This is a genomic window from Streptomyces sp. NBC_01591 (genome assembly GCF_035918155.1).
Lineage (GTDB): Bacteria > Actinomycetota > Actinomycetes > Streptomycetales > Streptomycetaceae > Streptomyces.
Genome location: NZ_CP109327.1, coordinates 7,143,783 through 7,201,453, shown reverse-complemented (window position 1 = coordinate 7,201,453; position 57,671 = coordinate 7,143,783). Strand labels below are relative to the sequence as shown.

44 protein-coding genes, 1 tRNA gene and 3 pseudogenes (1 of these 48 only partly in view) are annotated in these 57,671 nt (G+C 71.4%); 14 read left to right on the top strand and 34 right to left on the bottom strand.

Going from position 1 to position 57,671, the window contains the following annotated elements; translation table 11 throughout:
- Positions 1-1,158, bottom strand: partial view of an aminopeptidase P family protein gene (locus tag OG978_RS33215; RefSeq protein WP_442817783.1) — the 5' portion only. The gene continues 255 nt to the left of window position 1, outside the view; only the first 1,158 of its 1,413 coding nucleotides appear in the window; it begins with the start codon at positions 1,156-1,158; its stop codon lies off the left edge, out of view.
- A gap of 214 nt (positions 1,159-1,372) precedes the next feature.
- On the opposite strand from OG978_RS33215, the gene OG978_RS33210 reads away from it, so the two are divergent.
- The 3 genes from OG978_RS33210 to argB all read left to right on the top strand — a co-directional run bounded on the left by OG978_RS33210 (position 1,373) and on the right by argB (position 4,506).
- Positions 1,373-2,356, top strand: coding sequence for a LuxR family transcriptional regulator (locus tag OG978_RS33210; protein ID WP_326768751.1), 984 nt, complete (start codon positions 1,373-1,375; stop codon positions 2,354-2,356).
- Positions 2,357-2,504: 148 nt separating this feature from the next.
- Complete coding sequence (locus OG978_RS33205; protein WP_326768750.1) at positions 2,505-3,476, top strand: hypothetical protein; 972 nt, start codon at positions 2,505-2,507, stop codon at positions 3,474-3,476.
- A 121-nt stretch (positions 3,477-3,597) separates the two neighbouring features.
- Positions 3,598-4,506, top strand: a complete 909-nt coding sequence (argB, locus tag OG978_RS33200) for an acetylglutamate kinase (protein ID WP_326768749.1) — start codon at positions 3,598-3,600, stop codon at positions 4,504-4,506.
- Between the two features lie 83 nt (positions 4,507-4,589).
- Here argB and OG978_RS33195 read toward each other — a convergent pair whose 3' ends face one another.
- The 4 genes and pseudogenes from OG978_RS33195 to OG978_RS33185 all read right to left on the bottom strand — a co-directional run bounded on the left by OG978_RS33195 (position 4,590) and on the right by OG978_RS33185 (position 6,343).
- On the bottom strand, positions 4,590-5,111 hold the full coding sequence (locus OG978_RS33195) for a GNAT family N-acetyltransferase (RefSeq protein ID WP_442817782.1): 522 nt from the start codon (positions 5,109-5,111) through the stop codon (positions 4,590-4,592).
- 109 nt (positions 5,112-5,220) lie between these two features.
- On the bottom strand, positions 5,221-5,457 hold the full coding sequence (locus tag OG978_RS48400; protein WP_442817781.1) for an amidohydrolase family protein: 237 nt from the start codon (positions 5,455-5,457) through the stop codon (positions 5,221-5,223).
- Positions 5,444-6,115, bottom strand: a pseudogene (locus OG978_RS33190) (amidohydrolase family protein); the annotation flags it as partial. The pseudogene OG978_RS33190 and the gene OG978_RS48400, both read right to left, overlap by 14 nt.
- 18 nt (positions 6,116-6,133) lie before the next feature.
- On the bottom strand, positions 6,134-6,343 hold the full coding sequence (locus OG978_RS33185) for an MbtH family protein (protein WP_326768748.1): 210 nt from the start codon (positions 6,341-6,343) through the stop codon (positions 6,134-6,136).
- Positions 6,344-6,514: 171 nt separating this feature from the next.
- On the opposite strand from OG978_RS33185, the gene OG978_RS33180 reads away from it, so the two are divergent.
- On the top strand, positions 6,515-7,627 hold the full coding sequence (locus OG978_RS33180; protein ID WP_326768747.1) for an alpha/beta fold hydrolase: 1,113 nt from the start codon (positions 6,515-6,517) through the stop codon (positions 7,625-7,627).
- A 37-nt stretch (positions 7,628-7,664) separates the two neighbouring features.
- Here the strand turns inward: OG978_RS33180 and OG978_RS33175 are convergent, their stop codons facing one another.
- The 8 genes from OG978_RS33175 to OG978_RS33140 all read right to left on the bottom strand — a co-directional run bounded on the left by OG978_RS33175 (position 7,665) and on the right by OG978_RS33140 (position 27,766).
- A complete protein-coding gene (locus OG978_RS33175) occupies positions 7,665-9,365 on the bottom strand; it encodes an ABC transporter ATP-binding protein (protein ID WP_326768746.1) in 1,701 nt (566 codons plus the stop codon).
- A complete protein-coding gene (locus tag OG978_RS33170; protein WP_326768745.1) occupies positions 9,352-20,235 on the bottom strand; it encodes a non-ribosomal peptide synthetase in 10,884 nt (3,627 codons plus the stop codon). Before OG978_RS33170 ends, OG978_RS33175 begins: the two co-directional genes overlap by 14 nt.
- A 57-nt stretch (positions 20,236-20,292) precedes the next feature.
- On the bottom strand, positions 20,293-22,080 hold the full coding sequence (locus tag OG978_RS33165; RefSeq protein ID WP_326768744.1) for an ABC transporter ATP-binding protein: 1,788 nt from the start codon (positions 22,078-22,080) through the stop codon (positions 20,293-20,295).
- A 46-nt stretch (positions 22,081-22,126) separates the two neighbouring features.
- On the bottom strand, positions 22,127-23,176 hold the full coding sequence (locus OG978_RS33160) for an iron-siderophore ABC transporter substrate-binding protein (protein ID WP_326768743.1): 1,050 nt from the start codon (positions 23,174-23,176) through the stop codon (positions 22,127-22,129).
- A gap of 174 nt (positions 23,177-23,350) precedes the next feature.
- A complete protein-coding gene (locus OG978_RS33155; protein ID WP_326768742.1) occupies positions 23,351-24,193 on the bottom strand; it encodes an ABC transporter ATP-binding protein in 843 nt (280 codons plus the stop codon).
- A 39-nt stretch (positions 24,194-24,232) separates the two neighbouring features.
- A complete protein-coding gene (locus OG978_RS33150) occupies positions 24,233-25,294 on the bottom strand; it encodes a FecCD family ABC transporter permease (RefSeq protein ID WP_326768741.1) in 1,062 nt (353 codons plus the stop codon).
- The gene (locus tag OG978_RS33145) at positions 25,291-26,358 is read right to left on the bottom strand and encodes a FecCD family ABC transporter permease (RefSeq protein ID WP_326770239.1); all 1,068 of its coding nucleotides are present in this window, start codon (positions 26,356-26,358) and stop codon (positions 25,291-25,293) included. The genes OG978_RS33150 and OG978_RS33145 overlap by 4 nt, the downstream gene beginning before the upstream one ends.
- A gap of 55 nt (positions 26,359-26,413) precedes the next feature.
- Positions 26,414-27,766, bottom strand: a complete 1,353-nt coding sequence (locus OG978_RS33140) for a lysine N(6)-hydroxylase/L-ornithine N(5)-oxygenase family protein (protein WP_326768740.1) — start codon at positions 27,764-27,766, stop codon at positions 26,414-26,416.
- A gap of 242 nt (positions 27,767-28,008) precedes the next feature.
- On the opposite strand from OG978_RS33140, the gene OG978_RS33135 reads away from it, so the two are divergent.
- On the top strand, positions 28,009-28,956 hold the full coding sequence (locus tag OG978_RS33135) for a methionyl-tRNA formyltransferase (RefSeq protein ID WP_326768739.1): 948 nt from the start codon (positions 28,009-28,011) through the stop codon (positions 28,954-28,956).
- A gap of 178 nt (positions 28,957-29,134) precedes the next feature.
- Here OG978_RS33135 and OG978_RS33130 read toward each other — a convergent pair whose 3' ends face one another.
- The 7 genes from OG978_RS33130 to OG978_RS33100 all read right to left on the bottom strand — a co-directional run bounded on the left by OG978_RS33130 (position 29,135) and on the right by OG978_RS33100 (position 35,979).
- The gene (locus tag OG978_RS33130; RefSeq protein WP_326768738.1) at positions 29,135-29,728 is read right to left on the bottom strand and encodes a hypothetical protein; all 594 of its coding nucleotides are present in this window, start codon (positions 29,726-29,728) and stop codon (positions 29,135-29,137) included.
- 14 nt (positions 29,729-29,742) lie between these two features.
- Entirely contained in the window at positions 29,743-30,906 is a 1,164-nt protein-coding gene (locus OG978_RS33125; protein ID WP_124721377.1) for an ROK family glucokinase, read from the bottom strand.
- Positions 30,907-31,038: 132 nt separating this feature from the next.
- Positions 31,039-31,899, bottom strand: coding sequence for an ATP-binding cassette domain-containing protein (locus tag OG978_RS33120; protein ID WP_326768737.1), 861 nt, complete (start codon positions 31,897-31,899; stop codon positions 31,039-31,041).
- Positions 31,896-32,948, bottom strand: a complete 1,053-nt coding sequence (locus OG978_RS33115) for an ABC transporter permease (RefSeq protein ID WP_326768736.1) — start codon at positions 32,946-32,948, stop codon at positions 31,896-31,898. Before OG978_RS33115 ends, OG978_RS33120 begins: the two co-directional genes overlap by 4 nt.
- Positions 32,945-33,958, bottom strand: coding sequence for a sugar ABC transporter substrate-binding protein (locus OG978_RS33110; RefSeq protein ID WP_442817780.1), 1,014 nt, complete (start codon positions 33,956-33,958; stop codon positions 32,945-32,947). The genes OG978_RS33115 and OG978_RS33110 overlap by 4 nt, the downstream gene beginning before the upstream one ends.
- 164 nt (positions 33,959-34,122) lie before the next feature.
- Positions 34,123-35,127: a sugar ABC transporter substrate-binding protein gene (locus OG978_RS33105; RefSeq protein ID WP_326768734.1), complete on the bottom strand. Its 1,005-nt coding sequence runs from the start codon at positions 35,125-35,127 to the stop codon at positions 34,123-34,125.
- A gap of 93 nt (positions 35,128-35,220) precedes the next feature.
- Entirely contained in the window at positions 35,221-35,979 is a 759-nt protein-coding gene (locus OG978_RS33100) for a GntR family transcriptional regulator (protein ID WP_326768733.1), read from the bottom strand.
- Between the two features lie 137 nt (positions 35,980-36,116).
- Between OG978_RS33100 and OG978_RS33095 the strand changes: the two genes are divergently transcribed.
- Positions 36,117-37,139: a Gfo/Idh/MocA family protein gene (locus OG978_RS33095; RefSeq protein ID WP_326768732.1), complete on the top strand. Its 1,023-nt coding sequence runs from the start codon at positions 36,117-36,119 to the stop codon at positions 37,137-37,139.
- Positions 37,140-37,149: 10 nt separating this feature from the next.
- Here OG978_RS33095 and OG978_RS33090 read toward each other — a convergent pair whose 3' ends face one another.
- The 6 genes and pseudogenes from OG978_RS33090 to OG978_RS33065 form a co-directional block, all read right to left on the bottom strand.
- Positions 37,150-37,572: a PaaI family thioesterase gene (locus OG978_RS33090; RefSeq protein ID WP_326768731.1), complete on the bottom strand. Its 423-nt coding sequence runs from the start codon at positions 37,570-37,572 to the stop codon at positions 37,150-37,152.
- 16 nt (positions 37,573-37,588) lie between these two features.
- Positions 37,589-38,791 carry a cytochrome P450 family protein gene (locus OG978_RS33085; RefSeq protein WP_326768730.1) on the bottom strand — a complete coding sequence of 401 codons (1,203 nt, stop codon included), beginning with the start codon at positions 38,789-38,791 and terminating at the stop codon, positions 37,589-37,591.
- Positions 38,792-38,889: 98 nt separating this feature from the next.
- Positions 38,890-39,624: a response regulator transcription factor gene (locus OG978_RS33080; RefSeq protein ID WP_326768729.1), complete on the bottom strand. Its 735-nt coding sequence runs from the start codon at positions 39,622-39,624 to the stop codon at positions 38,890-38,892.
- Between the two features lie 62 nt (positions 39,625-39,686).
- Positions 39,687-40,903: pseudogene (locus tag OG978_RS33075) on the bottom strand (sensor histidine kinase).
- Between the two features lie 119 nt (positions 40,904-41,022).
- Positions 41,023-41,946, bottom strand: a complete 924-nt coding sequence (locus OG978_RS33070) for a DMT family transporter (RefSeq protein ID WP_326768728.1) — start codon at positions 41,944-41,946, stop codon at positions 41,023-41,025.
- A 107-nt stretch (positions 41,947-42,053) separates the two neighbouring features.
- Positions 42,054-42,677: a dihydrofolate reductase family protein gene (locus OG978_RS33065; RefSeq protein WP_326768727.1), complete on the bottom strand. Its 624-nt coding sequence runs from the start codon at positions 42,675-42,677 to the stop codon at positions 42,054-42,056.
- Positions 42,678-42,882: 205 nt separating this feature from the next.
- Here OG978_RS33065 and OG978_RS33060 point away from each other — a divergent pair, with 205 nt between their 5' ends.
- Complete coding sequence (locus OG978_RS33060) at positions 42,883-43,638, top strand: SDR family NAD(P)-dependent oxidoreductase (protein ID WP_326768726.1); 756 nt, start codon at positions 42,883-42,885, stop codon at positions 43,636-43,638.
- A 34-nt stretch (positions 43,639-43,672) separates the two neighbouring features.
- On the opposite strand, the gene OG978_RS33055 is transcribed toward OG978_RS33060, so the two are convergent.
- The 3 genes from OG978_RS33055 to allB form a co-directional block, all read right to left on the bottom strand.
- Complete coding sequence (locus tag OG978_RS33055) at positions 43,673-44,002, bottom strand: putative quinol monooxygenase (RefSeq protein ID WP_326768725.1); 330 nt, start codon at positions 44,000-44,002, stop codon at positions 43,673-43,675.
- Between the two features lie 92 nt (positions 44,003-44,094).
- Positions 44,095-45,210, bottom strand: coding sequence for an allantoicase (gene alc / locus OG978_RS33050; RefSeq protein ID WP_326768724.1), 1,116 nt, complete (start codon positions 45,208-45,210; stop codon positions 44,095-44,097).
- A gap of 2 nt (positions 45,211-45,212) precedes the next feature.
- Positions 45,213-46,556: an allantoinase AllB gene (gene allB / locus OG978_RS33045; RefSeq protein ID WP_326768723.1), complete on the bottom strand. Its 1,344-nt coding sequence runs from the start codon at positions 46,554-46,556 to the stop codon at positions 45,213-45,215.
- Between the two features lie 363 nt (positions 46,557-46,919).
- On the opposite strand from allB, the gene OG978_RS33040 reads away from it, so the two are divergent.
- Positions 46,920-47,720 (top strand): IclR family transcriptional regulator, encoded by an 801-nt coding sequence (locus OG978_RS33040; protein ID WP_326768722.1) that lies wholly within the window; start codon positions 46,920-46,922, stop codon positions 47,718-47,720.
- 58 nt (positions 47,721-47,778) lie between these two features.
- Here the strand turns inward: OG978_RS33040 and OG978_RS33035 are convergent, their stop codons facing one another.
- Both OG978_RS33035 and OG978_RS33030 read right to left on the bottom strand, forming a co-directional pair.
- Positions 47,779-48,459: an ABC transporter ATP-binding protein gene (locus OG978_RS33035; protein WP_326768721.1), complete on the bottom strand. Its 681-nt coding sequence runs from the start codon at positions 48,457-48,459 to the stop codon at positions 47,779-47,781.
- Complete coding sequence (locus OG978_RS33030; RefSeq protein WP_326768720.1) at positions 48,456-49,550, bottom strand: ABC transporter permease; 1,095 nt, start codon at positions 49,548-49,550, stop codon at positions 48,456-48,458. The genes OG978_RS33035 and OG978_RS33030 overlap by 4 nt, the downstream gene beginning before the upstream one ends.
- 110 nt (positions 49,551-49,660) lie before the next feature.
- On the opposite strand from OG978_RS33030, the gene OG978_RS33025 reads away from it, so the two are divergent.
- Both OG978_RS33025 and OG978_RS33020 read left to right on the top strand, forming a co-directional pair.
- Positions 49,661-50,872, top strand: coding sequence for a sensor histidine kinase (locus tag OG978_RS33025; RefSeq protein ID WP_326768719.1), 1,212 nt, complete (start codon positions 49,661-49,663; stop codon positions 50,870-50,872).
- Entirely contained in the window at positions 50,869-51,507 is a 639-nt protein-coding gene (locus OG978_RS33020) for a response regulator transcription factor (protein WP_326768718.1), read from the top strand. Before OG978_RS33025 ends, OG978_RS33020 begins: the two co-directional genes overlap by 4 nt.
- Positions 51,508-51,527: 20 nt before the next feature.
- Here the strand turns inward: OG978_RS33020 and OG978_RS33015 are convergent, their stop codons facing one another.
- Positions 51,528-51,830: a DUF5955 family protein gene (locus OG978_RS33015; RefSeq protein WP_326768717.1), complete on the bottom strand. Its 303-nt coding sequence runs from the start codon at positions 51,828-51,830 to the stop codon at positions 51,528-51,530.
- A 257-nt stretch (positions 51,831-52,087) separates the two neighbouring features.
- Between OG978_RS33015 and OG978_RS33010 the strand changes: the two genes are divergently transcribed.
- Together OG978_RS33010 and aceB are read left to right on the top strand one after the other, a co-directional pair.
- Positions 52,088-52,693, top strand: coding sequence for a nucleotidyltransferase family protein (locus OG978_RS33010; RefSeq protein WP_326768716.1), 606 nt, complete (start codon positions 52,088-52,090; stop codon positions 52,691-52,693).
- 234 nt (positions 52,694-52,927) lie between these two features.
- Complete coding sequence (gene aceB / locus OG978_RS33005; RefSeq protein WP_326768715.1) at positions 52,928-54,547, top strand: malate synthase A; 1,620 nt, start codon at positions 52,928-52,930, stop codon at positions 54,545-54,547.
- 98 nt (positions 54,548-54,645) lie between these two features.
- On the opposite strand, the gene OG978_RS33000 is transcribed toward aceB, so the two are convergent.
- The gene (locus OG978_RS33000; RefSeq protein WP_326768714.1) at positions 54,646-55,824 is read right to left on the bottom strand and encodes an extracellular solute-binding protein; all 1,179 of its coding nucleotides are present in this window, start codon (positions 55,822-55,824) and stop codon (positions 54,646-54,648) included.
- 211 nt (positions 55,825-56,035) lie between these two features.
- Between OG978_RS33000 and OG978_RS32995 the strand changes: the two genes are divergently transcribed.
- On the top strand, positions 56,036-56,665 hold the full coding sequence (locus OG978_RS32995) for a TetR/AcrR family transcriptional regulator (RefSeq protein WP_326768713.1): 630 nt from the start codon (positions 56,036-56,038) through the stop codon (positions 56,663-56,665).
- A 74-nt stretch (positions 56,666-56,739) separates the two neighbouring features.
- Here OG978_RS32995 and OG978_RS32990 read toward each other — a convergent pair.
- Positions 56,740-57,186, bottom strand: a pseudogene (locus OG978_RS32990) (glycosyl hydrolase family 18 protein); the annotation flags it as partial.
- 385 nt (positions 57,187-57,571) lie between these two features.
- Between OG978_RS32990 and OG978_RS32985 the strand changes: the two are divergent.
- Positions 57,572-57,647 (top strand) — tRNA-Cys (locus OG978_RS32985).
- Positions 57,648-57,671: the final 24 nt, after the last annotated feature.

Genomic DNA, 57,671 nt, shown 5'->3' with positions numbered 1-57,671 from the left:
CAGACCGAGCATGTGGCCGGTGCCGGCCATCGTGAAGCGGCGCTGGAGGCCGAGCTCGTACGCGCGGTCGGCGGGGCCTTCGATGAAGCCCCACTCGACCAGCCGTTCCGCCAGGTGGCGCTGGGACGCCTCGTGGAAGTCCCGGTACGCGGCGCCCGGCTTGACGGCCGCCATGCCGGCTTCCTGGGCCTCGTACACCGCGTCGTAGACCTTGCGCTGCAGGGGGGTGAAGGTGCCGCTGATCGGCAGTGTGCGGGTGACGTCGGCGGTGTAGAGGGTGTGCGTCTCCACGCCTGCGTCGAACAGGAGCAGCTCCCCCGGGCGCACCGGACCGTCGTTGTCCGTCCAGTGCATGATCGTGGCGTGCTCGCCCGCGGCGCAGATCGAGCCGTAGCCGACCGCGTTGCCCTCAAGGCGTGCGCGGCGGAAGAAGGTGCCCTCGATCCACCGCTCGGACGACGCTATCGCGCCGGAGAGCTCACCGATCGCATCGGTGAATCCGCGCACCGTGGAGTCGACGGCCTTGCGGAGCTCGGCGATCTCCCAGTCGTCCTTGACGAGGCGGAGATCGCTCAGCGCCTCTTCGAGTTCGTCGTCGCGCTCCTCGTCGGTGGTGACGGCAGCCTCCAGGGACGGGTCGATGCCCCGGACTATCCGGGTCGGCGCGCTGGAGGCAGCGGCCAGGTCGTCGGCCGCCGTGCGGACGTCCCGGCAGGGCAGACCGAGCACGAGCTCCGACTCGGCGAGGGAACGGCGCCGGCCCATCCACAGCTCGGCCGTGGCACCGGTCCAGAACTCGTCGTTGTTCCTGCTGTCCCGCGGCAGCTGATAGCAGTAGGCGTCATGGCCGCCGCCCGCCCGGGGTTCGAGAACGAGAGCACCGTCCCGGGCCTGGTCCCCGGTCATGTGCACGTAGCCCGTGTACGGGCGGAACGGGTAGCTGTCGTCGTTCGAACGGGTCTTGAGGTTCCCGGAGGGGATCACGAGGCGCTCGCCCGGGAAGCGCGCGGAGAGCGCGGTGCGGCGACGGGCCGCGTACGGAGCCTGCTCGTCGAGCCGCAGGTCGTGCCGCTCGGTGTCCGCCCAGCCCGTCCGCATCAGAGCGGACAGTTCCTCGGAGATCCCTGAGTAGAGACCGTTCTTTCGCCCCTTGGCCACGGTGTACGCCTTCCTCTGGGTGGTTTCCTCAGTGGCAAGGGGTGGAGCGGCGCCGTACGGACAGGCTTGCTCCCGGTGCCGCTCTGCGCCCTCGCCGCCGCCGGTCGTCGGCGGCTCCAGGACGGTATCCCGCGCCGTGCAAGTCCGGTGCCGAAGAGTGCCACTGGCACAGATCGGCCACATCCGCCGGCCGGAGGCGTTGATAATGGGGCATATGACGAACGCGAGACTCGGCGAGGCGCTTCGGCTGCTGGGCATCGATCACGAGGCGATCCGGGTCTATCTGGCACTGCTCGAACTGGCCCCCGCTCCGCTGAGTGCGATCGCCGCCGCGGCCGGTCTGGACGGTGCGGATCTGGCCGCCGCTTACGGGGCACTGGTCGATGCCGGTCTGGCCAGTGCCGCCGAGGAGGGCGGGGACGTGGTGGCCCCGGTTCCGCCGGCCGCCGGGCTGGAGATCCTCGCCCGGCACCGTGCGGCCGAGGTCGAGGAGTCACGCATCACCGTCGGGGGCGCGTTCGAGTCGTTCCGGCGGCAGCGGCTCGCCGCGTACAACGACGATCTCGTCGAGGTCGTCACGGGCGAGGCCATCGGCCCCAGGATGCGTCAGGCATGGGCGAGCGCCCGCGACCAGATCCGGCAGTTCGAGTCACCGCCGTACTTCCCCTTGTCCGGAGCCACGGACGACGCGCTGGCCACCCTCGCCAGAGGGGTGACGCAGCGTGTCGTGTACTCGCGGGAGTCGCTGGAGCATCCGGGCCGCCTGAAGGAGGCCATCGAACCGTGCATCAAGGCCGGCGAGCAGGCCCGGGTGCTGCCGTCGGTGCCGGTCAAGCTCGTGATCATCGACGAGGCGTACGCACTCGTGTCGTTGTCGATCCAGGAGGCGGACATACACAACACCATGCTGATCGTGCAGCCGTGCGGGCTGCTCTCCGCACTCATGGCACTGTTCGAGCAGTCCTGGCACAACGCTCTGCCGTTCCACGGCCGCACCACTCGCCCGGGCGGCCTGCAACCCGCCGATCGCCGCCTGTTGTGGCTCCTCGCGGGCGGTGCGGGCGATGACGTCATCGCCCGCGAGCTGGGCATCAGCCGCCGCACGCTCTTCCGCCGCCTCCAGATCCTGATGGCCCGGCTGGGCGCCGCGAACCGCTTCCAGATGGCCTTGCAGGCACAGCGCAACGGATGGCTGTGAGGTCGCCGGCCGCCTTGCCGATGTGTTCCAAACACACGTACGGGGTACGCCACTTGAGGCCATCGGCCGACTCCCGTATCGAGCGGGCCACCCGCCCCACGCAGATCCCCCGAGGTGGCGGCGTGACCCCGGACCGCTGAAGGGCACCATGAAGAGAACCTTCCTCGGGGCCGTGCTGGCCGCAGGCCTGCTGGCCGCCGTGCCGGCCGCACCGGCCGTCGGCTCCCCCGCGCGGGACACCGACACCGCGGCCACGACGACCGTCGTCCCCCTCGCGGACAGCTGGAAGCCGCCCCTCAGCACACGCGGCCGGTACGTCGTGGACGCCGAGGGCAACCGGTTCAAGCTCAAGTCCGCCAACTGGCACGGTGCGCAGGGCTCGTGGAACGGGTCGGGGGACATAAGTGTTCCCGCGAACCACCACGACTCCGAGAAGTCCGACCAGATGCCGCTCGGCCTCGACCGCGTACCCATCGCCACCATGCTGTCGGACTTCCACGAACTCGGCATCAACAGCATCCGCCTTCCGTTCTCCAACGAGATGCTCCACGACCAGCGCCCGGTCTCCGACGCGGCGGTCGCCGCGAACCCCGGGCTCCGCGGCAAGACCCCGCTCGTGCAGTCCCTCCGGGTGCGCTCCGGGGGCGACTGGGACCCGGGAGCCCGCAAGGGCGTATGCCCGGACGGGCAGCGAATCACCGGCGTGTCCCACCGCGATGGCCGCGGCCTCTGCACGGACACGGGTGGGCCCGGACTCGCGGACCCGGCAGGCGGATTCACCGTCGTGACGGACGAACGGCACGTGCAGCAGGGCGACCGGGCCTCCGGCTACACCAAGTACCAGTGCCCCCAGGACCGGTTCATGACCGGATACAGCGTCCGCGGCCAGGCCGTCTCCGGTGTGCTGTGCTCCTCCGCGTCACATGCGCTGCCGACGACGGGGCGCGCCGTGTGGTTCGACCGCGGCGACAACCGCCCGGCCGGCGGCCCCGGTGGCGAATTCGCCACCGGCAATTACAAGGGCCAGTGCGCCACCGACGAGTACGCGGCGGGCATCGCCTTCACCTGCGCGTGGGCCAAGGGCAGGACGCCCGACGCCCTGCTCTGCCGCGAGCTGTAGAACTCCCAGCCCGCGCCCGCGTACCGAGACGCCGGTGCACTCAAGCCCTGACATCTATTTAGGTTAGGCTAAGCTAAGCAGCATTTCAGTGACTCGGACGAACGACCAGGGTGGGGGCAGAATGGGACCGGTCGTCACGGAGCACGCGAACGCGCATCCGCCCGCCAGGCCGCTTCGCCGGCCGGAGGAACCGCGGAGCGGCACGGTCGTCGTCAAGTTCGGCGGCAACGCCATGGTGGACGCGGAACTGCAACGAACGTTCGCCCGGGACGTCGTGGAGCTGTGGCGCACGGGGCTGCGTCCGGTCGTCGTGCACGGGGGCGGGCCGCAGATCAGCTCGATGCTCGACCGCCTCGGCCTGGAGACCCGCTTCGAGGCGGGCCTGCGGGTGACCACTCCGGAGACCATGGAGGTGGTGCGCATGGTGCTGAGCGGCCGGGTCCAGCGGGAGCTGGTCAGCCATATCAACGCCCATGGGCCCTTCGCCGTGGGCATGACGGGCGAGGACGCGCACACCATGACGGCGGTACGGCGACCGGCCTGGGTGGACGGCCGGGCGGTGGACATCGGTCTCGTCGGTGACATCGTGGACGTCAACCCGGACATGGTGGGCACGCTCCTGGAACAGGGGCACATCCCGGTGGTCTCCCCCGTGGCACGCGGCGAGGACGGACAGGTCTACAACGTCAACGCCGACCTCGCGGCGTCCGCCCTGGCCGTGGCCCTCGATGCCGAGCGGCTGGTGATGCTCACCGATGTGGCGGGGCTGTACGCGGACTGGCCGCACAGCACCGAGGTGATCGGGCAGTTGACCGCCGACGCGCTGGACGGGCTGCTGCCGGGGCTGGCCGGGGGGATGCTGCCGAAGATGGAGGGCTGCCTGCGGGCCGTCCGCGGCGGTGTGGGCAAGGCGCAGGTGTTGGACGGCCGCGTGCCGCACGCCGTGCTCCACGGTGTCCTCGGCGGGACCGGACCCGGCACCACCGTGGTTCCCGGCGACGGCCCGGAGCACGACAGCGGCACCGCCTGACCTCGGCGAACACCCCCCGAAAAACCGATTGCCGCCCCGGACTCCGGTCCGGGGCGGCAATCGGTGCGCAGCGCGACCGGCGGTCAGAGGATCTTCGCGAGGATCCGCGCGTTGCGCCGGGGGTCCAGGGACTCCGCCCAGGACGAAGGCGCCGGACGCGTGGTCGTGGGCGCGAAGCCGTACCGGAGGAACAGGTCACCCCCGCCGGTCGTCGCCGTGAACAGGGCGTCGAGCGACCGGGCGCGCGCCATGGCCAGCAGAGCGCGCAGGAGTCCGGCTCCCACGCCGCGCCCCTGCCGGTGCCCGGCGACGCAGAAGTTGTACACGACGCCCACGGCCCCGAGGTCCGCCCCCGGGCCGGCCGGGTACACCCGCAGGCCTACGCAGCCTTCGAGCGGGGATCCGGGGGCCTGCGTCACGAGGAAGTCGGCCGCGTGGGCGGCGTAGAGCGAGGCGGGCCGCTCCCGCAGCGCCCCCGAACGCACGAAGGGCCGGGACAGTTCGGCGAGTGCGGCAGCGTCCTGCGCACGGGCGGGGCGCACGGAGGACGTGGGGGCGGGGAGGGCATGCGGCAGCGGGGCGGGGCCCGGCGTGGCCGTGATCAAGGCTTTCCTTCCTGGGTTTCACATGCGGAGAACGGCTCGTTGCCGGGTCGCTCCGAATGGGCGAACGGGTACGCGAGCTGCTCGGCCGCCACCGGCCGGCCCGTCCCGTTCACGGCGCCCGCTCCTCGGTCGCGCGGCCACCGACGTACGTCTGCACCACCTCGATGTCCCCGATGCGCGAGGAGTCGACGCGCCGGAGGTCGTCGCCGAGCACGACCAGGTCGGCCCGCTTGCCCGGGGCGAGGCTTCTCAGGGCGTCCTCCCAGTGGCAGGCCGAGGCGCCGGAGACCGTGTACGCGCGCAGGGCCTCGTCGACGGTGATGCCCTCAGGCGAGTTGATAGGCACCCAGTTCGACCGGGCTGTGGCCGAAGAGGGTGCCGCCGATGTCGGCCTCGGCACAGGCCGTGACTCCCTCGCTCAGACAGGTCCGGGCGGCACGTCCGATCGCCTCTGTCAACTCCTGCTGGGAGTACGGCAATCGCAGCGCGCGGGCCGCCCCCATGGCACCCTCGACGAGGAAGCCGTCGTCGTGCGGGATGTCGGCGGGGAGCAGGTCGAGCACGGCGGAGTTGACGACGCAGCCGTGCCCGGAGTCGTGCAGCACGAACACCTTGCGGCCATGGCTGACCCGGTCCGGTTCGGCGGCGGTCAGGTGTCGGCCCAGGGCCCGCTGGTCGTACCCGGCGATCTCCACCCAGGCGCCGGGCCCACCCGTTCGCGCGACGGCCTCCGCGACGACGTCAAGCACTTCGTCGATCCGGGTGCGGCCCGCGATGCTCGCGGTGTTCTGCTTGAACCCCGTCCAGGCCAGGTGCACATGGGCGTCGATGAACCCGGGCAGCACGGTGGCGCCCTGGAGGTCGATCACCTCGCGTGCGGGCAGGGAGGTCACGGCCGCGTCGAGGCCCGTGATCCGGCCCCGCCAGATGCCCAGGTCGTGGGCGACGGGGTGGTCCGGGTCCATGGTCAGGAAGCGGGCGTTCGTCAGTCTGGTGCAGAGCATCGGCGGTGCTGTGCGGGGTCAGTCGCCGGCCGCCGCGAGGGACCGGGGGCGCAGGTCGGTCCAGTGGGTCTCGATGTAATCCAGGCAGGCCTCCCGGGTGTTCTCGTCAAGGGCGATCGTCCATCCGCCGGGAACCTCGGCGAAGGACGGCCAGAGCGAGTGCTGTCCCTCGTCGTTCACCAGGACCAGGAAGCGGCCTTCGGGGTCGTCGAAGGGGTTGGTGCTCATGTGTCGGTGCCTCCTCGGGGCCGACGGGCCGGTGACGGCGGCGTCGTGAGTGTGCGTCAGATCGGCGATGCGGGTTGGATCGGAGATGAAGCGAGCAGAGATATTAGGTTAGGCTCACCTAATACAAGGTGAGCCTAACCTCTCCCTCTTCCCTCTCACAAGGAGATGCCGATGCGCCCGGTGACCGAGCGGGTCCGCACCGAAGACGGAGGGAACGCCTTCGCCGAGTTCGGACTGCCCGGCAGACCCGGTACCGACGGGTTCTGGGCTGCGGCGCGGACGCCCGCGTCGGTACCTGCCGACGGCGGCTGGCGGACCCTGTTCCTGTGGCGCGGGTCCGAGGCCCTCATCGACTTCGAGAGCTGGTCACAGCCGATCCCCCTGCGCCGGTGGGCCGATACCGACTGCTGGTACGCCGAAGTGCGCATGCCCGCGCGGCTGCGGGTGACCTACCGGTTCATCGCGGGCGGCGCGGCCTGTGCCGATCCGTTCAACCCGGCCGGTGCCGGCGGTGACCGGTCCATCGCCGCGACCCCGGACGCCCCGGCCCAGCCGCACTGGCCCGTCGTCGGCGCCGACGACGTACTGCCGCTCCCCCGCACCCGACTCCGCTGGGCGAGCGAGCGGCTCGGCGGGCGGCGCACCGTGCGCGTTCACCCGGCGGGCGGCGGCGGGCCGGTGGTCCTGCTGCTCGACGGGGACGACTGGCTGCACCTGCACCCGGCGATGACCGCGTTCGACTCGGCCGTCGCCCGCGGCGAGATGCCGCCCGTCACCCTGGTCTTCCTTCCGGCCAAGGACCGGAGGGCCGAGTTCGGGTGCAGGCCCGAGCTGTGGGAGGCGGTCCGGGACGAACTGCTGCCGCTGGTCGCGGATTCCGGCGTACCCGCCGACCTGGACCGGCTGGTGGTCGCCGGGCAGAGCCTTGGCGGGCTGAGCGCGATGTACGCGGCGTTGGAGTTCCCGGACCTGGTCTCGCGGGTCGCCTGCCAGTCGCCGTCCTTGTGGTGGGCGCCGGGCGCCGAGGACCGGCCGGACCCCTTGGGCGGCCCGGTCGGTGGTGCCATCGCCGCGCGACTGCGCCGGAGCCCCGACCTGTCCGGTCTGCGGTGCGCGTTCGACGTGGGGGAACACGAGACACGGATGCTGCCGCACTGCGCGCTGGCGGAGGCGCTGACCGAACAGGCCGGCGCGACGGTACGGGTATCGCGGTCGGCCTCGGACCACGACCGGGCGGGCTGGCGGCACGCCCTGCTCAGGGACGTCGCCTGGGCCCTCGCCTGAGCGGTTCCGGGGGGCATCCCGGGAACCGCCCGGCGCTTCACCGGGCCACGGCCAGGCAGTAGTCCGCGTCGCCGGCCAGGAGGTTGCGGTGGGTGTCCTCGGCGGTGATGACGCCGTCGTCCAGGACGAGAACCCGGTCGGCGGCGTCCAGCAGGGCCGGGCTGCTGGTGATCACGACCGTGGTGCGGCCCCGGCGCAACTTCGCGACGTTGCGCGCGATGAGCTGCTCGGTGACCGCGTCGACGGCCGTCGTCGGGTTGTGCAGGACCAGCACGTCGGAGTCGGCGGCCAGGGCGCGGGCCAGGGACAGCCGCTGCCGCTGCCCCCCGGAAAGGTTCGCCCCGCGGTCGCGGACCGCGTGGTCGAGCCCGTCGCGGTGGAGGGCGACGACATCGGTCAGCATGGACGCCTCGACGGCCTCGGGAATCATCCGGCTGGTGCCCGACGGGTCGATGTTGGTGCGGAGCGTGCCCGCGAAGATCTCGCCGTCGTACGGATTCACCAGCATGTGTTCGCGGACCGCCTCGACCGACAGGTCCGCCATCGCCTGCCCGCCGACCCGCACCACTCCCTCGTACGCATCGGGCGCGACGTTCACCGCGAGGACGGACGCGAGGTCGGCCGCCGCGCGCGGCTGGTAGACGGCGATCGCCACGAACTCCCCCGCGGCCACCTGGAACTTCAGCCCGCGCAGGGACCCGTACCCGACGCGGTCGACCTCCAGGCCTCCGCCCGCGGCCGGGCGCTGCGGCCCCGGGGTCGTCACCGGCGGCGCGGAGAGGACCAGTGCCATTCGCTCGGCCGAAGCGCGCGCCATCATCACGTACTTGGGCATCTCCGAGAACATCTTGAGCGGTTCGATGATGAACTGCGCGAGACCCACGGCCATGACCAGTTCCCCGATGGTGATCCGGCCGTCGAACGCCAGCCAGCCCGCCGTCAGGGACACCGCGGCGGCGAGGACCGCGTTGAGGGCCAGCGCGGTGCCCGCGTACGTGCCGTTCACCCTGGCGACGGTGATCGCCTGGCGCTTCGCGTCCGTGCTGACCTTCCGGTAGGACCCGAACGCCGCGTGGTTGCCGCCGAAGCCGTGCAGCGGGCGCAGGCCGGTGATCAGGTCGGCGACCTTCGCGCCCGCCCGCGCCACCCGGGCCTGCTGTTCGCGGGTACTGGCGCCGATCCGCTTGGACATCACGGCCAGGATCGACAGGATCGCGACGGTCCCCACGATCACCAGCAGGCCGAGCCGGATGTCGGCCAGGCCCAGCGCGACCGCCGCCACCACCACCGCGACCAGCGAGCTGATCAGCAGCGGCACCACCTCGATGATGTCGGCGGTCTGGTCCGCGTCCTCGGTGGCGATGGTCAGTACCTCGCCGGACTTCAGGTCGATGTCCCTGGCCACCGGCTGGAGCCCGCAGGCTGCCACCCGCACCCGCCAGCGGTGCGCCTCGGTGGTGTTGGCCTTCTGCAGGACGCGCATCCCGAACCGCCACGACAGCGACACCGTCGTGATGATCACGGCGAGCGCGCCGATCGACAGGCCGAGCGCGGCCGGGCTCCGGTCCCGCATGGTGTGCTCGACGATCAGGCCGAGTGCGATGGGGAAGGCCGTCTCCCCCGCCTGGTACAGGCCCATGAGGACGGTGCCCCGGACCATGGCGCCGACGTTGCGGCGCAGCGCGGTGCGCAGGATGTCCGCCCCCGGCCGGGGCCGCTGCGTGTCAGGAGTTGTCATCAAGGTGGCGCGCAATCGCTTCCGGGGTTCGCAGGGTGAACAGATCACGGATCGTGATCACGGGACCGTACTCCCGGCGGAGCAGCCCGGTCAGCCGCACCGCCAGCATGGAGTGTCCTCCGAGGGACAAGAAGTCGCTCACCGCGCTCACCTCGTCGTCGTCCAGGTCCAGTGCCTCGGCGAAGAACTCGCACACCACGGTCTCGGTCCCGTTCTCCGGGCCGCGTTCTCCCGCCGTGGTCAGCGCGCCGAGCGGCTTGGCCTCCGGCAACGCCTTGGTGTCGGCCTTCCCGTTCACGGTCAGCGGGATGCTGTCGACCCGGGCGAAATGCGTCGGGCGCAGGAAGTCCGGCAGCCCGGCGCCCACTTCGGCGGCCACCCGCGCCAGGTCGGCGTCCTCCAGCACGAGATAGGCGGCCAGCCGGTACGCGCCGTCGACCTGCGGATCGGGCTGGGCGACCGCGGCGACGAATCGCACTGCCGGGTGCGCCGCGAACACGGCCTCGACCTCACCGAGTTCGACCCGGTGTCCGCGGATCTTGACCTGCTGGTCGGTGCGGCCGAGGTACGTCAGGTTCCCGTCGGGCCGGCGGACCACCAGGTCGCCGGTGCGGTACATGCGCTCGCCGGGTCCGCCGAACGGGCAGGCGACGAAGCGGTGCGCGGTCTGGGCGCTCTGCCCGAGGTAGCCGCGGGCGATGCCGATGCCCGATACGTACAGCTCACCGGGGACTCCGTCGGGCAGCGGCCGCAGCCACGGGTCCAGTACGTACACCTCGGTGTTGTCGATCGCCACGCCCACCACCGGGTCCTGGCATTCGAAGGTGCCGACGCCGAGGGTGTTGATGGTGTACTCGGTGGGCCCGTACAGGTTGTAGCCGACCGTCCCCTCGGTCCCGGCGAGCCGTTGCCAGAGCGCCGGGGTGACGGCCTCGCCGCCCAGCAGCACCAGCGCCGGCCGCCGCGCCGGGTTGTCGAGCAGGCCCTCGGCCACCAGTTGCTGTGCGTAGGTCGGGGTCACGTTGATGACGTCGATCCCGTGCTCACGGCAGTACTCGACCAACCGGGGGGCGTCGCGGCGCAGTTCCTCGTCGCAGATGTGGACCTCGTGGCCGTCGGCGAGCCACAGCAGTTCCTCCCACGACATGTCGAAGGCGAACGACACGGTGTGCGCGATCCGGAAGACCCGGTGGCCGTGCTCGGCGAGGACCGGCTCGAAGATCCGCCGCTGGTGGTTGATGAGCATGTTGGTGAGGCCGGCGTACTCGGTCACCACGCCCTTGGGCTTCCCGGTCGAGCCGGAGGTGTAGATCGTGTACGCGGGGTGCCGCAGGCGGTCCGGGTCGTCCGGTGCGAACGTCACGTACGGATCGGCCTCGGGCAGCGGGCGGTCCAGTTCGATCAGCTCGCCGCTCAGCCGGGGCGACACGGCACTCACGGTGAGGATCACCTCGGGCCGGGCGTCCGCGACGATGGTCGCGATCCGCTCGTCCGGGTGGTCCAGTTCCAGCGGTACGTACGCGGCGCCGACGCGCAGCACGGCGAACAGTGCCACGATCGAGTCGAGGGAGCGCGGGATCGCCAGGCCCACGGTCGTCTCGGGGCCGATGCCCCGCCGGGCGAGCACGCCCGCCACCGCACGGCTGCGGCCTTGGAGTTGGGCGAAGGTCAGGGCCGAGCCGTGGGCGACGAGCGCGACCCGTTGCGGATCGCGGTCCGCCGCCCGGTCGAAGCGGTCGACGACGGTGTCCGTGCCGATGTCGGTGCGTCCCGCGGGCTCGGGGGCCGGGGCGAGCCCCGGCAGCGCGCCCACCCGGCCCGTGGACCGGGCCAGGTCCTCCAGCACGCGCAGGTAGTCGTCCAGGAGACGGCGGGCGCCCGCGGGGTCGTCGTCGCGGTGCTCCAGCTTGACCGTGAGCCGGTCGCCGGGCGTGACGACCCAGGTGAACGGGTAGTGCGTGGAGTCGTCGGCCTGCACCGAGGTGATGCCGTGCCGGGCGTTCATCTCAGCAAACGCGTCCAGGTCCAGGAAGTTCTGGAGCACGAACAGGTTGTCGAACAGGGCGTCGTGGCCGGCGGCCCGCTGGATCTCGCCGAGCCCCAGGTGCTCGTGCTCCATCGCCTCGACCCGGGCCGCCTGTACGGCCGACAGGTACGCGCCGACCGTGTCGTCGGGCCGGGCCCGGGTCCACATGGGCACCGTGTTGAGCAGTACCCCGACGATGCCGGAGTGGCCCTCGCCCTCCCGGCCCGAGACGGTCACACCGAACACGGCGTCACCGCGACCGGTGTGGGCGCCGAGGAGGAGGCCGAACGCGCCGGTCAGCACCGTGTTCAGCGTGACGCCGTGCACCCTGGCCGCTTCCCGCAGCAAGTCGGAGAGTTCGGCGGACATCGTCTGCGTGAGGGCGCGCGGCAGCTCGTCGGAGAGGGCCGGGGCCGGTCCGGCGAGCAGCGTCGGAACGGACAGGCCGGACAGGTGTTCCGCCCAGAAGCGGTTCGACACCGCGGGGTCCTTGGCGTCGAGCGTCCGGGCGTACTCCTCGAAGCTCGGCACGGCCAAAACCGCGACCGGCGGCTCGCCCGCCACTACGGCCTCGTACGCGTCGAACAGGTCCCGCAGCACGATCTCGCGGGACCAGCCGTCCCAGAGCAGCAGGTGGTAGCTGAGCAGCAGGCCGTCCCGGCCGCCGGGCAGCCGCACCACCGTCAGCCGGATCAGCGGCGGCTCGCCCGGGTCGAATCCCGACTCGCGGTCCCGGGTGCGCAGCTCCTCGACCTCGGTGTCGGTCGTCGGAACGATCGTGCGGACGTCGACCCGGCGGCCCGCCTTGAGGACCTGTACCGGGTTTCCGTCGTCGTCGGTGATGAAGCCGGCGCCCACGACCGGGTGGCGTGCGATCACGTACGCCATCGCCTCGGCCAGCGCATCGGTGTCCAGGCGCCGGTCGAAGGTGAACCAGCTCTGTGCGACGTAGTGTCCGGCCGTGCCCGCCATCTGGGCCTGGAAGAACAGGCCTCTCTGGAGCGGGGTGACCGGTGCCGTGCGCTCGGCCGTCGCGGCGGCGTCCGCGATGTGCTCCAGCGCGCTGCGCCAGTGCTCGGTGATCGCGTCGGGTATGCCCTCGGCGAGGGTGAATTCCGCGTGCAGGCTTCCGGTGGCGTCATCGGTCCACGCGTTGACCTCGACGGCGTACGGGCTGTCCTGGTCGCCGCCGGTGAGGCGGAGGGCCTGGGACTCGCTGCCCCGGCCGAGGTAGTTGAACAGCACCTGCGGGCGGGCGTTCAGCAGCGGGACCGTCTGCGGGTTGAGGTACCTGAGCAGGCCGTAGGTGACGTGCCCGGACTCGTCCGGCCGGCGTTCGGCGACCTCGCGCGCCGCCGCGACGGGGTCGGTGTGCGCGGTGAGCCGCACGGGTGCGATGGCGGTGAACCAGCCGACGGTACGGGAGTAGTCGTGGTGTTCCAGGGCCGGGACCCGGCCGTGGAGCTCCAGTTCGACCGCGAGGTCGGTGGGCGTGGGCTGAATGCGTGTCAGCGCGGTGCGCAGCGCGCCGCACAGCAACTCGGTGAGGCCCACGCCGAGTGCGGCGGGCGCGCTGCGCGTCACCCGGTCGCTCACCTCGGGGGCGAGCCGGACCGTGGTCTCCCGCAGGTCCCGGACCGCGGGCAGCAGCGCGGGCGCCCGGAGCGTGGTGACCCAGTGTCCGAGGTCGTCGGTCAGCCGGGCGGACCGCACCACCAGCGCTTCGGCGTACTCGGCGTAGGACGTGGTCGGCGGTGGCAGGGCCGCGCCGCTCAGGGCGGTGGCCAGGTCGTCGAGGAGGACCAGCCAGGACACCGCGTCGACGGCGAGGTGGTGCACGGTGACCACCAGGGTCCGGCTGGCCGCCAGCCAGGAGAACGCGATGACGTCCCCGGATTCGGGGTCGAGCCGTCCGGCCGCCTCGTTCGCCGCGGCCGTGGCGTCGGCGGCGTCCGTCGGTGCGACGGTGACCTCGCGGGCGGGCTCGGTGCGCAGCGCCCACACGCCGTGCTCGACGCGCAGCCGCAACCGGAGGGCCGGGTGCGCGGCCACGACGGCGTTCGCGGCGCGCCGGACGTCGGCGAGGCCGGTGCCCTCGGCGGTCACCACTGCCCTGGCCTGGGCGAACCGGGCGAGCGACCCGCCCAGTTCGCGCCGGCGCAGGATGATCGGGGTGGCCGGCAGCGGGCCGTCCTCGCGGCGGGACGACATGGACGCGACGGGCTGCGGGGTGTGCGTGGCCAGATGCTCGGCGAGCGCGCGCGGGGTCTTCAGCAGGAACACGTCCCGGGGGGCGATCGGCAGGCCGAGCGCCCTGGCCCGGTTGATCACGGTGATGGCGACGATGCTGTCGCCCCCGGCGCCGAAGAAGTCGGTGTCGGCGTCCACGGCGACGCCGGGCAGCGTCTCGGCGAAGATGCCGACCAGCGCGGTGAGCGCCGGGCCGCTCGGGGCCACCGGGATGTCGTCCCGCGCGGCGCGCTCGGTCAGGGCCCTGCGGTCCAGCTTGCCGTTGACCGTCAGCGGCAGCGCGTCGACGGGCAGCACCCGGCCCGGCACCATGTGCGCGGGCAGCCTGGTGGACAGCAGGGCGGTGAGGTCACCGGGCACCCGGCCCACGACGTGCGCGACGAGGTGGTCGCCGCTGTCCGCCACGGTGACGGCCGCATCGACGACACCGTCGAGCTCCCTGACCGCGGACTCCACTTCGCCGAGCTCGATGCGGAAGCCCTTGAGCTGCACCTGGTCGTCGGCACGGCCGACGAACTCCAGCTCGCCGTCGAGCGTGCGGAGGGCGAGGTCGCCCGTGTGGTACATGCGGGAGCCGTCGCCCGCGAACGGGTTCGCCACGAACCGGCCCGCGGTGAGCCCCGGCCGGCCCAGGTAGCCGAGTGACACCTGGTCGCCGGCGACGTAGATGGCGCCCACCCGGCCCGGCGGTACCGGCCGGAGCCGGTCGTCGAGCAGGTGGGTGACCAGGCCGGGGATCGGGCCGCCGATCGGGCTGACGTCGTCGCCGGGGACGAAGTCCTCGTCGGTCAGGACCCGATGGGTGACGTGGACGGTGGTCTCGGTGATGCCGTACATGTTGACCAGCTCGGGCGATCCGGTGCCGTGCCGCTCGACCCAGCCGCGCAGCCGCCCGAGGTCCAGCGCCTCGCCCCCGAAGATGATCCGGCGCAGCGCCGTGACCGGTTCCTCGGCGAGCCGGTCCGCCTCGATGAACCGGTAGAACGCCGACGGGGTCTGGTTGAGCACGGTCGCCCCGCGCTCGCGGACCAGCCGGTGGAAGTCGACCGGGGAGCGGGTCAGCCCGTACTCCGGCACCAGCAGCTCGCCGCCGTGCACCAGCGCGCCCCACAGCTCCCAGACCGCGAAGTCGAAGGAGAAGGAGTGGAACTGGACCCATACGTCCTGCGGGCCGAAGTCCATGTCGGGCCGGGTGTTGGCGAGGAGCGTCACCACGGCGGAGTGCGGGACCACGACGCCCTTGGGCCGGCCGGTGGAGCCGGACGTGTAGATCACGTACGCGGGGTCGTGCCAACTGACCTCGGGCCCGGCGGTGGTGGCCGGCGGCAGCTCGTCGCCCTGGACGAGCACGCGGGCCTTCACATCCGCCCGTGCCAGCAGCCGGGTGAAGCGGCCCTGCTGTTCACGGTCCACGAGTACGACCTGCGGGGCGGCGTCGGCGAGGACGTACTCCAGCCGTTCGTCCGGGTACGCCAGGTCCAGCGGCACGTACGCACCGCCCGCGGTGACGACCGCGACCAGGGCGACGACCTGCTCCACGGAGCGCGGCACCGCGACGGCGACCCTCTTGCCCGGACCGACACCGGCCGCCCGCAGGGCGGAGGCCAACTCGTTCTTGGCGTCTGCCAGTTCACCGTACGTCAGTGACCGGGTACCGCCGTCGAGGGCGCACTGGGTGACGGCGGTGGCTGCCGGGTCGCGGTTCGCGGCGGCGTCGAAGAGTCCGCCCAGCGTCGCCGGGGAGATCCGCGCCGGGCTCCGGCCTGCCTCGGGGGCCAGGTCGTCGACCGGGGCGTCCGGCCGGTCGAGCAGGCCGGTGAGGGTCCGGGTGAACGTGCGCAGGATCGCCTCGGCGCTCTCCCGGCGCAGCAGCTCCCCGTCGTGGATCAGGTTGAAGCGTGGGCGGCCGTCGCGTGCGCGCTCCACCACCAGCGTCAACGGGTAGTGCGGGGCGCCCTCGTTGACGATGTCGGTGATGACCAGCTCGTCACCGGGTCCGCGCAGTATGTCCACGTCGGTCGCGACGTCGAACACCACCAGGGTGTCGAACAGGGTGCCGGTGCCCGCCTGACGGCCGATACTGGCCAGCGAGACGTGCTGGTGCGCCAGCACCGCGCTCTGGTGTTCCTTCACCGCGGTGAGCAGCTCGCGTGCCGTGGTGCCGGCGGCCCACCGGGCGCGCACAGGGATCGTGTTGATGAACAGGCCCACCATGTCCCCGATGCCGGGCACCTCGGCGTCGCGCCCGGACACCGTGGAGCCGAACACGACGTCCCTGCCGTGCAGGATGCCGCCCAGCGTCACCGCCCACGCGCTGTGCACGGCCGCGCTCAGGGGCACACCGGCCGACCTGATGGCCGCGTCGATGTCTTCGGCGGGCTCGACGGCGGTGTCGGCGAACCGTTCGGAGGGGGTGTGCCCCTCGGCGACCAGCGAGGGGCCGGGCAGACCGGCGAGTTCCTCGCGCCATACCCGGTCGCTCTCGTCGTGGTCGCGTCCGGCGAGCCAGGCCACGTAGTCGCGGTAGCCGCCGAGCGGGTACGCGGTGCCCGGCGCGTGGTACTCGGCCAGCAGCGCGCGGAGCATCGGCGGCACGGACCAGCCGTCGGCAATGATGTGGTGGACGGTCTGCACCAGGACGTTGCGGCCGGAGCCCGCGCGGATGAGCGTGTACCGCATCAACGGCCCGGTGGCCAGGTCGAACCCGGCGCGGCGGTCCCGCTCGGCGTGGTCGCGGATCTCGTCGTCGGTGAGGGAGGGGCGGTCCAGCGTGGTGAAGGGCGCCGCCGTGCCGCTTTCGAGGACGGAGACGACACGGCCGTCGGCGAGGGCCGTGAAGCGGGCGGCCAGGTTGGGGTACAGCGTGAGCAGCCGGGTGGCCGCCGCCGCGAGCCGGTCGGCGTCCACGTCGCCGTCCAGCGTCAGCAGCTGCTGTTCGACGTAGCTGCCGGTCGCGTCGTCGTCGAAGACCGAGTGGAAGTACAGGCCCTCCTGCAAGGGGGTCAGCGGCAGGATGTCCCGCAGCGCCGGGCCGTCCAGGTCGTCGACATCGGCCTGGGTGAGGGGCGCCAGGGCGAAGTCGCTGGGCGTGTGGCCGCCTTCTTCGAGCGCGGCCAGGGCGGCCAGGGCGGCCCGGAAGTACGCGCCGAGGGTGGTGATGTCCTCGTCGGTGAACATCCCCTCGGGCCAGGAGATGGTGGTGACCAGCTCGTACGCGCCGCTCGCGTCGGGTTCGGCGATCGCGTTGAACTCCAGGGCGCGCGGCAGGCGCATTCCCGGGTCGCGCTTCTCGCCCAACTGTCCTGTAGTGCCCGCGAGTTGCCAGTCACCGGACGCGCCGGCGTCGAAGCGGCCCAGGTAGTTGAACAGCACCTGCGGTGCGGGCGTGGTCAGCCCGGTGTCGGTCAGGTAGCGCAGGGCACCGTAGGGGACGCCGTTGCCCGGCACCCCGGCGAGGTCCTCCTTGACCGCCTTGAGGGCGGCGGCCAGGTACGCGGGTGCGGTGAAGTCGGCTGCCGCGCCGGGGTCCACGGTCACCGGGAACAGAGTGGTGAACCAGCCCACGGTCCGCGACAGTTCGGGCTCGAAGCCGGCGGCGTCCGCCACGAAGCGTCCCTCGCGGCCGTGGCCCTCCAGTTCGATGTGGGCGAACGTCTGGTCCTGCCCGCGGTCGCGGCGCCACCGGGCGAGGGTGACGGCGAGCGCGGTCAGCAGCACGTCATTGACGCCCGCGTGGAACTTCGCGGGGATCCCGCCCAGCAGTGCGGCCGTGTCCTCGGGCCCGACGGAGACGGTCCGCGTCCGCTCCCGGGCGACGGTGTCGGCTTCGGTCGGCGCACGCCTGCCCAGCAGTGCGTCCGCTCCCGGCAAAGGGCGCTCGAAATACGTACGGTCCGTTCCGGGGGCCGTACGCTCCAGCAACTGCGTCCAGCGCCTGAACGACGTACCCACGGGAGGCAGGTCGATCGGCGTGCCCGAGGCGAACTGGCGCCATGCCGTGGCCAGGTCGTCCATCAGGATCCGCCAGGACACGCCGTCGATCACGACGTGGTGGGCGACCAGGACCAGTTGCCGCGCCTCGCGGCGCCACACGGCGCGCAGCATCACGCCGCCCGCCGGGTCGAGCCCCTCGGTGGCGAGCGCGACGCACTCCGCCGGCGGGCGGTCGCTCTCCTGCCACCCCACGACGGCCCGGCCGGCCTCGGGGATGTCGAAGCCCCAGCGGTCGCCGCGCACCAGCTCGGCGCGCAGCATGTCGTGGCGCCTCAGCACGGCGGCGAGGATCTCGTCGAGAGCGCCGGCGGTCAGGTCCGCCGGTGTGTTGAGCACGACCGACTGTACGAAGCCGTCGATCGCGTCCGTGGTCCGGCCGAGCCACTGCACGATGGGCGATCCCACGACGGGACCGGTCGCGACATCGCCGTGGTCCACGGCGGAGACGTCCTCGCGGCTCGCCACCGCGGCCAGTGCCCCGAGGACGCTGTGGGTGAAGATCTGCCGTGCGGTGACGTAGAGGCCCGCGTCCCGCAACGCGCTCAGCAGTGAGATCGCCAGGATGCTGTCTCCGCCGAGCTGGAAGAAGTCCTGGTCGACACCGGTCTTCTCCAGCCGCAGCACCGCCGCGACGGCCGCGCACACCACCCGCTCGTCGTCGGTGGCGGGTGGCACGACGGAGCCCGTGCCGGTGGCGGGCTCCGGCAGGGCGCCCCGGTCGACCTTGCCGTTCGCGGTGAGCGGGAACTCCGTCAGCACGACGAGGTGGGCGGGCACCATGTACTCCACCATGTGCAGGGCGGCCCACGCCTTGACCTCGTCCGCCCGCAGGTCCTCGTTGCCTGCGGCCGGGATCACGTACCCCACCAGGTAGGTGCCGCCCGCCGTGTTCTTCTTCGCGACGACGCAGGTGTGCCGTACTCCGGGGTGCTCCGCGAGGCCGGCCTCGACGTCCTCGATCTCCAGCCGCATGCCGCGGATCTTGACCTGGTTGTCGGCGCGGCCGAGGAAGTCCAGCGATCCGTCCGGGGCGAAGCGCGCCAGGTCACCGGTCCGGTACAGCCGGGACCCGTCCTTGGCGAAAGGGTTGGCCACGAACCGGGACGCCGTCAGGCCGGGCGCGTTGACGTACCCGCGCCCCAGGAGGAGTCCTCCCGCGTACAGCTCGCCGCCGACACCGACCGGGACCGGGCGCAGCTCCTCGTCCAGCACGTACAGCTGGGTGTTGGGGTTGGCCCTGCCGATCGACGTCGACAGGCGTTCGGCCGCGCCCCGGTAGATGACGTGGGAGACACCGATGGTCGTCTCGGCCGGGCCGTAGCCGTGGTACAGCGGGATGTCGAGCCGGGTGCGGAACCGCTCGTACAGCTCGGGGGTCAGCACCTCGCCGCCGCACCACACGTGCCGCAGGCTGCCCAGGCGGCCGGAGTCGCCCGCGATCTCCAGCAGCACGTCCAGCATCGACGACACCAGGTACGTGAAGGTGACGCGCTGCTCGGCGATCACGCTCAGCAGGTGGTGCGGGTCGCGTTCACCGCCGGGCCGCAGGATCACCAGGCTGCCGCCGGACACCAGAGGCAGGAAGATCTCGTTGATGGAGATGTCGAAGGACAACGGCGCCTTGAACAGCGACGCGTCGTCGTGGCCGAAGCCCAGGATCTCGTCGGCCTGCCACAGCAGGCGCTCGCTGATCGCTTCGTGCCGGATCATGGCGCCCTTGGGCCGTCCGGTCGAACCGGATGTGAAAATCACGTACGCCAGGGCCGAGCCGGGGACGGTTGCCTCCGGCCCCTCGGCGGGGTAGTCACCGAACCTCCAGTCGCCGAGGTCGACGGCCACGGCGTCCGGTTCACCCGCACCGTGCTCACCCGAGTCGTTGAGCTGCAGCACGACCCGGGCGTCCTCGACGACGACGGCGCGGCGCTCAGCGGGCCACTGCGGATCGAGCGGCACGAACGCACACTTCGCCTGGAGCACGGCGAGGAGCCCGATGACCATCTCGGCCGAGCGGCCCAGCGAGATCCCGACGAGCTGTTCGGAGCTGAGACCGCGTGCGATCAGGTGGTGGGCCAACTGGCTGGAGTATTCAGCTGCTTGACGGTACGTCAATGAGCGGTGCTCATCCACGATGGCGACGGCGTCCGGTCTGGCGCGCGCCTGCTCGCGGAACATCTCCATGATGCTCGGGCGGACCCGGTCGGCCCGGGTGTCGTTCCACCGGGCCAGGGCTTCGATCCTCGCCGCCACGCCGGACGGGCCGATGGTGCCGATGGGCCGGTCCGGGAAGTCGGCCAGGTCGTCCAGCGCGAGCTGCGCGTCGGCGGGCACGACGCCGTCGGGGACGGTGATGCTCCGGCCGTCCGCGCCGACCTCCCAACCCTCGCTCCCGGCGCCGCCGTTGTCGACCCACCCGAGGACATCGGCGAACAGTGTGCCGGGGGTGAGTTCCAGGCCTTCGGGACCGTGGCCGGTCGCCCAGTACGACAGCCCGATGGCGCATGCTTCGGCGATGGTCCGGTCCCTGTAGTCGCCGGTTCGCCGACGTACGTCGACCAGTCGAGCAGGAGAGAGCAGTACGCGAGGAGCGCTCGGTTCCGTCATCGAAGACTCAGCATCCTTCCAAGGTATGCAAGTTAGCCTAACCTAACCAAGGTTGACCTAACTACCCTCTCGCCAGGCGCGCCACAGACGCGCGTACTGGCCCCCCAGAGCCACCAACTCCCCGTGTGTCCCTTCCTCCACCACGCGACCCTCGGACAGCACGGCGATCCGGTCCGCCGCCATCGCCTGGGTCAGCCGGTGCGCCACGAACAGGGTGGTCCGGCCCGAGCACGCGGCCAGCACCGCCCGCTCCAGCTCGGCGGCGCCCTCGCTGCCCGCCTCCGCGGTCGACTCGTCGAGCACCACCACCGGAGCGCGGCCCAACACCAGCCGGGTCAGGGCGATCTGGGCGACCTTGGTGACGTCCAGGCGCTCGCCGCCCTCGCCGACCATGGTGTTCAGCCCGTCGGACAGCAGTTCCACCCACCCGCCGGCGCCGACCGTGCGCAACGCGTCCATCAGCTCGGCGTCGCTCGCCCCGGGCGCGGCGAGCCGCAGATCGTCGGCGAGCGGACCCGAGAACACATGGGTCTCCTGCGTCAGGATGCTCACCAGAGCCCGCGCCCCGGCCTCGTCCAGACCGGCGAGGTCCTGCGAGCCGATGCGCACCGACCCGGCCTGCGGGGTCCCGATGCCGGCGATCAGCGCGGCCAGGGTCGACTTTCCCGCACCCGTCGCACCCACCAGAGCGAGTGAACCCCCGGCCGGGATGGACAGGTTCACATCCCGCAGCACCGGTTCCTCGGTGCCGGGATAGCTGAAGGTCAGCCCCTCCACCGTCACCGGATACGCCCCGGCGTCCGCCGGCGCGACCGACCCGTCGCCCACCAACCGGTCCTCCGCGGGCTCCCCCAGCACCCCGACCAGGCGGGTGAGGCTCGCGCCCGACTTCTGCGCCTCGTCGAAGGTGAACATGATGGCGCCCAGCGGGGTGAACAGCCGGTGGAACATCAGCGGGGCCGCCGCCACCTCGCCCAGGCTGGCGGCATCGGCCTCCAGCAGGGCGTACCCCACCACGACGATGAGGACCAGCCCGATGAACTCGGCGCGGTTCTCCCTGCCGACGAACCGCCCGAAGAACCGGAACACCTCGACGCCGAGATCGCGTACCCGCCACGACTCCTGGGTGACCTTCTCGCGGACGGCGTCCTCCAGGCGGTACGCCCGGACCGTGTCGATCCCGTTCAGACCGCTGATCAACGCCTGCGCACGGTCGGCCTGGGCCGCCCGCTGCTTCCGGTAGAGCGGTGCGGACCGGGGCAGATACCACCGCAGGGCCAGCCCGTACGCGGGCAGCGCGCCGGCGCCGGCCAGGCCGAGCCGCCAGTCCAGCCCGAACATGCCGACCGTGGCGATGGCGACCAGCACCCCCGCCGAGAACACCGTGGGGATGGCCGCCCGGATGCCCTTGGACAGCACGGCCACGTCGTCACCGACCCGGGACAGCACGTCGCCCCGGCCGACCTGCTCGACGCGTGCGCTCGGCATCCCCAGCACCGCACGGACGGCGTCTTCCCGCAGCCGGGCGAGCAGATCCGCCCCCAGCCGCCCGATCAGGTACGCCGAGACCGCGGTGGCCACCGCGCCGAGCAGCGCGGCGGCCCCCATCAACACCCCGATCGTGACCAGCACCGAGCGTGGTTCGCCCCCGACCACCCCGTCGACCACCTGGCCCAGCAGGAGCACGGGGAGCACCTGGAGCGCCGCCCCGGCCACCGTGGTGAGCACGGTGGAGGCCGTCAGCCACGGGGCCTGGCGGCAGTGCGCCATGACCCACCCGGTGGCCTCGCCCGCGGTCGCCGTGCGCAGGGTTGCCGGGGCGACGCGGGTGTCGGGGGTGCTCACACGAAGACCAAGTCTCTCCGGGTACGGGGCGGTTGGATCGGCATTTCTACTTGACCGACTTGACGAGCTCGTCGATCGCGTACGGCAGGGACAGGAGGGTGCCCTGGGACATGGCCGCGCCGACCGCCGGGCCCTCGCTGTCCAGCAGGTACGACACCTTGCCGTTCTTGACGGCGGGCAGGTTGGCGAACAGCTCGAACTTCTTCAGCGCTTCGGTGTCCGCCTTGTCGTTGATGACGAAGATGCGGTCCGCGTCGACCAGGTCGATGCGCTCGGGGGACAGCACGGTGAAGAACTTGCCGTCCGCGACCGTGTCGATCTTGGTCTGGTACTTGAAGCCGATGCCCGTCACCAGCCGTCCGCGTACGTCGGTGGAGGTGAACGGCGCGACGGAGTCCTTGTACCAGGACAGCGCCACGGCGGTCTGGTCCGCGAACTCCGGGTGTGCCTTCTTCGCCGCGTCGAGCTTGCCCTGGATGCCCTGCACCAGCTTGGTGCCCTCGTCCTCCTTGCCGAGCGCTTTGGCGATGTGCACCGCGTTGTCCTGCCACGGTGCGCTGAAGGGCTCCTTCTCGCCCTTGGTGCGACCCACGGTCGGCGCGATCCTGGAGAGCTTCTCGTAGGCGGCCTGGTCGATCTCGGAGTAGACCGCGATGATCAGGTCCGGCCGCAGGGAGGCGATCTTCTCGTAATTGGGGCCCGAGTCACCGTTGTTCATGATGACCTCGGGGCGGGTGTCGCCCCACTTGCCCTTCACCCAGGGCCACTGGGTGTTGATGTCGGGGGACTTGCCCGCCGGGTTCGGGTACTGGTCGACCATGCCGACCGGCTTGATGCCGAGCGCCAGGATGGCCTGGTCGTCCGTGTAACCCACGGAGACGACGCGCTGGGGAGCCTTGGTGATCTCCGTGGATCCGAATGCGTGCTCGACCGTGACCGGGAACGCGCCGGAGGCGGCGGCCGGGGCGTCATCGTTCTTCTTGTCCGCCGAGTCGGAACCGCATCCCGCGAGGAGGCCGACGCCGAGGGTCGCGGCGGACAGCGCCGCCGCCAGCCGCCGCCAGGGCTTCACACGCGTCGTTCTATGGAGAAGCATCCCGAACCCCTTGCTTTCGCACTGTCCGCTGCACCTCTTTGTAAGGGCAGCCAAACCTTATCCTGCACAAGTGAGGCCAGCCTAGCCTAACCTGCGAACTTTCCTTTATCGGGCACCACTTGGGCTCTCGACTGCACCCGCAGCAGACAAGGGCCTACGGATCGAGACAAGGACCTAGGGATCGAGCCGGACGTGCGTGCGGCCGATCGGCACGATCAGCGGCCGGTCGCCCACCGGGTCGTCGATCACTTTGGCGTGCAGCCCGAACGCCTCGTGCAGCAGCTCAGCGGTGATCACTTCACGCGGGTGCCCCTGCGCCAGGATGGATCCCGCCCGCATCACGATCAGGTTGTCGCTGTAGCGCGTGGCCAGATTGAGGTCGTGCAGCACCATGACCACGGTGCACCCCGACTCGTGCAGGTCGTCCACCAGGTCGAGCACGTCGATCGCGTGCGCCAGGTCCAGGTACGTGGTCGGCTCGTCCAGCAACAGCAGGTCGGTGCCCTGGGCGAGGGTCATCGAGATCCAGACGCGTTGACGCTGTCCACCGGAGAGCGAGTCCACCGGACGGTCGGCCAGCTCGGACACCCCGGTCATGGCCAGCGCACGCTCCACGACACCGGCGTCGTCCGAGGACCACTGCCGCAACCAGCTCTGGTGCGGATGGCGCCCCCTGGCGACCAGGTCGGCCACCGTCAGCCCCTCCGGCGCGACCGGTGCCTGCGGCAGCAGACCGAGCTTCTTCGCCACGTCCCTGGTCCTGAGCCGGCCGATGTCCTCGCCGTCCAGCACGACCGTCCCGCCGGCCGGCTTGAGCAGCCGCGTCAGGGTGCGCAACAGGGTGGACTTCCCGCAGCCGTTGGGACCGATGATGGTGGTGATCACCCCTGGGGGGATCGCCACGTCGAGATCGTCGATGACCGTCCGGCCGCCGTACCCGACCGTGACGCCCCTGGCCGCCAGCCGTGACACGTCCTTGGCCCCGGCCTCGATCCCGGTGATGAACTGAGCGGCCACAAGCCCCCCTTGTTTAGGTCCGTCTTGCATTCTTACCGTCTACCTGAGGTTCGCCCGCACCAGCAGATAGATGAGGAACGGGCCGCCGATCGCGGCGGTGACCACGCCGACGGGAAGAGTGATCGGCAGCGCCGTGCGCGCGACCAGGTCCGAGCCGATCAGGAGCAACGCGCCCACCAGGCCGGAGGCCACCATCGGCGGCGTCGGGAACCTCGCCAGACGCATCGCCACCTGCGGCGCCACCAGGGCAACGAACGGAACCGGGCCCGCCGCGCTCACCGCCACGGCGGCCAGCAGGACCGCGCACAGCAGCAGCACGGCCCGCACCCTCGAGTACCGGACGCCCAGGCCGGCGGCGACCTCGTCGCCGAGATGCATCGGCTTGAACTGGAACGCGACACCGGCCACGACGACGACGAGGACGAGCGTGCACCAGAACGCCACCCGGACCTCGTCCCACGACCGGCCGTCCAGCGAACCGACCAGCCATGCCTGGGCCCTGGCCACGTCCCTGATGTCGGCCGAGACCAGCAGCCAGGTCGTGATCGCCTCCATCACGGCACTCACCGAGATACCGATGAGGATGAGCCGGAAGCCGTCGATCCCGCGCCGCCACGCCAGGAAGTACACCAGCAGCCCCGTACCGAGACCGCCCGCGAGCGCCGCCGCGGGCAGGCCCACCGAGCCGACGACCGCCGCGGCGGTCCCGCCCGACACCGTCACCAGGAACACCGCGACCGCGCCGGCTCCCCCGGTGATGCCCAGAATGTCCGGGCTGGCGAGCGGATTGCGTGCGACGGACTGTGTGATCGCCCCGGACATCCCGAGCGCGATCCCCACGACGAGACCGGCCAGGGCACGCGGCATCCGCAGGTCCATGACCACGAACTCGTCGACCTGTTCACCCCGGCCGAGGATCGTGGCGATCACCCGGGAGAGGCCGATGGGGAATTCCCCGACGCCGATGGAGAGGCAGAACACCAGGAACGTCGCCGCTGCCAGCAGCAGCGTGACCAGGACGAGCCAGGGCCGCCATACGAACGACACCTGACCGAGCCGCACGCCCTGCGCCACCGATGGATTCACGTCTGACCCGTTCATGCGCTCCTGAACTTTCCTCGCCACACCAGGACCGCGAAGAACGGGGCTCCGAGGAGGGCGACCACGACACCCGCGTCCAACTCGCCCGGCCGCACCACCAGGCGCCCCACGATGTCGCAGACCAGCAGGACGACGGAGCCGAGCAGACCCGCGTACGGCACCAGCCAGCGGTAGTCCGGCCCGGTCAGATACCGGGCCACGTGGGCCACCATGAGTCCGAGAAACGCGATGGGGCCGCACGCCGCCGTGGCCGCGCCCGCGAGCAGGGTGATGGCGACGATGCCGACGGTCCGGCTCAGCGCGATGTTCACGCCCAGCCCCCGCGCCACGTCGTCGCCCAGGTTGAGCAGGTTGAGGGCGGGCAGGGTGATCAGCGCCGGCACCAGTCCCACCGCTATGAACGCGGTCACCGGCCAGATGACGTCGAATCCGACACCGGCCACGGAGCCCGCGTTCCAGAACCGCAGCGCGTTCAGCGACTTCTGGTCGGACAGCGCGACCGCCGTGGTCATCGCGGCGAGGAACACCGTGAGCCCCTGCCCGGCCAGAGCGAGCGTCAACGGGCTGCCCGCCCCCCGGCCGATGCTCGCGAGGCCGAAGACGACGACACCGGCGACCGCCGCCCCCACGAAGGCGAACCAGACGTACTGGAACGGGTCGGCGAAACCGAACACGGCGATCACCGACACCACGGCGAACGAAGCACCGGCGTTCACCCCCAACAGGCCCGTATCGGCTATGGGGTTGCGGGTGTACCCCTGGATCAGCGCACCACCGACCCCCAGAGCGATGCCCGCCACGATCGCGAGCACCGTGCGAGGCACCCGCACGGTCTGCACGATGAGCCTGATCTCGGTGAGCCGCCGGTCCGATTCGGGCGCCGTGAAGAGTCCGTGCCAGACCTCGGCGGGGCTCAGCGCGCGTGCCCCGACGGCCAGCGACACCGCCGCCGCGATCACGAGGATCACCACGAGCGCGCCCAGACCCACGACCCGCCGTCGGCGGGCCTCCGCCGTACCCCTGGGCGCCCTGGGCGCGGGGCGCTCAACTGCAGTCGTGCGCATGTCGACGTTCGTCATCCCTCATGATCCGCCGGGAAGGCATGGCCGGTTGGGCACGTCACGCGCAGGTGCCGGTGCCGCCGGCGACCGGCCGGGCCTCGTCGGAGGCGGACTTGACTCCCCGGTCGAGCAGCGAGTCCAGGATCTCGCCGACCCGTATCGCGGTGTTGGACAGCAGGGACGTCGTGATGCCGTGCGTGTGCTCCGTGCCGCCCTGCAGGTAGATACCGCTGCGCAGGTCGGGGTCCGTCGAGACGCGGTAGTCGCGCTCGACGCGGACCCGGCCCTCGTCGTCGCGCAGGCAGCGGTCGGCGACCTCGCCGAGAAGGCCGAGGGGGTCGGCGGGGCTGTAGCCGGTGGCGAACACCACGACATCGGCGTCCAGGAGCGTCTCCTCGCCCGTGACGAGGGACTTCACGGTGGTACGGACGCTGTCGGGCGTCTCCTCCACGCCGGTGACCCGGGACACGTTGAGGAAGCGCAGCCGCTCGGTGCCGAGGACCTTCTCCTGGTACATCTGCCGGTACAGGTCGTCGATCAGGTCGATGTCCACCACGGAGTAGTTGGTGTTGCCGTGGTAGGCCATCAGCCGGCTCTTGACGCTGTCGGGCGCGGCGAAGTAGTCGTCGACCGCCCCGGGGTCGAAGATCCGGTTGGCGAAGCTGCTGTCGTCGGCGGGGCTGTAGCCGTAACGGGAGAAGACCGCGCAGACCTCGGCCCGGGGGAAGCGGCGGTGCAGGTAGGCGACGTTCTCGGCGGCGCTCTGACCGGCGCCCACGACGACGAACCGCGAGGGCGAGGTGCCCTCCAGACCGTCGACGTTCCGCAGCAGATCGGAGTTGTGCCAGACACGGTCGCCGCGCTCCACGCCCTCGGGCATGAGGGGGCGCAGCCCGGTACCGACGACGAGGTTGCGGGCCCGGTGGACCTCGAGGCCCTCCCCCGACCGGACGGTCACGTCCAGGTACTCCACCACACCGTCGTGGACGAAGGGTGTGACGGAGACGACCTCGTGGCCGTAGGAGACCATGTCGTCGACCTTGGCCGCGGCCCACTCGAAGTAGTCGTGGAACTCCACCCGCAGCGGGAAGAGGTTCTTGTGGTTGATGAAGTCGATCAGCCGGCCCTTGCTCTGCAGGTAGCAGAGGAAGCTGTACTCGCTGGCCGGGTTCCGGAGCGTCACCAGGTCCTTGAGGAAGGACACCTGCATGGTGGCGTCGTCGATCAGCATGCCGCGGTGCCAGCCGAAGCTCTGCTGCTGCTCGAAGAAGTGAGCGGTGACCGACTCCTGCCTGCCGACGCGTGTGTTGTGCTCGCTCAGCGCAATCGCCATGGCCACATTGGAGGGGCCGAAGCCGATGCCAATCAGGTCGTGGACCAGTGGTGCGTCGCCAGGAAGAACCGGTGACATGTCACTCCCATCGTGCGGGAAAGCCGCCTGTCAGGCGTAGGAAAGATACGAAGGCGGGCACGCCGACAGAGCGGCCAACCGAACTTAGGTGAGCCTAAGCTAATCACGCGATGTTGTCGATACCGCAAACCGGCGACCGGGGCTGACGATCCGTCAACCGGGGCCCAAAATCCCCCTGTTGCAAAGTAAGGTAAGCCTTGCTTTACTTGCCCCGGTCTATCCCTGCCCTGAGGAGGAACCCCATGCGGGTCGTCATGTTCGGTTACCAGACCTGGGGGCACCGCACCCTGCAAGCCCTCCTGAAGTCCGGGCACAGCGTGGAACTGGTCGTGACGCACCCCAAGAGCGAGCACGCGTACGAGAAGATCTGGAGCGACTCGGTCGCCGACCTCGCCGAGGAGCACGGCGTCCCGGTACTGATCCGCAACCGCCCTGACGACGAAGAGCTGTTCGAGCGGCTCAAGGAGGCCGACCCGGACATCATCGTGGCCAACAACTGGCGGACGTGGATCCCGCCGCGCATCTTCGGCCTCCCGCGCCACGGCACGCTGAACGTCCACGACTCGCTGCTGCCGAAGTACGCCGGCTTCTCCCCGCTGATCTGGGCGCTGATAAACGGCGAGCCCGAGGTGGGCGTCACCGCGCACATGATGGACGACGAACTCGACGCCGGCGACATCGTCCGGCAGGAGGCCGTTCCGGTCGGACCGACGGACACCGCCACCGATCTCTTCCACAAGACCGTCGACCTCATCGCCCCGGTCACCATCGGCGCGCTCGACCTCATCGCCGCCGGACAGACGGAGTTCACCAAGCAGGACCGCTCCCGGGCGAGCTTCTTCCACAAGCGGTCCGCCGAGGACATCCGCATCGACTGGGCCTGGCCGGCCGAGGACCTCGAACGCCTGGTCCGCGCCCAGTCCGAGCCGTACCCCAGCGCCTTCACCTTCCACCGGGGCAAGCGACTCGAGGTGCTCGCCTCGGTGGTGTCCCAGGGCCGCTACGGCGGTACGCCCGGTCGCATCTTCTACCGCGAGGGCGAAGGCGTGGTGATCGTCGCCGGAGCCGATGCCCGCACCGGCCGCAACCACGGCCTGGCCATCACGCGCGTACGGACCGAGGACGGCCGAGAGATGCCCGCGACGGAGTACTTCACCTCCATGGGCGGCTACCTGACCAGCCGTCCCTGACGCGACGGCACCACCCCGTCGCGCAGGAGGCGGGCAGTACGGTCGGTCTCCTCGCCGCCCTCGCGCGCACGGCCGGCCGGGACGGCCGCGGCCGGGTGACGCGGCCGGGTGACGCGGCGCGGTTCAGCAAAGCGGCGCGCCGCGGGGCTCGCAGGACGCGCCGGGGATGTTCTCCCGCTCAGGGGGTCGCCGCGGAGACGACGTAGACAACGGGGTTCATCGGGTCGGTCATGTTCACCATGATGTCCTGGGTGGGCCGCGGGTCCTTGTTGGTGTGCGTGGTGCCCGCCCACTCGACCCCGGGGCCGAACTTCCAGCCCGAGACCTTCTGGTCGCGGTCGCCGATGGTCACCTTGCCGGCCTCCAGGTCGGAGCGGCCGCTGCCCATCCGGCCGAGGAAACGGTCGAGCCCGGCGGACGTGGTGCGGAACTCCACGTACAGCCGGCTGGCCTTCCAGTTGTTGGTCTCGTAGTACTGCACGTCCAGGGAGTTGCCGGGCATCGGCAGCTCGAAGATCCGGCGCTGCAACCGGGACGGCCAGCCCTCCCGGAGCCCCTGCGCGGAGGCCTCGGCCTCCTTGTTCTGACCGGAGCGGCGGCTCTGCCCTGCGGAGATCAGCAGATAGCCGGCCGGGATGCCGATGAGCAGCACGATGATGGTCGCCGTGATCAGCCGACGGCGGATCAGCCGGCGCCGGTCCTGCGGCGGCCGGCCGTCGTCGTCGGGCGGCGTGGACTGACGCGGCAGGACGGGGTGCTCGGCTGCGGTCATGTGTCTGGGGATCCCTAGGAGGTGCGGGTGTTGCGCGTATTACGGATGGTGCTCGCGGCCTGGTCGTAGATCTGGGCGTACCGCTCGTAGCGCTCGACGCGGCGGCGGTTGGCCCGGCGGAATCTGCGGGCCACCAGCCGGGCCAGGTCCGCGGCGCCGACCATACCTGCCTCCGGGCCGAGCTGTGCCTTGGCGATCCGGGCCTCGGGCCGGTAGCCGCGGCCGGTGAGGTGGCGCTTGAAGGCGTCCCTGGCCGGGCCGATGAGCAGGTCGTCGGCGGCGCTGACGCCGCCCCCGATGACGAAGCAGGAGGGGTCGAGCGCGGCGGCCAGATTGGCGATGCCCACGCCGAGCCACTGGCCGATGTCCTGGAGGAGCTCGACGCACATCGCGTCGCCCTCGCGGGCCAGTTCGGTGATGAGGGGCCCGGTGATGTCGGGGATGTTGCCCTTGACCCGCTCGATGATGCCGTGCGCCACCGGGGAGTCCGCGGCCGCCAGTTCCTTGGCCTCCCGCACGAGTGCGTTGCCGGAGCTGTACTGCTCCCAGCAGCCGCGGTTCCCGCAGGGGCAGCGGTGCCCGCCGGGCACCACCTGCATGTGGCCGAACTCACCGGCGACGCCGTACTTGCCGCGCTTGACCTGGCCGTCCTCCAGGATCGCGCCGCCGATGCCGGTGCCGAGCGTGATCATGACGAGGTGGTCCTCGCCGCGGCCCGCGCCGAAGCGCCACTCCGCCCAGGCGGCGGTGTTGGCGTCGTTGTCGACCATGACGGGGACGACGAGGCGGGAGGCGAGGGCGTCGCGCAGCGGTTCGTCGCGCCAGGCGAGGTGCGGGGCGAAGAGCACCTTGGAGCGGTCCGCGTCGACCCAGCCGGCCGCGCCGATGCCGACGGCGTGCACATCGTGCCGGTCGGAGAGGTCCAGGACCAGTTCGACGATGGTGTCCTCGACGACCTTGGGGCTCTTGGACTTGTCCGGCGTCTCGGTACGCAGCTGCTCCAGGATGTTGCCGTCGGCGTCGACGACACCCGCCATCACCTTCGTACCGCCGATGTCGATGCCGACGGTGGGTACCCGCGGTGCCGTGAGGTGCGAGCGCCGCTCCCGGGTGCCCACGGTCCGCAGGACGGTGGCGCGGGCGGAGCCGCGGTGTGTGAAGTCGCGGTACGTGCTCATCGTCCCTGCGGGGTCTGGAGGAGCCGGGGCGGTGCTCCCGGCGGCGGACTGCGCCCGTCGGGCTCGATTCTGCCACTGCCGGGGCACCGGGGCTGGCGGACCGGTGAGCACGGGGCCGGTACCGGCCGGGGACTACTCGGGCTTGCCGGGGACCGGGTGGCCGCCGAGATGGGTCGGTGCGGGGGCCCGTTCCAGCTCGTGGCTGAGCTCCTCCAGCTCGCTGCCGCCCGCCATCTGGCGGGTCAGCTCGTCCAGAGTGATGGACGCCTTGGTGTGGCTGCCGGACATGGCGCCCCGCTTCAGCAGGACGAAACGGTCCCCGACGAGATACGCGTGGTGCGGGTTGTGCGTGATGAGGACCACGCCGAGGCCCGCGTCGCGGGCGGCGGCGACGTACTTGAGCACGACCCCGGACTGCTTGACGCCGAGAGCGGCGGTGGGCTCGTCCAGGACGAGGACCTTGGCGCCGAAGTAGACGGCCCGTGCGATGGCGACGCACTGGCGCTCGCCGCCGGAGAGGGTGCCGATCGGCTGGTCGACGTCGCGCAGGTCGATCCCCATGCGCAGCAGCTCGGAGCGGGTGGTCTCGCGCATCAGCCGCACGTCGAGGCGCTTGAAGGGGCCGGCGCCGGTGGTCGGCTCGGAGCCGAGGAAGAAGTTGCGCCAGACCGGCATCAGGGGGACGACGGCGAGGTCCTGGTAGACCGTGGCGATGCCGCGGTCCAGGGCGTCGCGCGGGTTGGCGAGGGTGGTCTCCTCGCCGTCGATGAGGAAGGTCCCGGCATCGTGCCGGTGCAGCCCCGCGATGATCTTGATCAGGGTCGACTTGCCTGCGCCGTTGTCGCCGAGCACACAGGAGATCTCGCCCGCGTGGACCTCCAGCGAGACGTCCGTCAGGGCCTTGATGTTGCCGTAGAACTTGCTGACGTGGTCCAGCTCGACGAGCGCCCGGTGGGGCGCCTCCTGGTCGGCCGGTGCCTTGGGGGCCGTCATTTCGTCGCCTCCGCGCGCTTGCGTACCCATGCGTTGAGCAGGGTGGCCAGGAGCAGCATGGCTCCGAGGAAGAACTTGAACCAGTCCGGGTTCCACTCCGCGTACACGATGCCCTTGCTGGTCATGCCGAAGATGAAGGCACCGACCGCGGAGCCGATCGCGGAGCCGTAGCCGCCGGTGATCAGACAGCCGCCGATGACGGCCGCGATGATGTAGATCAGTTCGTTGCCGACGCCCTCGCCGGACTGCACGACGTCGAACGAGAACAGCAGATGCTGGCCGGAGACCCAGGCGGCGAAGGCGACCCCGAGGTAGAGCCCGATCTTGGTACGGATCACCGGGACGCCGACCGCGCGGGCCGCGTCGGCCTCGCCGCCGACCGCGAAGATCCAGTTGCCGAAGCGGGTACGGAGCAGGATCCAGGTGGCGATCGCGACGAGTACGGCCCACCACAGGATGGTGACCTTGAACTCGACGCCGCCGATGGTCCACTGCGAGGCGAACACCTTGCGGGCCGAGTCGAAGCCCTCCATGTCACCGATGGCCTTGGTGGACACGGTCCCGCTGATCAGCTTGGTGAAGCCCAGGTTGAGGCCGGTCAGCATCAGGAACGTACCGAGCGTGATGATGAAGCTCGGCAGTTTGGTGCGGGTCAGCATGAAGCCGTTGAACGCCCCGATGGCCAGAGTGACCAGCAGCGACACGAAGACGCCGACCCAGACGTTGGCCGTCATCTGATAGCTGAACATCGACGAGATCAGCGCGGAGCTGGTGACCAGCACACCGGCGGAGAGGTCGAACTCGCCGCCGATCATCAGCAGCGCCACCGGCGCGGCCATGATCCCGATCGTCGAGGCCGCGTACAGCACGGTGCCGAAGCTGGAGGCGCGCAGGAAGCTGTCGGCGACGATCGAGAAGAAGATGAAGACGGCCGCGGCACCGACCACCGAGCCGAGCTCGGGACGGCCGAGCAGCCTGCGCAGCGGTGAGGTGCGCATCAGCCGCTCGTCGGCCCCGGCCGGGGCGGACGGTCCGGCGATCGTGCTCATCGGGTCCCCCGCTTCGTGTACTGGGCGAGTTCGGCGGCGTCCTTCGAGGTGATGATCTGCGGTCCGGTGAGGACCGGGCGTCCGCCACCGAGCACATTGCCGTTGTAGCGGTGGAGCCAGAGCAGGTCGACCGCCTCGTACCCCTGGAGGTAGGGCTGCTGGTCCACCGCGAAGCCGAGGGTCTTGTCCTGGAGGGCCGTGGCGACCTTGGCGTTCAGGTCGAAGGTGTCGATCTCGGCCTTGCTGCCCGCGGTCTTCTTCGCCTTGACCGCGGCGTCCGCGAACGGCGCGCCGAGCGTCACGACCGCGTCGATGTTCTTGTCGGCCTGGAGCTTCGCCTCGATGGACGCCTGGACGTCGGGCATGTTGGTGCCCTCGACGTACAGGTTCTGCATCTGTCCGTCGAAGGTCTTCTTCGCCCCGGCGCAGCGCTGCTCGTGGCCGACGTTGCCCTGCTCGTGCAGGATGCACAGCGCCTTCTTGCGGCCCCGGGCGTTGAGCTCCTCGCCGACCGCCTCGCCCGCGATGGACTCGTCCTGGCCGATGTGGGTGAGCGCGCCGAACCGCTTGGACTCCGCGGAGCCCGAGTTCACCGTGATCACCGGGATTCCGGCCTTGGTGGCCTTGGTCACCACGTCCTTCATCGCGTCGGGCTTGGCGAGGGTGACGATCAGCCCGTCGACCTTCTGGTCGATGGCGGCCTGCACCAGCTGGGCCTGCTGCTGCGCCTCGTCGTTGTGCGAGTACAGGAACTTGATGTTGTCCTTGACGGCGGCCTGCTCGGCACCGCGCTGGACGATGTCCCAGAAGGTGTCGCCGTCGCCCGAGTGGGTGACCATGGCGAAGGTCCAGCGGGGCGTGTCCACCGCGGCCCGGCCCTCGGCGGCGGCCCGGGCCGCGCGCTCCTCCGCCCGCTTGCCACCGGTGCTGCTGCATCCCACGAGGGAAGCCCCGAGCACCGCCGCAAGCACGGCGCCCATCGCACGTACCCCTGTCCGAACCCTTGCCACGACGCCGTGCCCTTCTTGTGCTGCTCGCTGTGCTGCCTGGAGGGGCCGGGGATGGTGCGCACCCGGCCCGGCTGGCCAAGTATCCCCGAGCGGTCGGCGGCACCGCCCGGCAGGGGCGGGACGCGTGTGTCGGCACCGGGTGCGCACCGCGGTGTACGGGAGGTTCACCGGGTGCCGCGCGCGGTGTACTTCTCCAGCTGCGGCACGTCGGTGGCGGTGACGATCGCCGGGCCGGTGAGCACCGGCTTTCCGCCGCCGATGACGTTGCCGTTGGTCCGGTTCAGCCACAGCTCGTCGACGGCGAGATAGCCCTGGAGGTAGGGCTGCTGGTCGACGGCGAAGCCGACCTCGTGCGCCTTCAGCCGCTTGACGACCTCGGCGTTCAGGTCGAAGGTGTCGACCTCCGCCTCGCTGCCGGAGCCCTCCTTGGCCTTGACGGAGGCGGCGGCGAAGGGGGCGCCGAGGGTGACGATCGCGTCGATGTCCTTGTCGGCCTGGAGCTTCGCCTCGATCGAGGAGGTGGAGGCCGGCATGTTGGTGCCGTCCACGTTGAGGTTCTCGACCCGGCCGCCGAAGGTCTTGCGTACCCCGGCGCAGCGCTCCTCCAGCGACACATTGCCCTGCTCGTGGATGATGCAGACGGCCTTCTTGCGGCCCCGCGCGCCGAGCTCCTCACCGACTGCCTCGCCCGCGACCTTCTCGTCCTGCCCGATGTGCCCGAGCGCGCCGAGCCGCTTGGAGAACTGTGCGCCCGAGTTGATGGTCACGACGGGTATGCCGGCCTTCACGGCCTTGGCGACGACGTCCTCGACGGCTTCCGGTTTGGCGAGGGTGACGATCAGCCCGTCGACCTTCTGGTCGATGGCGGCCTGGACGAGCTGGGCCTGTTCCTTTCCCTCCTTGTGCGCCGAGTACAGGAACTCGACGTTGTCCTTGGCCGCCGCCTGTTTCGCGCCGCTCTGCACGATGTCCCAGAAGGTGTCGCCCTCCCCCGAGTGCGTGACCATCGCGATCTTCATCCGGGGCGTGTCGGCGGCCGCGCCGCCGCTCGTGCCCGCGGGCTTCTCCTCGGCGCTCCTGCCGCCGGAGCCGCTGCAGCCGGAGACGGCGATGCCGATTCCGAGGGCCGCGACGGTGATCAGGGTTGCTGCCTTGCGAGAGGTACGCATGGTGGGTCCGCCTTCTCTCCCGGCCGCCCGAGTGCGGCTGGAGGAGTTCTAGCGGTGGGCGTACGGGACGTCAACGGGGCCGGGTGGCCGTCGTCACCGTACGAGCAGCTGGAAATCGAAGGTGTAGCGAGAGGCCCGGTAGATGTGGGAGCCGAACTCGACCGCCCGTCCGGTGTCGTCGAAGGTGGTGCGCTCCATCGTCAGCAGGGCGGCGCCCTCCGTCTCGGCGAGCCCGGCCGCCTCGTCGGCGGTGGCGAGCCGGGCGCCGACGGTCTGGCGGGCGCTGTGCAGGGTGATGCCGGCGCCACGCATCAGCCGGTACAGGCCGGTGGCCTCCAGCCGCCCGGTGTCCAGGTCGAGGATCCCGAGCGGCAGGTGGTTGCGCAGGAGTGCCAGCGGCTCGTCGTGCGCGTACCGCAGCCGCTCGACGAGGTGTACGTCGGTGCCTTCGGCGACCGCCAGGGCGTCGGCCACCGCCGCGTCGGCGGGCTCGACGGTGTTGCGCAGGACGCGGGTCGTGGGGTGCCCGCCCGCGGCCTCCAGGTCGTCGTAGAGGCTGCTCAGTTCGAGCGGGCGCCTGACCCTGCTGTGCACGACCTGGGTGCCGACGCCGCGACGACGCACCATCAGCCCCCTGTCGACCAGTGACTGGATGGCCTGGCGGACCGTGGGCCGGGACAGGCCGAGCCGTGCCGCGAGTTCGATCTCGTTGCCGAGGAGGCTGCCGGGGGCGAGCCGGCCCTGCTCGATGGCGGCTTCCAGCTGCTGGGCCAGCTGGAAGTAGAGCGGGATCGGGCTGGTGCGGTCCACGCCGAGTTCGAGTGCGGCGGGGTCGGTGGTGGGTTTGGGCACGCGTGGAGGGTATCCCTCACGTCAGAACCTCCGGTAGTCCGGTCGTCCTGTTGTCCGGACAGCATGACCAACGAACAAGACGCACCTTGTCAGGACATATGGTTGACAGCGCAGCCGGCGGGCGGCACGTTGGGTCCATGCGTATCGGACTCATCGGCACCGGCCGGATCGGTTCCTTCCACGCGGGCGTGCTGGCCCGCCATCCCGAGGTGGACGCCCTGGTGGTGACGGACACCGACGGGGCGCGGGCGGCCGAGGTCGCCGGGCGCGTCGGCGCGACGGCCGTCCCGGGCGCCGACGAGGTGTTCGGCGCCGGGGTGGACGCCGTGGTGATCGCCTCGGCCACATCGGCGCACGCGGGGCTGATCGGCCAGGCCGCGCGCGCGGGGCTCCCTGCGTTCTGCGAGAAGCCGATCGCGCTGGACCTGCCGGGGACCCTGGGCGCGCTGCGCGAGGTCGACCGGGCCGGGTGCGTGCTCCAACTGGGCTTCATGCGCAGGTTCGACGCGGGATACCGGGCGGCCCGCGCCGCCGTGCGGGCCGGTGCGCTGGGCAGGCTGCACACCGTGCGGGCGGTGACGATGGACCCCGCCCCGCCGCCCGCCGCGTATCTGCCGCTCTCCGGGGGGCTCTACCGGGACTGTCTGGTCCATGACTTCGACATGCTGCGGTGGGTGACGGGCCGTGAGGTGACGGAGGTGTACGCCACCGGATCGGATGCCGGGCCCGGGATGTTCCGGGCCGCGGGCGATGTCGACACCGCGGCGGTCCTGCTGACCCTCGACGACGGCACCCTGGCCACGGCGACGGCCACCCGCTGCAACGGCGCCGGCTACGACGTACGGATGGAAGTGGCGGGCGAGCTGGACCAGATCACGGTCGGCCTGGACGCCCGCACACCGCTCACCTCGGCCGAACCACAGGGTCCCCCGGCTCCCGCCAGCCCCTGGCCCGGCTTCCTGGAGCGGTTCGCTCCGGCGTACGAGGCCGAACTGGACGCGTTCGTACGGGTGGTGCGGGGCGAACGGCCCAATCCGTGCGACGGCCGGGAGGCGTGGTTCGCGCTGCTGATCGCGGAGGCGTGCGAGGTGTCCCGCCGGGAACGGCGCCCCGTGGCGATCGCGGAGATCACCGACGGCGCGACGCAGCCCGTCCCCTGAGGGCCCGGGTTCAGGAGGACGGGGCGGCCGACAGCACGGTCCCCTGCGCGACCGCGCAGAGCGTCCGCTCCCCCTCCTCCCCCGCGGCGAACAGCTCGCAGCGGACCACCGCCTGACGGCGGCCGGTGTGCGCGACCTCGGCGTGGGCGATGAGGGTGCTGCCGGTGGCGGGCCGGACGTACTGGATGGAGAATCCGCCGGTCAGTACGGCCGGGCCGAGCGTCGTACCGGCGGCGAAGGTGATCGCGTTGTCGGCCGCGTAGGCCAGGACCCCGCCGTGCAGAAAGCCGTTCTGCTGCTGGAGTTCCTGGCGGATGTCCACTTCGAGGGTGGCGGCGCCGTCCCCGAAGGCGGTGATCCGCGCCCCCACCAGGCCGCTGAACGGCTGGCTGTCGAGAACCTTCCGCGCCAACTGCAGGTCAAGTCCGTTCATGACAGAGCTCCTTGTCTCACCAGCGGACGGGCAGCCCGCGCACCCCGCGGATCAGCATCCCGGGAATCCAGTCCAGCTCCCCGGCCTCCGCGTCCGACGCGAGGGAGGGGCACCGCTCCAGCAGCGTACGGATCGCGATCCGGCCCTCCATGCGGGCCAGCGGCGCACCCACGCAGAAGTGGACGCCGTGTCCGAAGGCCAGGTGGCCCCGGGCGTCGCGGCGGATGTCGAAGGTGTCCGGTTCCGGGTAGCGGCCGCGGTCCCGGTCGGCGCCCGCCAGGGACACCAGGACCGGTGCGCCCGCCGGAACGACCCGCTGCCCGATCTCGACCTGCTCGCGGGGATAGCGGAACGTGGCGGTCTCCACCGGCCCGTCGTAGCGCAGCATCTCCTCGACCGCACCGCCGATCAGCTCCGGGTCGTCCCGCAGGGCCGCCAGTTGGCCGGGGTGGTCGAGCAGCGCCCGTACCCCGTTGGCGATCAGGTTGACCGTGGTCTCGTGGCCGGCGACGAGCAGCAGGAAGGCCATGCCCACGAGCTCGTCGGGCGACAGCCCGTCGCCCTCCTCGTCGCGTGTCCTGACCAGAGCACTCATCAGGTCGTCGCCGGGCGAGCACCGCTTGTCCTCGATGAGTTCGCGGAGGTACTCGTTCATGGCGCGCACCGCCTCGGCCTCCTGTTCCGGCGAGGCCGGGGTGATGACCCCCTTCGTCAGCCTGCGGAAGGCATCGCGGTCCAGGTCCGGCACACCGATCAGCTCGCAGATGACGGTCATCGGCAGCGGGAAGGCGAGCGCGTCGACGAGATCGGCGCGCCCTGCGGGCACCATCGCGTCGAGGAGCTCGTCGGTGATCTGCTGGACGCGCGGGCGCAGGGCCTCGACCCGGCGGGCGGTGAACTCCCGGGCGACGAGCTTGCGCAGCCGGGTGTGGTGGGGCGCGTCCAGCTCCAGCATGTTGAGGAAGATGGGGTCCATCTCGGCGGGTGCGCCCGGCAGGCCCCGCCAGTCCTTGGCGAACCGCTGGTCGGCGAGGGTCGCACGGGCCTCGTCGTATCCCACCACGAGCCAGACGCGCTCGAATTCGTCGGTGCGGACGGTGTGCACCGGGCCTGCGGCGCGGAGTTTCTCGTAGTACGGATGCGGGTTCGCGGTGAAGTCCGCGATCCCGCGCAGGTCGACGTCGACCTCGGCCTCGGCGCGGCCACTGGCATCGGACATGGGATCGCCCCTCCCGGTCTGACGGCTCGCCCTGTCCGACCCTGATCAGCCGGACAGGCCTGAGCTCTGCTCGATCGCTTCGGACCGACCGGTTCACCCTATGTCGCCGACTCCGTACCGTCATCGTCGAGCAGGCCGGCGTCGTGCACCAACAGCGCGATCTGGACACGGTTGTTGAAGCCGAACCTGGCCAGGATCCGGGACACCTGTGTCTTCACGGTCGCCACGCTGAGGTAGAGCGTCGCGGCGATCTCGGCGTTGGAACGGCCGCGGGCGACGGCGATCGCGACCTCGCGTTCCCGCTCGGCGAGTGACGCGATCCGCGCCCGTGCCCGGTCGGCGCGGTCCGCCCGGTCGTCGCGGCCGGTCCGGGGGCCGGTCCCGGCCGCGCGAGCCATGAGCTGGCGCGTCACCGCGGGCGACAGCACCGGATCGCCGGCCGCCACCCGTCGTACCGCGTCGACGATCTGCGCCGGCGGGGTGTCCTTCAGTACGAAGCCGGCCGCTCCGGCACGGATGGCCCGCAGCACCTGTTCGTCGGCGTGGAACGTCGTCAGGACGATGATCTGCGGGGCGCCGGGGCGGCTGCGCAGTACCTCGGTCGCGGTCAGCCCGTCCATGCCCGGCATCCGGATGTCCATCAGCACCACGTCGGGGCGCAGCCGGCCGACGAGTTCCGCGACCTCCGTGCCGTCCGCCCCCTCCCCCACGATGTCGATGTCGTCGGCGCCGCCCAGCATGAGGGCGAGCCCGGCCCGTACGAGCGGGTCGTCGTCGACGACGATCAGCCGGATGGGCTGCGCCTTGGGGTCCATCGGGGGCGGGGTGGTCATGAGGACCACCGTAGCCAGGCCCGGACACCGGCCGCGCCGGGGACCGGGGTAACCCGCGACGGTCAGGCCGGCCACGGCAGCGAGGCGCTGATCCGGAATCCGCCGTCCGGTTGCGGCCCGTGGTCGAGGCTGCCCCCGGCCAGGGTGGCGCGTTCCGTGAGCCCGATGAGCCCCTGGCCGGAACCGGGGACCTGCTCGAAGGGTTCGGTGGGAGCCGGATTGCGCACCTCGACGGTGAGCCCTTCGCCCGGGGCACCGGTGACCGTGACGGTGGCCTCGGTGCCGGGTGCGTGCTTGCGGGCGTTGGTCAGGCCTTCCTGGGCGATGCGGTAGACGGTGCGGCCGGTGGCGGCGGGGGCCGCGCCGGGGTCGTCGACGCGGTTGTCGAGGGTGACCTTCATGCCGGCCAGCCGGGACTCGGCGATCAGCGAGTTCAGCGTGGCGAGGGTGGGCTGCGGCCGGTCGCCGTCGCTCTCGCCGGGGCTGCGCAGGACTCCGATGATCTCGCGGAGGTCCTGGAGCGCCTCGTGCGCGCTGTCCCGGATGACCCCGGCCGCGCGGGCCACCTCGGCCGTGGGAGCGTCGGGGCGGAATTCGAGGGCTCCGGCGTGGACGCTGAGCAGGGTCAGCCGGTGGGCGAGGACATCGTGCATCTCGCGGGCGATGGCCTCGCGGGCGAGCCGCTGCGCCTGTTCGGCGCGGAGCTCCGCCTCGGTCTCGGCCCGGTGGGCCCGCTCGCGCAGGGTGACGACGAGCTGCGCCTGGACCGTACGACCATGCCCCAGCTGATCACCAGCAGGGGCAACAGCGCCCCGATGACCGTGGCCTCGACGAACGAGGTGTCCGGTTCGGGGCGCAGATACGGCTGTACGGGGGCGACTGCCAGGGTGAGTGCCCCGACGGCCGCCACAGGCCGGAACGGGCGGTGCACGGCCACCCCGAACAGCGCAACGAGCATGGCCCCCGCCGCGACCGGCTCGACCGTGGCGACCAGGACCAGGCCCACCGCGACGCCGAGCGGCCACCGCCGCCGCACCCACAGAGCACAGCAGGCCAGGGCACCGATCACGATGTCGGCGAACAGGACGCCGTCGGGGGTGGTGCGGTCGGCCTCGATCGTCGCGGCCGCGAGCATGCCGACCAGGGCCGCGCAGAGGAAGGCGGTGAGGTCGACGGCCCAGTCCCGCACGGTGCGTCGCGCGCGGCCGCGCCGGTCGCCGGGCAGCTCGGGGTCGGCCATCGCCGAGGGCAGCAGCCAGCGGTATTCCGTACGCGTCATGCCACAAAACTACCCAGGTCGGTCGGGTGGTCCCGGCCGTACGGACGTGAGGGGCGACCAAAGTCGCGCAGGACGAGACTTTCGGACGGGCGGGGCGGCGACGGTGGCCGCCGGCCGGCTCAGGGAGCGGCCGGAGTGACCGCCCGGCGGCCCCAGGCGGTACCGGCCAGGACGAGCACCGCGCCCACCGCGCCGAGCACGCCGAGCCGTTCGCCGCCGATCGCGATGCCCACGGCGGCGGCCCAGAGCGGCTCCGTACCGAGCAGCAGGCTGACCCGGGACGGTGAGGTGCGGCGTACCGACCACATCTGCACGAAGAAGGCGAAGAGCGTGCAGAAGACGGAGAGGAAGAGCAGCCCGCCCCATTCCCGGACGCCGAATCCCGCGGCCACGGTCCACGGCGCCTCCCCGGTGCCGGGCAGGGCCGCGAGCACGGCGAAGACGGCGACCGCGCTGCCGAGCTGGACCGTGGTCAGCGACAGCGAGTCGGCCCCCTGCACCGACTTGATGCGGGCCATCAGCAGCACGTGGACGGTACGGGCGAGGGCGGCCACCAGCATCAGCAGATCGCCGGCCGACGGACTGGTGAATCCGCCGCCCTGGGTCAGCAGCACCACACCGGCGACGGAGAGAACCGCGGCGGCGAGGAAGGCCCTGGGCGGCCGGACACGTGTCACGGCGGCCTCGGCGAGCGGGGTGAAGATCATGGTGAGGCTGATGATGAGCCCCGCGTTGGTCGCCGAGGTGTGCACGACGCCGTACGTCTCCACGAGGAAGATCGCGCTGAGGACGAGCCCCAGCAGGCCGGCCCCCCGCCACTGCGCCGCGCCGAGCGCCCGCAGCCTGCGCCGGCCGACCACGACCAGCACCGGCAGTACGACGGCGAACCGCAGCACGAGCACGGCGAGGACGGTCTGGGCGGTGGTGATGCCCTTGGCCGCCAGATAGCTCGAACCCCACACGACCGCGACGAGCAGCACGGGCAGATCGGTGAGCCAGGCACGGCGGGACGGGGCGAGGGCGGGCACGGCGATCGAGGACACCTGGCTGGTTCTCCTGGTTCTCCACAGCGGGAACGATGTGGAGACCTCGATGGCTCGCACGCGGAACGATCACCGTATCGGGCGTTGCCCCGTCCGGAACAGCCCTCTCAGGCGTCGAGCGGGAAGGTACCGAACCGCGCCGGGCCCGCCGGCCGGTAGGTGTGGATCGAGATGCCGCTCGGGGTCTCCTGCGCCGCGATCCGCTCGAAGGCGGTCGGCGGCCCGTCCTCCGGGAAGAGGCGGCCGCCTTGGCCCAGCACGACCGGGAAGCGGAGGAGGTGGTACTCGTCGATCAGGTCGTGCGCCATCAGGGACCGGGCGAGCGCGCCGCTGCCGTGGATCTGGAGCTCGCCGCCCTCCGTGCGCTCCTTGAGGCGGGCGATCTCCTCGGCGACGTCCGTGGAGATGACGGTCGTGTCGTGCCACTCGGGCGAGTCCAGGGTGGTCGAGACGACGTACTTGGGGAGCGCGTTGAGGCGGCTCGCCACCAGGTGGTCGGGGTCGGTCACCTTGGGCCAGTACGCGGCGAAGATGTCGTACGTGCGACGGCCCAGGAGGAAGGCCGCCGACCGGTCGAACAGCTCATTGATGAACCGCATCATGCCCTCGTCCGCGAAGGGCACGATCCAGCCGCCGCACTCGAATCCGCCGCTGCGGTCCTCGTCCGGGCCGCCCGGTGCCTGCATGACTCCGTCGAGCGACAGGAATGTGGTGAGTGTCAGCTTGGCCATGGTCCTTCTCCTGTGTTCCGGTCCACCGATGGTCTTTCTTCTCTGACCCCGCTGCCACCCGGAACTCATCGGTCGGGCCGCAGAACGGCGTCCCACGCAGGCGTCCGATTCCCGCCGGTGACGGCCGGGCGGAACGACTTTCCTTGTCGGTGTCGAAGCGCACGAAGCGCACGACGGAACACCGCCGACCTGCGAGGAACCCATGATGAACAGCACCAGCACCACCACCGGCACGACCCGCACCGCGCTCGTCACCGGAGGCAGCCGCGGCATCGGCGCCGCGACGGCCCTGCGACTCGCCCGGGAGGGCGTCGACGTGGCACTGACGTACGTACAGGACGAGGCGGCCGCCCACGAGGTCGTGGCGAAGATCCGCTCGTACGGCCGACGGGGCATCGCCCTGCGCGTGGACTCGGCCGACCCGGAAGCGGTCCCGGCGGCCGTGACCGGGGCCGCGGACGCGCTCGGCCGGCTGGACATCCTGGTCAACAACGCGGGCATCGGCGTCCTCGGCCCCATCGGCACCCTCACCCCGGCCGACGTGGACCGGGTGCTGGCGGTGAATGTGCGGGCGGTGTTCCTGGCCTGCCGCGCGGCGGCGGAGCTGATGGAGCGCGGTGGCCGCATCGTCTCCATCGGCACGGCGCTGAGCCGGCACGCGGGCGGTCCCGGCTCCACCCTCTACGCGATGAGCAAGTCGGCGCTGGCCGGACTCACCAAGCCGCTCGCCCGCGAGCTCGGCCCGCGCGGCATCACGGTCAACCTGGTGCAACCCGGTCCGGTCGACACGGATCTCAACCCGGCCGACGGCCCGTTCGCCGCCGGCCAGCGCTCGGCGACCGCCCTGGACCGCTTCGGCACGACGGACGAAGTGGCTTCGCTCGTCGCCTACTTGGCCAGTGGCGAGGCCGCGTACATCACCGGCACCGAGCTGACGGTGGACGGCGGCCACGCGGCCTGACCGCACCCTCACCGGAAGGCGGAAGCCTGCGGCGTCACCGTGAGCGCGGGGTGACCTCCGCCATCCGGGACCAACCCTCGCCCGGCACCTCCACGTTGATGATCTCCGGGGTCTCGGCCACGAGGTCCGCCATCAGGTCCATGGCCGCCGCGAAGTGCTCGGACTTCACATGGGCCTCACCGGCCTCGGGCGAGGCGAAGGCCTCAAGGAGGACGAACTGGTCCGGGTTCTCGACGCTGTACGACCACTCGAAGAACACATTGCCCGGCTCCTGCCGGGTGGCGAGGGTGAAGGGCTCGACGGCCGGGAGCCAGTTGTCGCGCTCGGCGCTGCGGACGGTGAACTTGACGGCGATGAAAATCATGCGTCCAGGGTCGCATAAGCCCTGGACACGGACTCATCGGGCACACCCGGATGGCGTCGGACGGGCCGGACACCGGCCCGTCCGACGTCGGGCTACCCGCCCAGCTCGCGGTGACGGGCCGCCAGCCGCGCGGCGCCCTCCTCGGTCGGTGAGCCGAACAGCCGGAGCCGGGAGATCCCGCCGTCCGGGAAGATGTCGATCCGGACGTGCGTGGCCCGGACCGCCTCCGGCAGGACGAAGCGGTGGTCGGTGTCGGGCTGCAGCCGGGTCCGGGGCAGTACCTCGGTCCATTCGCCGCTCTCGCCGTCGCGGGCGAAGAGGCTCGCCCAGCCCGCCGAGTTGCCCTTCAGATACGCGGTGTCGATCTCGACCGCACGGATCTGTGCCTGCTCGACGAGCCGGTAGCGGATCCAGTCGTTGCCCCTGTCGCGCCGGCGGCGGGTCTCCCAGCCGTCGTCCATCTTGCGGGACCGGCCGGGCTGGATGGTGTTGGTGGCCGGGGAGTAGAAGCGGTCGGAGGCGTCCTCCACCGTGCCGCCGTTCTCCAGGGCGACCAGGTCGAAGGTGCCGAGGGCGGCCAGCCAGGCGGGGTCGGGGGTGATCTCGCCGTACACCCGGAGGCGGGCTATCCCGCCGTCGGGATGCTGGTTGACCCGCAGATGGGTGACGAACTGCTCGGCCTCGACCACGAAACCATTGGCCGCGTGCCCGCCAACGGCCGTACGGGGTACGAGCGTTGTCCACTTCACCTCGGGCGCGAGGAGCTCCTCGGGCGACGGGGAGCCGGGCACGCAGGCCGCCTCGACGGAGACCGCCTGCGGGTAGTTGCCGCGGAAGTGGGCGGTGTCGACGACGATGCCGCGTACGATTCCGGGCGCGCCGAGCCGTACCAGCGCCCAGTCGTGGTCCTCGTCCGCGGGGTGCGGCACGTCCGCGCTCGCACCGCGACGACGGCGGGTCTCCCAGCCGTCCATGATCTTGCCCTTGTGACCGAAGCGCTCGGGATCGAACTCGGCGGGCTCCGGCTTGAGCAGGTTCTCGCGCTCGGCGAAGAACTCGTCGTTGGCGGCGATCACACCCGCGCCGAGCCGCCGGTCGGCGAGGTCGACGAGGTCGGTGAAGGGGAAGTCGGCGGTGCGGTAGTCGGCGTACGGGTCGCCGCCGCCGTACGGGTTCGCGTCACCGGTGAAGCGCTCGGTCGCCGTCATGATCACTGGTTCCTTTCGAGGAGGCGGCCGGTGGGCCCGGAGACGGCGCCGTCGGCCGCGATCCGTTCGCCGCGCAGCCAGGTCGACTTCACGACGCCGTGCAGGGTCTTGCCGGCGTACGCGGTGACCTGGTTGCGGTGGAAGAGTTCGGCGGGGTCGACGGTGAACGTGTCGTCCGGGGCGAGCACCGCGAAGTCCGCGTCGCGGCCGGCCTCGATGGCGCCCTTCCAGGTCAGTCCGGCCAGTTCGGCGGGGGCGGCCGACATCCAGCGGGCGACGTCGTCGAGCGAGTGACCGCGCCTGCGGGCCTCGGTCCAGATGGCGGGCAGTCCCAGCTGGAGGGAGGAGATCCCGCCCCAGGCGGAGGCGAAGTCCGGCATCTTGAGGTCGGTGGTGCACGGCGAGTGGTCGGAGACGATGCAGTCGATCGTCCCGTCGGCCAGCCCCTCCCACAGCGCGTCCTGGTTGGCGGCCTCGCGGATCGGCGGGCAGCACTTGAACTCCGTTGCCCCGTCCGGGACTTCCTCGGCGGTGAGGGTGAGGAAGTGCGGGCAGGACTCCACCGTGATCCGTACGCCTTCGCGCTTCGCGGCGGCGATCATCGGCAGTGCGTCACTGGAGGACAGATGCAGGACGTGGACGCGGGCGTTCAGCCGTCTGGCATGCGCGATCAGTCCCTCGACCGCGGTGTTCTCGGCGTCGCGCGGCCGGGAGGCGAGGAAGTCGGCGTACGCGGGCCCGCCGCGCTGCGGGGCATCGGCCAGGTGGTGCGGGTCCTCGGCGTGCACGATCAGCAGCCCGCCGAAGCCGGCGATCTCCGCCATGGACCGGGCCAGCTGCTCCTGGTCGAGCTCCGGGAACTCCTCGACGCCGGAGGGCGAGAGGAAGCACTTGAAGCCGAACACCCCGGCCTCGTGGAGCGGTCGCAGGTCCTTGACGTTGGACGGGATCGCACCGCCCCAGAAACCGGTGTCGATGTGCGCCTTGGGGGCGGCCACCTGCTGCTTGGTGCGCAGGTGGTCGACGGTGGTGGTCGGCGGGAGGGAGTTGAGCGGCATGTCGAGCAGGGTGGTGATGCCGCCCGCCGCCGCCGCGCGGGTGGCGGTGAAGAAGCCTTCCCACTCCGTGCGGCCCGGGTCGTTCACATGGACATGCGTGTCGACGAGTCCGGGCAGCAGGACGTCGTCGCCGAAGTCCTCCAGCCGGGCGTCGGCCGGCACCTCGGTGTCGTACGGCAGGACGGCGTCGATTCTCCCGTCGGCGACGGCGACCGCTGCGGGGCGCGTCCCGTCCGGGGTGACGACACGCGTCGAGCGCAGTACCAGCTTCACGTCCGCACCGGACACCCGTGCTCCTCACTTCGGACTTTTGAACGCTGACGAATTTCAACGAACTGTTGAAGGAGTCTTCACTCGGGATTCGGGCCCGTCAAGACCCCACTTTCCTCGCCGGACGACCGGCGGGCCACCCCGCGCCCATAATTGGAGATTTCCACAAAGTAAAAGTCTCATTTCGGAGAGCGGAACGTAACATGGGACCAGTGCTGGCCGGAAGATCTGCCCCGCCGACTGCCGACACCGGGACAAACGGGCTCTGACCGGCCAGGACGCCGTACCCGGAGCAGTGGGCCGATCGGGAACCGCCCGGTAGGCTGCTGGGTGCCTCGCCGGGCGGGGCACCCGCTCTTCCGCCTCGAAAGGACCGTTGACGTGCCGCCGTCCCACGCCAGCACATCCGACTCCAAGCCCGCCGCTTCCAGCGGTGGTGTGCAGTCCCTTGAGCGTGCCTTCGATCTGCTGGAGCGGATGGCGGACGCGGGGGGTGAGGTCGGGCTGAGCGAACTCTCCGCGAGCAGCGGGCTCCCGCTGCCGACCATTCACCGCCTGATGCGCACGCTGGTGCTCTGCGGATACGTGCGCCAGCAGCCCAATCGGCGCTACGCCCTCGGCCCGCGGCTGATCCGGCTCGGCGAGTCCGCGTCCCGGCTGCTCGGCACCTGGGCCCGCCCGTACCTGGCGCGCCTGGTCGAGGAGACCGGCGAGACCGCGAACATGGCGCTGCTCGACGGCGACGAAATCGTGTACGTGGCACAGGTGCCGTCCAAGCACTCGATGCGCATGTTCACCGAGGTGGGCCGCCGGGTGCTCCCCCACTCCACCGGGGTCGGCAAGGCGCTGCTGGCGCACACGCCGCCGGAGGAGGTGCGGGCCCTGCTCGCCCGTACCGGGATGCCGGCCGCCACCGAGAAGACGATCACCACCCCCGACGGCTTCCTCGACGCGCTGGAGCAGGTCCGCCGGGTCGGCTACGCGGTCGACGACAACGAGCAGGAGATCGGGGTGCGCTGCCTGGCGGTCCCGGTCCCGAACTCGCCGACTTCGGCCGCGATTTCGATCTCCGGTCCGGCGGGCCGGGTGACGGACACGGCAACGGAGCGGATCGTGCCGATCCTCCAGCAGGCCGCGAAGGAACTCTCCGACGCACTGGCGAGCAGCGGTTCCACCGGCTGAGACGCTCCGGAACGAAAGGAGGGGTGGCCGGGGCCACCCCTCCTCCCCGCACGATGTCTCAGACCGGTTCGGGCACCGTCAGGCAGCCGTCGTCCATCCGGACCGTGCGGTCCGCCTTGTCCAGATGGGCCAGGTCGTGCGTGACCAGCACCGTCGCCGTCGACCGCTCCCGGGTCAGCGCGACCAGCAGGTCCAGCACCGCCGCACCCCGCTCGTGATCGAGCGCGCTGGTCGGTTCGTCGACCAGCAGCACCGCCGGGTCGTTCATCAGGGCCCGCGCGATGTTGATCCGCTGCCGCTGCCCGCCCGACAGCTGGTGCGGCCTGCGCCCGGCCTGGTCCGCCAGGCCGACCGCGTCCAGCAGTTCCAGTGCCCGGCCGCGGGCTGCGCGTACCGCGCCGCCCGAGAGGTGGGTCATCACCTGGAGCTGTTCGGCCGCCGTGAGCGACGGCAGCAGATTGGGCTGCTGGAAGACGATACCGATGTGCTCGCGGCGCAGCTGAGCCTGTTGCGCGCGGCCCAGGCCCGCGGTGTCCGTACCGGCGACAACCACCCGGCCCTCGTCGGGGGTGACCAGGGTCGCGGCCACCGCGAGCAGGCTGGACTTGCCCGAGCCGGACGGTCCCACGACCGCGGTGAGCGTGCCCGCGGGCACCTCCAGCGAGATCCGGTCGAGGGCGGTGAGCCGGCTGTCGCCGTCGGGGTAGGTGAGGGTGACGTCGGCGAGGGTGAGGGTCATCGGGCACTCCCGAGTGCGGTGAGCGGGTCGACGGCGGTGATCCGCCGGATGGACAGGGCCGCCCCGAGGGCACCGAGGACGATCATGACGGCCGCCGGGACCAGGACGGTCGCCGCGTCGAGGACGAACGGCACGGCACTGCCGCTGATCACGGCGCCGAGGCCCGAGGCCAGTGCCGTGCCCACCCCCGTACCGATGGCGAGCATCACCACGGCCTGCCCGAGCGCGTCGCGCAGCAGATACGGGGTGGAGGCGCCGAGCGCCTTGAGCACGGCGACGTCGCCGCTGCGCTGGATCGTCCAGACGGTGAAGAAGGCGCCGATGACCAGGGCGGAGATGGCGAAGAGGAAGCCGCGCATCAGCTGGAGCGAGCCGTTCTCGGCCTGGTAGGAGCCGATGGCGGTGAGGGAGTCGCCGAGGGAGAGCGTGCTGGTGCCGGCCGCCTTGTCGCCCGCGGCGAGATCGACGCCGTCGGTGGTGGTCAGGGCGATCACCGTGGCATGCCGTCCCCGGCCGTCGCCGTCGCCCCCGAACCGCTGCCAGTCGTCGAACGAGGTCCACACGACCGGCGTGTGGCTGTACGAGGCGTCCCCCGCGACGGCCGCGACGGTGACCTCGGTGGAGCCGAGCCGCAGCCGGTCACCGGCCCCGACCGCCAGGTCGTCGGCGGCCTGCCCGGACAGCACCACCTTCCCCGGGCCGACCCGCGCACCGCTGGTGGGCGCCAGGTCCCCGTCCGGCTCGACCCCGAACGCCGATACCGCGGCCGTGCGCTCCCCCTGGCCGGCGACGGCGTTGAGCGTACGGATGCCGAGCGGTTCCGCGCCGCTCACCCCGGGCCGCTCCGCCCAGCTCCGCCAGGCACTCTCCTCGACGGCCGAGTCGGTGAAGGACACCGACCGGCCGTCGGGCGGGGCGGCGAACGCGAGGTGGTCGGCGTTCAGCCCCGTGACGGCCGAGGTGTTCTCCCGGGCCAGACCGGCGGTGAGTCCGGACAACAGACCCACGAGCAGCGTGATCAGCACCACGACCGTGCCCATGAGTGCGAACCGGCCCTTGGCGAACCGGAGATCTCTCCATGCGACGAACATGCCCCCAGCCTCGCCGTCCGGGCCGCCGGAAACATCGCTCGGCGGTGGGGCGAGACATCAACCTTTCGATTGACCGGCCCCCGGCACCCCGCGTCTACGCTGGACGAATCATGGATTCCCGCGCCCACCCCCCGGTCGCCGCCGCGCTGCGGCTCTGCCTCCACGCGCTGCTGGTGGGGCTGCTGGTACTCGCGGCGGTACGGGCCGTCAGCGACGGCACACCGCACGCCACCGCCGTCGTCGTGCTCACCTGCGTGATGGCCGCCCTGTACGCGGCGGGCGCACTCGCCCCCGCCGTACAGCCGCGCACCCGCGCGGCCGCGCTGTGGCTGGCGGCGCTGGGCGCCGTGTGGCTGGCGCTGCTCGCCCTGTCGTCGGACGCCCTGTGGGTGGCCTTCCCGCTCTACTTCCTGCAACTGCATCTGCTGCCGACCCGCTGGGCCCTGCCCGCCGTCGCGGTCACCGCGGCCGCCGGCATCGCCAGTTTCGTGCTGCACGGCCAGGCCGTCACACCGGGCACCTTCATCGGGCCGCTGCTCGGGGCGGCGGTCGCGGTCGCGACGGTCCTCGGATACGAGGCGCTGTTCCGGGAGAGCGAACGGCGCCGGGAGCTCATCGAGGAGCTGATGTCGACCCGGGCGGAGCTGGCCGAGGCGGAACGCACCGCGGGCACGCTCGCCGAACGCGAGCGGCTGGCCCGCGAGATCCACGACACCCTGGCGCAGGGTCTGTCCAGCATCCAGCTGCTGCTGCGCGCCGCCGAACGCACCCTGCCCACCGACGACCCCGCCACCGCGCACGTCCGCCGGGCCCGCGAGGCCGCCCAGGACAATCTCGCCGAGGCCCGCCGCTTCGTCCGCGCCCTGTCGCCGCCCGACCTGGAGAACGGTTCCCTGGCGGCCGCCCTGGAACGCCTCTCGTCCCGCACGACGGCCCCCGGCCTCACGGTGCAGTTCGCGGTGAGCGGCACGCCGGTGGAGCTGCCCACGCCGTACGAGGTGGCGCTGCTGCGTACCGCCCAGTCGGCGCTGGCCAACACGGTGCGGCACGCCGGGGCCCGGCGTGCGGAGATCACCCTCAGCTTCATGGACACCTCGGTGTCGCTGGACGTCGTCGACGACGGCCGGGGGTTCACCCCGGGCCTCGGCCCGGTGGCCGGGGACCAGGGCACCGGGGGCTTCGGACTGCCCGCGATGCGTGCCCGGGCCCGTTCGCTGGGCGGCACGCTCAGTGTCGAGTCGGCCCCCGGTCAGGGCACCGCCGTCGCCCTGACCCTTCCCCTCCCGATCCCCGACGGCCGGCCAGGACAGGACGCCGCATGACCACCCCCACCCCCATCAGGCTGCTGCTCGCCGACGACCACCCGGTGGTACGGGCGGGGCTGCGGGCCGTGCTCGATTCCGAACCCGGTTTCCGGGTGGTCGCCGAGGCGGCCACCGCCGAGGCGGCCGTCGAACTCGCCGCGACCGGCGAGTTCGATGTCGTCCTCATGGACCTGCAGTTCGGTGCGGGCATGCACGGATCGCAGGCCACCGCGGCCATCACGGCACAGCCGGACGCGCCCCGCGTCCTGATCCTCACCACGTACGACTCGGACGCCGACATCCTGGCCGCGGTCGAGGCGGGCGCCGCCGGCTATCTGCTGAAGGACGCCCCGCCGGAGGAGCTGGCCGCGGCGGTACGCACGGCCGCGGCGGGCCGCTCGGCACTCGCACCGGCCGTCGCCCACCGGCTGATGGACCGCATGCGGACGCCCGCGGAGGCGCTGACCAAGCGCGAGCTGGAGGTCCTGCAGCTGGTCGGCGAGGGGCTGTCGAACCTGCAGATCAGCAAGCGGCTCTTCCTCAGCCAGGCGACGGTGAAGTCCCATCTGGTGCACATCTACGCCAAGCTGGGTGTGGACTCCCGCACCTCGGCGGTCGCGGCGGCGACGGCCCGCAGGCTCATCCGCCGCTGACCCCGCCCCCGTGCTGCCGGTCAGCCGCGCGGTGGCTCACCGAAGAGATCGACGGCGACCCGTACGTCCCTGAGCGCGGAGGCCAGGGCGCTCACCGAGCCGATCGCCCCCGCGATCAGCAGCAGTGAGCGGCGCAGACGCGGAATCTCGGGTACGCCGCCGGCCGCCATCGCGTCCAACGCGGCCAGTTCGTCCTCGGCGATCCCCCGGTCCGGGAATTCGCCCGGGTGCCCCGCCAGCTCACGGCGGAGCCGGGAGACGGCCGTACGCAGCTCCGTCACCCTCGGGTCCCCACCGCCGCCGGTCACCCGCGTCTGCCCCACGCTTCGCAACAAAGCACTCCCCCTCGCACATCCTTGTGCCAGTGTTCCGACCGGTCCCCACACCGTGGCCAAGTGTCCGGTCGTGCGCGCAAGTTAACGCCATGACAGGTGTCGAGCGCCACTCCACGGACAGAATTCAGGGTGTCCCGTAAGGGTGATACGCGTGTCGCCCGGTGGACGCCGCCCCCGCTCACACCCTCCTCCGCTTGCTTAAGCGAAGGGTGCGCGTCCGGGGCGTATTGGGGTATCCAGACCGCATGACTACGACAACACCAACCCCCGGGATCGCCGGACTGCTGCTCGCCGCGGGCGGCGGACGGCGGCTCGGCGGACGGCCCAAGGCGCTGCTCGAACACCGCGGCCGGCCACTGGTCGAGCACGCGGTGCGGGTACTGCGCGACGGCGGCTGCGGCCCCGTCCATGTGGTCCTGGGCGCCGCCGCGGACGAGGTCCGGGCCCGCGCCGACCTCAGCGGCTGCACGGTGACCGTCAACCCCGGGTGGACCGAGGGCATGGGCTCGTCTCTGCGGGCGGGGCTCGGGGCACTGGCCGGCACGGGGGCCGACGCGGCGCTCGTCCTCCTGGTCGACCAGCCGGGCATCGGCGCGGACGCAGTGGCACGGGTGCGTTCGGCGTACCGCTCCCGGACGGGGATCGCGGCCGCCGCGTACGACGGGGAACGCGGCCATCCGGTGCTGTTCGGGGCGGGCCTGTGGGCGGACATCGCGGCGGGCGCGGTGGGTGACCAGGGCGCTCGGGCGTACCTGCGGGCGCACCGCGATGCGATCACGCTCGTCGAGTGTTCCGATGTGGCTCAGGCGTACGACATCGACACGGCGGAGGACCTGAAACACCTCGGGTGACCGGACTGGCACGCTGCGCCAGCACCGGGCCACTTCTGTCGACCCGGAGAATCTCGACATCAACAAACCATTGAACTTCCACTATGAGGAAACTACTATCCACTGGCCAGAAGCCCTCTGCACCTCGGACGGCGTCCACGCCCGTATCCCGGAGCCGTGGCACGCCGTGCCATTTCAGGCGACCCGGCGGCCGTGAGACGCCGCCCACGCCGCCCGCTGAAGGAGTGACAGCTCATGTCCGCACCAGCGCCGTCCCCGCTGGCCATCGTCGATGCCGAGCCCCTGCCCCGGCAGGACGAGGTCCTGACCGACGCGGCCCTCGCGTTCGTGGCCGAGCTGCACCGGCAGTTCACGCCCCGCCGTGACGAGCTGCTCGCCCGCCGCGGCGAGCGCCGCGCCGAGATCGCCCGTACGTCCACGCTGGACTTCCTGCCCGAGACGGCGGCGGTCCGCGCGGACGACTCCTGGAAGGTCGCGCCGGCCCCGGCCGCGCTGAACGACCGCCGGGTGGAGATCACCGGTCCGACCGACCGCAAGATGACCATCAACGCCCTGAACTCGGGCGCGAAGGTCTGGCTCGCCGACTTCGAGGACGCGTCCGCCCCCACGTGGGAGAACGTCGTCCTCGGCCAGCTCAACCTGATCGACGCGTACACCCGCAACATCGACTTCACGGACCCGAAGTCCGGCAAGTCGTACGCCCTGAAGCCCGCCGACGAGCTCGCCACGGTCGTCACCCGCCCCCGAGGCTGGCACCTGAACGAGCGTCACCTCCAGCTCGACGGCACCCCGGTGCCCGGCGCGCTGGTCGACTTCGGCCTCTACTTCTTCCACAACGCCCAGCGCCTCATCGATCTCGGCAAGGGCCCGTACTTCTACCTCCCGAAGACGGAGTCGCACCTGGAGGCCCGCCTCTGGAACGACATCTTCGTCTTCGCCCAGGACTACGTCGGCATCCCGCAGGGCACGGTCCGCGCGACCGTCCTGATCGAGACGATCACCGCCGCGTACGAGATGGAGGAGATCCTCTACGAGCTCCGCGACCACGCCTCCGGACTGAACGCCGGACGTTGGGACTACCTCTTCTCCATCGTCAAGAACTTCCGCGACGGCGGCTCCAAGTTCGTCCTGCCGGACCGCAACGCGGTGGCGATGACCGCCCCGTTCATGCGCGCGTACACCGAACTCCTCGTCCGCACCTGCCACAAGCGCGGCGCGCACGCCATCGGCGGCATGGCGGCCTTCATCCCGTCCCGCCGCGACGCCGAGGTCAACAAGGTCGCCTTCGAGAAGGTCAAGGCCGACAAGGACCGCGAGGCCCACGACGGCTTCGACGGCTCCTGGGTCGCCCACCCGGACCTGGTCCCGATCGCCATGGCCTCCTTCGACGCGGTCCTCGGCGAGAAGCCGAACCAGAAGGACCGCCTGCGCGAGGACGTCGCGGTGGCCGCCGGTGACCTGATCGCCATCGACACCCTGGACGCCAAGCCCACCTACGAGGGCCTGCGCAACGCCGTCGCGGTCGGCATCCGCTACATCGAGGCCTGGCTGCGCGGCATGGGCGCGGTCGCCATCTTCAACCTGATGGAGGACGCCGCCACGGCGGAGATCTCCCGCTCGCAGATCTGGCAGTGGATCAACGCGGACGTGGTCTTCGAGAACGGCGAGCACGCCACGGCGGACCTGGCCCGCAAGGTCGCGGCCGAGGAACTCGCCGCGATCCGCGCGGAGATCGGCGACGAGGCGTTCGCCGCCGGCAAGTGGCAGCAGGCCCACGACCTCCTGCTCCAGGTCTCCCTGGACCAGGACTACGCGGACTTCCTGACGCTGCCGGCGTACGAGCAGCTGGGCTGAGCCCGCACCGTTCGAACGGACATACCTCCGCCCCCAGCACCGCACAGCGCCGGGGGCGGAGGTATGTCCACGTTCACGTCCATGTCCGCGGACAGGCGTCAGGTGGTCGCCGCCTCCATATCCGCCTTGACGGCCGAGTCGTCCAGCGACGTGAGCACGGACTCGGGGTCGCCGCCCTTCATCACCGCCTGGCTCACATCGGTGCGTATCGTGCCCCTGACGGCGGGCCAGGACCGCATGTTCACCGGCGCGAACTGCGCGTCCGCCAACTGCTCGATGAACGCCGACAGCCCTTGCTCGGAGGAACCCCCGGTCGCCGCGTCGGACGCGGAGTACGTCACGGGGAGCGCGGACTGACCGCCGCCGTAGGTCATGGCGGACTCTCCGCTGTAGAGGAAGGCGAGGAACACACCGCACTCCTTGCGGTGGCCGTTCCGCTCGAACGCCATCAGCCAGTCGCTCAGCCCCACCGGCCTGGCGGCTCCGCCGTCCTTCTTGGGGAACGGAGCGTGCGCGTAGGGGACTTTGGCCTGATCGGCCGCGCCCATCAGCACGGGGTGGGCGATCAGCATCCCGATCTCGCCCTGCAGGAACTGTGCGTACGCGGCGGTCCTGTCGAGCTCCGCGGGGGACGCGCCGGCCAGCCCGTCGGCGACGAGTTTGTCCCGCAGCCAGGTCAGGGCCTCGATGTTGGCCGACGTCGCGAAGTCGTACTCCGCGAGCTCCCCCGTATAGCCGCCGTCGGCCGCGAGCAGCCAGGACAGGGCCTCGTCGTCGGCCGCCTCGGGGCCGAACTGGAGCCCGTACGGCGTCTTCACGCCGATCGCCTTCAGCGCCTCGGCGGCCTCGCGCAGCGTGTCCCACGAGGTGGGGGCGCCAGTGATGCGGGCCCGCCGGAAGAGTTCCTTGTTGTAGAAGAGCCGGGGCGTGCTGGCCAGGAAGGGGATCCCGTACGTGGCGTTGTCGACCGTGCCCGCCTCGGTGAAGGACCGGATGAAGTCGGCCTGGGTGGCGATGTCGAACAGCTGGCTCAGGTTGTAGAGCCGGCCGTCCTCGGCATAGGGCGCGAAGACGTTCGACTGCGCGATGTCGGGCGCCCGGCCCGCTTCGACCCGCTGGGCGAGCGTCTTGTCGATCTTGTTGAACGGGACCCGCTCAAGGTTGATCTTTATGCCGGCGTGCTGCTTCTCGAAGGCGGAGACGATGCTGTCCCACTGGTCGCTGAGCGAGGCGCCCACGCTCTTGTCGTAGCTGGCCACGAGGAGATCGAGCTCCACGTCCTGACGTGATGAGCAGCCGGTGAGCCCGAACGCGGCCGTGGTGCCGGCGAGGCCGGCTGTCTGAAGAAGGAACTGCCGCCGACGCACCGCTCTTGCCACCTCTTGCTAGTCCAGCACATGCACTTATGACAGATTCTGCCATACAGGCATCTTCTGCCCGCTCTTCTGCCCACCGGGCGAAGTGCCTTCAGGGCATAACCTGATCCGCATGCAAGGTGGCTCGTTGACGGAGCGGCGCAAGGCCGCGACCCGGCTGGATATCGCCCGTACGGCGGCGGCGCTCTTCGTGGAGCACGGCCTGCGGACCACGCGCGCCGAGGACATCGCGCGCGCCGCGGGCGTCGCCCCGCGCACCTTCTACCGCTACTTCGCGACCAAGGAGGAGGCGATCACCCCGCTGCTCGCTGCCGGGGCCCGGCAGTGGGTGGAGGCGGTGCGGGGCGCCCCGGCCGACCTGTCGGTGCCGGATGCGCTGCGGCACGCGGCAGCGCGCGCGCTGACTCCGGACCCCGGTGACACGGCGGCCTCGGAGTCCCTGGAGTGGGTGCGGTCGCTGCTGAGGATGGCGGCGGACAGCCCGGCACTCCAGTCGGTGTGGAACGACGCGTGCCACGACGCGGACGTCACCCTGACAAGGGTGCTCTCGGCGCGTGCCGGGCTCCCGGACGGAACGGATTCGCTGGACATCCGGCTGACGGCCGGGGTCGCGGGCGCGGCGGTGCGGGCCGCGGTGGAGACCTGGGCGGCCGGCGATGCCCCGGCCACGGGGCCACAGGGGCCCGCGGCATTGGCGGAGCGCTGCCTGACCTCGGCGGAGGGCGCACTGAAGGGCACCTGACCCCGGGTGCCGTACGACCGGTTCGCGGAACCGTCGGGTCTCCGCGAACCGGCGGCCGGTCGGCCCCGGGCCCGCTACTTCAGGCCGGTGTCCAGTGCGTTCATCAACGTGCCCTGTGACGTGTCACCCGACATCTCCCAGATCATCACCCCCAGCAGCCCCTTGGACTTCACGTAGTCGGTCTTCTTGCCGATGGACCAGGTGTCGTCGAAGAACCACCACTGACTGCCGGTGCAGCCGTACGTCGACACCGACTGTTCGTCGTGATGGACCGTCATCGTCGGGTACGCGCCAATGAGGTTGGAGTAGCCGCGGGTCCCTGCCTCCTGCGCGAACTGGCCGGGGGCGGCGCCACCCGCCGACTGACATTCACCGGCGGCTCCACCATCGGCGACGTTCTGCCAGCCCCGGCCGTAGAACGGGATGCCCAGCGTCAGCTTGCGGGGCTCGACGCCCGCGTCCGTGTAGGCCTTGATGGCGGCATCGGCACTGAAGTGGAAGTCGTAGGGGTCCTGGTCGTCCGCTGCGGGCGGCCCCAGCACCGCGTGTGCAGGACGCAAGTCCCCTTCCACCACGAGCCGTTGTCGGCCGAGTTGAAGGTGGCCGTCAGCTTGCCCGCCGCGTGCGCGGGTGCGACCTGCAGGGAAAGCAGCGCGAGGAGCAGTCCGAGAACGGCGACGAGGGCGGTCGCCGTTCTCCGTCTGAGTGTCATGTGCTCGAACATGGGGTTCTCCCTTGAGGCAGGGACCGGTGAGGCGGTCCTGAGGGGGAGCGGGATTCCTTGGTGCCACGGAGCACGGGGGAACTAAATGGTCTGGACCAACTTCGTCAAGAGGTTCAGACCATTCTTCAGCGGAGGCACTGGTGCGCGATTTTGGAGCCGCTGCGGCTAGGATCACGCGTGGCAAGGCTGTAGCGCAGAGGTCGTCGCGCCCTAGCAGCAAGCTGGAGGACGTCGGTTCGAATCCGACCGGTCTTGCCACCTTTTCGTGGAAGAGAAGTCGAT

Bases quoted from the DNA above. Each gene is read 5' to 3' on its own strand.
- OG978_RS33205 (WP_326768750.1), top strand. From the start codon at position 2,505: ATGAAGAGAACCTTCCTCGGGGCCGTGCTGGCCGCAGGCCTGCTGGCC.
- OG978_RS33145 (WP_326770239.1), bottom strand. From the start codon at position 26,358: ATGCGCACGACTGCAGTTGAGCGCCCCGCGCCCAGGGCGCCCAGGGGT.
- OG978_RS33150 (WP_326768741.1), bottom strand. From the start codon at position 25,294: ATGAACGGGTCAGACGTGAATCCATCGGTGGCGCAGGGCGTGCGGCTC.
- OG978_RS33085 (WP_326768730.1), bottom strand. From the start codon at position 38,791: ATGTCCGATGCCAGTGGCCGCGCCGAGGCCGAGGTCGACGTCGACCTG.
- OG978_RS32995 (WP_326768713.1), top strand. From the start codon at position 56,036: ATGCAAGGTGGCTCGTTGACGGAGCGGCGCAAGGCCGCGACCCGGCTG.
- OG978_RS33025 (WP_326768719.1), top strand. From the start codon at position 49,661: ATGGATTCCCGCGCCCACCCCCCGGTCGCCGCCGCGCTGCGGCTCTGC.
- OG978_RS33115 (WP_326768736.1), bottom strand. From the start codon at position 32,948: ATGAGCACGATCGCCGGACCGTCCGCCCCGGCCGGGGCCGACGAGCGG.
- OG978_RS33035 (WP_326768721.1), bottom strand. From the start codon at position 48,459: ATGACCCTCACCCTCGCCGACGTCACCCTCACCTACCCCGACGGCGAC.
- OG978_RS33090 (WP_326768731.1), bottom strand. From the start codon at position 37,572: ATGAACGGACTTGACCTGCAGTTGGCGCGGAAGGTTCTCGACAGCCAG.
- OG978_RS33185 (WP_326768748.1), bottom strand. From the start codon at position 6,343: ATGAGCACCAACCCCTTCGACGACCCCGAAGGCCGCTTCCTGGTCCTG.
- OG978_RS33055 (WP_326768725.1), bottom strand. From the start codon at position 44,002: ATGATTTTCATCGCCGTCAAGTTCACCGTCCGCAGCGCCGAGCGCGAC.
- OG978_RS33105 (WP_326768734.1), bottom strand. From the start codon at position 35,127: ATGCGTACCTCTCGCAAGGCAGCAACCCTGATCACCGTCGCGGCCCTC.
- OG978_RS33175 (WP_326768746.1), bottom strand. From the start codon at position 9,365: ATGACAACTCCTGACACGCAGCGGCCCCGGCCGGGGGCGGACATCCTG.
- OG978_RS33160 (WP_326768743.1), bottom strand. From the start codon at position 23,176: ATGCTTCTCCATAGAACGACGCGTGTGAAGCCCTGGCGGCGGCTGGCG.
- OG978_RS33065 (WP_326768727.1), bottom strand. From the start codon at position 42,677: ATGGCCAAGCTGACACTCACCACATTCCTGTCGCTCGACGGAGTCATG.
- OG978_RS33125 (WP_124721377.1), bottom strand. From the start codon at position 30,906: ATGAGCACGTACCGCGACTTCACACACCGCGGCTCCGCCCGCGCCACC.
- OG978_RS33095 (WP_326768732.1), top strand. From the start codon at position 36,117: ATGCGTATCGGACTCATCGGCACCGGCCGGATCGGTTCCTTCCACGCG.
- OG978_RS33170 (WP_326768745.1), bottom strand. From the start codon at position 20,235: ATGACGGAACCGAGCGCTCCTCGCGTACTGCTCTCTCCTGCTCGACTG.
- alc (WP_326768724.1), bottom strand. From the start codon at position 45,210: ATGACGGCGACCGAGCGCTTCACCGGTGACGCGAACCCGTACGGCGGC.
- OG978_RS33010 (WP_326768716.1), top strand. From the start codon at position 52,088: ATGACTACGACAACACCAACCCCCGGGATCGCCGGACTGCTGCTCGCC.
- OG978_RS33180 (WP_326768747.1), top strand. From the start codon at position 6,515: ATGCGCCCGGTGACCGAGCGGGTCCGCACCGAAGACGGAGGGAACGCC.
- aceB (WP_326768715.1), top strand. From the start codon at position 52,928: ATGTCCGCACCAGCGCCGTCCCCGCTGGCCATCGTCGATGCCGAGCCC.
- OG978_RS33060 (WP_326768726.1), top strand. From the start codon at position 42,883: ATGAACAGCACCAGCACCACCACCGGCACGACCCGCACCGCGCTCGTC.
- OG978_RS33080 (WP_326768729.1), bottom strand. From the start codon at position 39,624: ATGACCACCCCGCCCCCGATGGACCCCAAGGCGCAGCCCATCCGGCTG.
- OG978_RS33130 (WP_326768738.1), bottom strand. From the start codon at position 29,728: ATGACCGCAGCCGAGCACCCCGTCCTGCCGCGTCAGTCCACGCCGCCC.
- argB (WP_326768749.1), top strand. From the start codon at position 3,598: ATGGGACCGGTCGTCACGGAGCACGCGAACGCGCATCCGCCCGCCAGG.
- OG978_RS33030 (WP_326768720.1), bottom strand. From the start codon at position 49,550: ATGTTCGTCGCATGGAGAGATCTCCGGTTCGCCAAGGGCCGGTTCGCA.
- OG978_RS33140 (WP_326768740.1), bottom strand. From the start codon at position 27,766: ATGTCACCGGTTCTTCCTGGCGACGCACCACTGGTCCACGACCTGATT.
- OG978_RS33135 (WP_326768739.1), top strand. From the start codon at position 28,009: ATGCGGGTCGTCATGTTCGGTTACCAGACCTGGGGGCACCGCACCCTG.
- OG978_RS33020 (WP_326768718.1), top strand. From the start codon at position 50,869: ATGACCACCCCCACCCCCATCAGGCTGCTGCTCGCCGACGACCACCCG.
- OG978_RS33120 (WP_326768737.1), bottom strand. From the start codon at position 31,899: ATGACGGCCCCCAAGGCACCGGCCGACCAGGAGGCGCCCCACCGGGCG.
- OG978_RS33210 (WP_326768751.1), top strand. From the start codon at position 1,373: ATGACGAACGCGAGACTCGGCGAGGCGCTTCGGCTGCTGGGCATCGAT.